The sequence below is a fragment of the Rhizobium sp. 16-488-2b genome (assembly GCF_017741815.1).
Taxonomy (GTDB): domain Bacteria; phylum Pseudomonadota; class Alphaproteobacteria; order Rhizobiales; family Rhizobiaceae; genus Rhizobium.
In genome coordinates, this window is sequence record NZ_JAGHMF010000031.1 from 115,344 (window position 1) to 173,014 (window position 57,671).

General features: G+C 52.8%; 45 protein-coding genes and 4 pseudogenes (2 of these 49 cut by a window edge). 34 read left to right on the plus strand and 15 right to left on the minus strand.

Annotation, left to right across the window (positions count from 1 at the left end):
- The 4 genes from virB9 to virG form a co-directional block, all read left to right on the plus strand.
- Positions 1 to 472, plus strand: the 3' portion of a protein-coding gene (gene virB9 / locus J5286_RS22835) for a P-type conjugative transfer protein VirB9 (protein WP_042474844.1). 410 nt of this gene lie to the left of the window's left edge; 472 of the gene's 882 nt are visible here — the last part of the coding sequence; its start codon lies off the left edge, out of view; it ends in the stop codon at positions 470 to 472.
- A complete protein-coding gene (virB10, locus tag J5286_RS22840) occupies positions 469 to 1,602 on the plus strand; it encodes a type IV secretion system protein VirB10 (RefSeq protein ID WP_209193640.1) in 1,134 nt (377 codons plus the stop codon). The genes virB9 and virB10 overlap by 4 nt, the downstream gene beginning before the upstream one ends.
- Positions 1,603 to 1,642: 40 nt before the next feature.
- On the plus strand, positions 1,643 to 2,674 hold the full coding sequence (virB11, locus tag J5286_RS22845) for a P-type DNA transfer ATPase VirB11 (RefSeq protein ID WP_110924661.1): 1,032 nt from the start codon (positions 1,643 to 1,645) through the stop codon (positions 2,672 to 2,674).
- 220 nt (positions 2,675 to 2,894) lie between these two features.
- Positions 2,895 to 3,656, plus strand: a complete 762-nt coding sequence (gene virG, locus J5286_RS22850; protein WP_161990910.1) for a two-component system response regulator VirG — start codon at positions 2,895 to 2,897, stop codon at positions 3,654 to 3,656.
- A 132-nt stretch (positions 3,657 to 3,788) separates the two neighbouring features.
- Here the strand turns inward: virG and J5286_RS22855 are convergent, their stop codons facing one another.
- Together J5286_RS22855 and J5286_RS22860 are read right to left on the minus strand one after the other, a co-directional pair.
- Complete coding sequence (locus tag J5286_RS22855) at positions 3,789 to 4,397, minus strand: conjugal transfer protein VirC2 (protein ID WP_174080945.1); 609 nt, start codon at positions 4,395 to 4,397, stop codon at positions 3,789 to 3,791.
- Positions 4,398 to 4,399: 2 nt separating this feature from the next.
- Positions 4,400 to 5,095: a conjugal transfer ATPase VirC1 gene (locus J5286_RS22860; RefSeq protein ID WP_042474834.1), complete on the minus strand. Its 696-nt coding sequence runs from the start codon at positions 5,093 to 5,095 to the stop codon at positions 4,400 to 4,402.
- Positions 5,096 to 5,351: 256 nt separating this feature from the next.
- On the opposite strand from J5286_RS22860, the gene virD1 reads away from it, so the two are divergent.
- The 17 genes and pseudogenes from virD1 to J5286_RS22945 all read left to right on the plus strand — a co-directional run bounded on the left by virD1 (position 5,352) and on the right by J5286_RS22945 (position 27,939).
- Positions 5,352 to 5,798 (plus strand): T-DNA border endonuclease subunit VirD1, encoded by a 447-nt coding sequence (gene virD1 / locus J5286_RS22865; protein ID WP_042474831.1) that lies wholly within the window; start codon positions 5,352 to 5,354, stop codon positions 5,796 to 5,798.
- 27 nt (positions 5,799 to 5,825) lie between these two features.
- The gene (locus tag J5286_RS22870; protein ID WP_209193641.1) at positions 5,826 to 7,166 is read left to right on the plus strand and encodes a T-DNA border endonuclease VirD2; all 1,341 of its coding nucleotides are present in this window, start codon (positions 5,826 to 5,828) and stop codon (positions 7,164 to 7,166) included.
- 271 nt (positions 7,167 to 7,437) lie between these two features.
- Positions 7,438 to 9,762: a virA/G regulated protein gene (locus tag J5286_RS22875; protein ID WP_245206674.1), complete on the plus strand. Its 2,325-nt coding sequence runs from the start codon at positions 7,438 to 7,440 to the stop codon at positions 9,760 to 9,762.
- A gap of 59 nt (positions 9,763 to 9,821) precedes the next feature.
- Complete coding sequence (gene virD4, locus J5286_RS22880; RefSeq protein ID WP_174080948.1) at positions 9,822 to 11,816, plus strand: type IV secretion system ATPase VirD4; 1,995 nt, start codon at positions 9,822 to 9,824, stop codon at positions 11,814 to 11,816.
- A gap of 107 nt (positions 11,817 to 11,923) precedes the next feature.
- On the plus strand, positions 11,924 to 14,422 hold the full coding sequence (locus J5286_RS22885; protein WP_174080949.1) for a virA/G regulated protein: 2,499 nt from the start codon (positions 11,924 to 11,926) through the stop codon (positions 14,420 to 14,422).
- 576 nt (positions 14,423 to 14,998) lie between these two features.
- Complete coding sequence (virE1, locus tag J5286_RS22890) at positions 14,999 to 15,190, plus strand: type IV secretion system effector chaperone VirE1 (RefSeq protein ID WP_042474821.1); 192 nt, start codon at positions 14,999 to 15,001, stop codon at positions 15,188 to 15,190.
- Positions 15,191 to 15,203: 13 nt separating this feature from the next.
- Positions 15,204 to 16,874 carry a type IV secretion system single-stranded DNA binding effector VirE2 gene (locus J5286_RS22895; protein WP_174080950.1) on the plus strand — a complete coding sequence of 557 codons (1,671 nt, stop codon included), beginning with the start codon at positions 15,204 to 15,206 and terminating at the stop codon, positions 16,872 to 16,874.
- A gap of 65 nt (positions 16,875 to 16,939) precedes the next feature.
- Positions 16,940 to 18,994 carry a virA/G regulated protein gene (locus J5286_RS22900; RefSeq protein WP_174080951.1) on the plus strand — a complete coding sequence of 685 codons (2,055 nt, stop codon included), beginning with the start codon at positions 16,940 to 16,942 and terminating at the stop codon, positions 18,992 to 18,994.
- A gap of 247 nt (positions 18,995 to 19,241) precedes the next feature.
- Positions 19,242 to 19,617: pseudogene (locus J5286_RS22905) on the plus strand (cupin domain-containing protein).
- A gap of 515 nt (positions 19,618 to 20,132) precedes the next feature.
- Positions 20,133 to 20,906, plus strand: a complete 774-nt coding sequence (locus J5286_RS22910) for a DeoR/GlpR family DNA-binding transcription regulator (RefSeq protein ID WP_174080841.1) — start codon at positions 20,133 to 20,135, stop codon at positions 20,904 to 20,906.
- 49 nt (positions 20,907 to 20,955) lie between these two features.
- Positions 20,956 to 22,521, plus strand: a complete 1,566-nt coding sequence (locus tag J5286_RS22915) for an ABC transporter substrate-binding protein (protein ID WP_209193643.1) — start codon at positions 20,956 to 20,958, stop codon at positions 22,519 to 22,521.
- 57 nt (positions 22,522 to 22,578) lie between these two features.
- Complete coding sequence (locus J5286_RS22920; protein WP_174080843.1) at positions 22,579 to 23,526, plus strand: ABC transporter ATP-binding protein; 948 nt, start codon at positions 22,579 to 22,581, stop codon at positions 23,524 to 23,526.
- Entirely contained in the window at positions 23,523 to 24,530 is a 1,008-nt protein-coding gene (locus tag J5286_RS22925) for an oligopeptide/dipeptide ABC transporter ATP-binding protein (protein ID WP_174158414.1), read from the plus strand. The genes J5286_RS22920 and J5286_RS22925 overlap by 4 nt, the downstream gene beginning before the upstream one ends.
- On the plus strand, positions 24,527 to 25,444 hold the full coding sequence (locus tag J5286_RS22930; RefSeq protein ID WP_174080845.1) for an ABC transporter permease: 918 nt from the start codon (positions 24,527 to 24,529) through the stop codon (positions 25,442 to 25,444). The genes J5286_RS22925 and J5286_RS22930 overlap by 4 nt, the downstream gene beginning before the upstream one ends.
- A gap of 1 nt (position 25,445) precedes the next feature.
- Positions 25,446 to 26,312, plus strand: coding sequence for an ABC transporter permease (locus tag J5286_RS22935; RefSeq protein WP_174158415.1), 867 nt, complete (start codon positions 25,446 to 25,448; stop codon positions 26,310 to 26,312).
- 15 nt (positions 26,313 to 26,327) lie between these two features.
- Positions 26,328 to 27,128, plus strand: a complete 801-nt coding sequence (locus tag J5286_RS22940) for a glycerophosphodiester phosphodiesterase (RefSeq protein WP_174080847.1) — start codon at positions 26,328 to 26,330, stop codon at positions 27,126 to 27,128.
- A gap of 1 nt (position 27,129) precedes the next feature.
- On the plus strand, positions 27,130 to 27,939 hold the full coding sequence (locus tag J5286_RS22945; RefSeq protein ID WP_374190999.1) for an inositol monophosphatase family protein: 810 nt from the start codon (positions 27,130 to 27,132) through the stop codon (positions 27,937 to 27,939).
- Positions 27,940 to 28,164: 225 nt separating this feature from the next.
- Here the strand turns inward: J5286_RS22945 and J5286_RS22950 are convergent.
- Positions 28,165 to 28,623: pseudogene (locus J5286_RS22950) on the minus strand (helix-turn-helix domain-containing protein); the annotation flags it as partial.
- 85 nt (positions 28,624 to 28,708) lie between these two features.
- Between J5286_RS22950 and J5286_RS22955 the strand changes: the two are divergent.
- Positions 28,709 to 28,900 carry a hypothetical protein gene (locus tag J5286_RS22955; protein WP_174080849.1) on the plus strand — a complete coding sequence of 64 codons (192 nt, stop codon included), beginning with the start codon at positions 28,709 to 28,711 and terminating at the stop codon, positions 28,898 to 28,900.
- 389 nt (positions 28,901 to 29,289) lie between these two features.
- Here the strand turns inward: J5286_RS22955 and J5286_RS22960 are convergent, their stop codons facing one another.
- Both J5286_RS22960 and J5286_RS22965 read right to left on the minus strand, forming a co-directional pair.
- A complete protein-coding gene (locus J5286_RS22960) occupies positions 29,290 to 30,618 on the minus strand; it encodes a glycerophosphodiester phosphodiesterase family protein (protein WP_234908531.1) in 1,329 nt (442 codons plus the stop codon).
- Between the two features lie 451 nt (positions 30,619 to 31,069).
- A complete protein-coding gene (locus tag J5286_RS22965) occupies positions 31,070 to 31,960 on the minus strand; it encodes a hypothetical protein (RefSeq protein ID WP_174158416.1) in 891 nt (296 codons plus the stop codon).
- A 215-nt stretch (positions 31,961 to 32,175) separates the two neighbouring features.
- Between J5286_RS22965 and J5286_RS22970 the strand changes: the two genes are divergently transcribed.
- Positions 32,176 to 33,537, plus strand: a complete 1,362-nt coding sequence (locus J5286_RS22970; protein ID WP_209193644.1) for a hypothetical protein — start codon at positions 32,176 to 32,178, stop codon at positions 33,535 to 33,537.
- Between the two features lie 363 nt (positions 33,538 to 33,900).
- Positions 33,901 to 36,189 (plus strand): FAD-dependent oxidoreductase, encoded by a 2,289-nt coding sequence (locus J5286_RS22975; RefSeq protein ID WP_245206685.1) that lies wholly within the window; start codon positions 33,901 to 33,903, stop codon positions 36,187 to 36,189.
- Between the two features lie 1,562 nt (positions 36,190 to 37,751).
- Here J5286_RS22975 and J5286_RS22980 read toward each other — a convergent pair.
- Positions 37,752 to 38,504 carry a RolB family protein gene (locus J5286_RS22980; RefSeq protein ID WP_174080853.1) on the minus strand — a complete coding sequence of 251 codons (753 nt, stop codon included), beginning with the start codon at positions 38,502 to 38,504 and terminating at the stop codon, positions 37,752 to 37,754.
- Positions 38,505 to 39,628: 1,124 nt separating this feature from the next.
- Between J5286_RS22980 and J5286_RS22985 the strand changes: the two genes are divergently transcribed.
- The 3 genes from J5286_RS22985 (at position 39,629) to J5286_RS22995 (ending at position 43,314) form a co-directional block, all read left to right on the plus strand.
- Positions 39,629 to 40,165 carry a RolB family protein gene (locus tag J5286_RS22985; RefSeq protein WP_110924660.1) on the plus strand — a complete coding sequence of 179 codons (537 nt, stop codon included), beginning with the start codon at positions 39,629 to 39,631 and terminating at the stop codon, positions 40,163 to 40,165.
- Between the two features lie 734 nt (positions 40,166 to 40,899).
- Positions 40,900 to 41,421 carry a RolB family protein gene (locus J5286_RS22990; protein WP_245206675.1) on the plus strand — a complete coding sequence of 174 codons (522 nt, stop codon included), beginning with the start codon at positions 40,900 to 40,902 and terminating at the stop codon, positions 41,419 to 41,421.
- Between the two features lie 1,338 nt (positions 41,422 to 42,759).
- A complete protein-coding gene (locus tag J5286_RS22995) occupies positions 42,760 to 43,314 on the plus strand; it encodes a RolB family protein (protein WP_209193647.1) in 555 nt (184 codons plus the stop codon).
- Positions 43,315 to 43,591: 277 nt separating this feature from the next.
- On the opposite strand, the gene J5286_RS23000 is transcribed toward J5286_RS22995, so the two are convergent.
- Positions 43,592 to 44,641, minus strand: a complete 1,050-nt coding sequence (locus J5286_RS23000) for an SIS domain-containing protein (RefSeq protein ID WP_209193648.1) — start codon at positions 44,639 to 44,641, stop codon at positions 43,592 to 43,594.
- A gap of 623 nt (positions 44,642 to 45,264) precedes the next feature.
- On the opposite strand from J5286_RS23000, the gene J5286_RS23005 reads away from it, so the two are divergent.
- Positions 45,265 to 46,557, plus strand: a complete 1,293-nt coding sequence (locus J5286_RS23005; protein WP_209193649.1) for an SDR family NAD(P)-dependent oxidoreductase — start codon at positions 45,265 to 45,267, stop codon at positions 46,555 to 46,557.
- A gap of 777 nt (positions 46,558 to 47,334) precedes the next feature.
- On the opposite strand, the pseudogene J5286_RS23010 reads toward J5286_RS23005, so the two are convergent.
- From J5286_RS23010 to tnpA, 3 genes and pseudogenes are all read right to left on the minus strand, one after another.
- Positions 47,335 to 47,622 (minus strand): annotated as a pseudogene (locus J5286_RS23010) (transposase domain-containing protein); the annotation flags it as partial.
- The gene (tnpB, locus tag J5286_RS31770) at positions 47,615 to 48,001 is read right to left on the minus strand and encodes an IS66 family insertion sequence element accessory protein TnpB (protein ID WP_209193650.1); all 387 of its coding nucleotides are present in this window, start codon (positions 47,999 to 48,001) and stop codon (positions 47,615 to 47,617) included. The gene tnpB and the pseudogene J5286_RS23010, both read right to left, overlap by 8 nt.
- Entirely contained in the window at positions 47,998 to 48,345 is a 348-nt protein-coding gene (gene tnpA, locus J5286_RS31775) for an IS66-like element accessory protein TnpA (RefSeq protein WP_449090064.1), read from the minus strand. Before tnpA ends, tnpB begins: the two co-directional genes overlap by 4 nt.
- 197 nt (positions 48,346 to 48,542) lie before the next feature.
- Here tnpA and J5286_RS23025 point away from each other — a divergent pair.
- Together J5286_RS23025 and J5286_RS23030 are read left to right on the plus strand one after the other, a co-directional pair.
- A pseudogene (locus J5286_RS23025) lies at positions 48,543 to 48,770 on the plus strand (transposase domain-containing protein); the annotation flags it as partial.
- Complete coding sequence (locus J5286_RS23030) at positions 48,770 to 49,069, plus strand: hypothetical protein (protein WP_209193651.1); 300 nt, start codon at positions 48,770 to 48,772, stop codon at positions 49,067 to 49,069. The pseudogene J5286_RS23025 and the gene J5286_RS23030, both read left to right, overlap by 1 nt.
- A gap of 243 nt (positions 49,070 to 49,312) precedes the next feature.
- Here J5286_RS23030 and J5286_RS31350 read toward each other — a convergent pair whose 3' ends face one another.
- The 5 genes from J5286_RS31350 to J5286_RS23045 form a co-directional block, all read right to left on the minus strand.
- The gene (locus J5286_RS31350; protein WP_234711732.1) at positions 49,313 to 49,570 is read right to left on the minus strand and encodes a transposase; all 258 of its coding nucleotides are present in this window, start codon (positions 49,568 to 49,570) and stop codon (positions 49,313 to 49,315) included.
- Between the two features lie 43 nt (positions 49,571 to 49,613).
- Positions 49,614 to 49,955 (minus strand): hypothetical protein, encoded by a 342-nt coding sequence (locus J5286_RS31355; protein ID WP_245206676.1) that lies wholly within the window; start codon positions 49,953 to 49,955, stop codon positions 49,614 to 49,616.
- A 111-nt stretch (positions 49,956 to 50,066) separates the two neighbouring features.
- On the minus strand, positions 50,067 to 50,405 hold the full coding sequence (locus J5286_RS31645) for a transposase DNA-binding-containing protein (RefSeq protein ID WP_348529309.1): 339 nt from the start codon (positions 50,403 to 50,405) through the stop codon (positions 50,067 to 50,069).
- 377 nt (positions 50,406 to 50,782) lie between these two features.
- Complete coding sequence (locus tag J5286_RS23040; protein ID WP_052365238.1) at positions 50,783 to 51,616, minus strand: DeoR/GlpR family DNA-binding transcription regulator; 834 nt, start codon at positions 51,614 to 51,616, stop codon at positions 50,783 to 50,785.
- 112 nt (positions 51,617 to 51,728) lie between these two features.
- Positions 51,729 to 52,151: a RidA family protein gene (locus J5286_RS23045; RefSeq protein ID WP_015084383.1), complete on the minus strand. Its 423-nt coding sequence runs from the start codon at positions 52,149 to 52,151 to the stop codon at positions 51,729 to 51,731.
- A gap of 617 nt (positions 52,152 to 52,768) precedes the next feature.
- On the opposite strand from J5286_RS23045, the gene J5286_RS23050 reads away from it, so the two are divergent.
- The 4 genes from J5286_RS23050 to J5286_RS23065 all read left to right on the plus strand — a co-directional run.
- Positions 52,769 to 53,710 carry an ABC transporter permease gene (locus tag J5286_RS23050; protein WP_015084385.1) on the plus strand — a complete coding sequence of 314 codons (942 nt, stop codon included), beginning with the start codon at positions 52,769 to 52,771 and terminating at the stop codon, positions 53,708 to 53,710.
- The gene (locus tag J5286_RS23055; protein ID WP_080705461.1) at positions 53,707 to 54,582 is read left to right on the plus strand and encodes an ABC transporter permease; all 876 of its coding nucleotides are present in this window, start codon (positions 53,707 to 53,709) and stop codon (positions 54,580 to 54,582) included. Before J5286_RS23050 ends, J5286_RS23055 begins: the two co-directional genes overlap by 4 nt.
- Complete coding sequence (locus J5286_RS23060) at positions 54,579 to 56,363, plus strand: ABC transporter ATP-binding protein (RefSeq protein WP_209193652.1); 1,785 nt, start codon at positions 54,579 to 54,581, stop codon at positions 56,361 to 56,363. Before J5286_RS23055 ends, J5286_RS23060 begins: the two co-directional genes overlap by 4 nt.
- 63 nt (positions 56,364 to 56,426) lie before the next feature.
- Positions 56,427 to 57,671 carry the 5' portion of an ABC transporter substrate-binding protein gene (locus J5286_RS23065; protein ID WP_042474731.1) on the plus strand. 285 nt of this gene lie beyond the right edge of the window, so the window shows 1,245 of its 1,530 coding nt (coding positions 1–1,245); it begins with the start codon at positions 56,427 to 56,429; the stop codon falls past the right edge of the window.

Here is a 57,671-nt window from a genome sequence, read left to right on the forward strand (position 1 = left end):
GTACCCTTCCGATGACACAGCGGCTCGCAGGAAGGAGGCACAAGAAAAGGCTGTTGCAGACCGTCTGCATGCAGAAGCACAATATCAACGCAGAGCGGTGGATTTATTGGATCAGCCTGCCACGACCGTTGTTGCCGGAGACAAGAATTGGCATTACGTCGCTCAGGGCGATCGTTCGCTGTTGCCGCTCGAAGTCTTCGACAATGGATTTACGACGGTATTCCACTTCCCAGGCAATGTGCGCATACCCTCCATCTACACGATGAATGCCGATGGCAAAGAGGCTGTCGCGAACTATTCAGTCAAAGGGAGCTATGTCGAGATTTCTTCGGTTTCCCGTGGCTGGCGTCTGAGGGATGGCCACACCGTACTATGCATCTGGAATACCGCTTACGATCCCGTGGGCCGGAGGCCAGAGACGGGCACTGTGAGGCCTGATGTGAAGCGCGTCCTTAAGGAGGCGAGGGGATGAACGACGATAATCAGCAATCGGCGCATAATGTCGATGCATCTGGATCTCTCGTCTCCGACACACATCGCCGGCGCCTTTCCGGGTCTCAAAAGTTGGTCGTAGGAGGTGTCGTTCTCGCGTTATCACTTAGCCTCGTTTGGCTTGGTGGGCGTCAAAGGAAGGAATATGGAAACGCACCGCCGGCAACCATGATTGCTACGAACACCAAGCCATTTCATCCGGCTCCAATTGAGGTTCCGCCTGATCCTCCGGCTGTCCAGGAAGCCGTCCAGCCGACTGCTGTTCCACCAGGACGAAGTGAGCCGGAGCGGCATGAACCGCGCCCGGAAGAAACACCGATTTTTGCGTATACCAGTGGTGATCAAGGGATCAGCAAGCGCGCCAATCAGGGCGAGATTGACCGAAGACACGAAGACACAGGAGAAGACAGGTCCTTGCCGAACGGCGAAGTAGCTACCGAGAACGATCTGTCGATACGCATGAAGCCCACTGAGCTACAGCCTAGCAGGGCTACGCTCTTGCCCCACCCGGACTTCATGGTGACGCAGGGGACGATTATTCCGTGCATCCTACAAACGGCAATCGACACAAATTTGGCAGGTTACGTAAAATGCGTGTTGCCTCAAGATGTTCGTGGAGCAACGAATAATGTCGTGCTTCTCGATCGTGGCACCACCGTTGTAGGCGAAATCCAACGTGGTCTACAGCAGGGTGATGCGCGCGTTTTTGTGCTTTGGGATCGCGCGGAGACGCCCGACCATGCCATGATTTCGCTTGCATCGCCAAGCGCAGACGAACTCGGTCGCTCGGGATTACCGGGCATGGTCGATAACCACTTCTGGCAGCGCTTTAGTGGGGCCATGCTCTTGAGTGTGGTGCAAGGAGCCTTCCAAGCAGCGAGCACCTACGGTAGTAACTCGGGCGGCGGGATGAGCTTCAACAGCTTCCAGAATAACGGTGAACAAACGGCGGACACAGCCCTCAAGGCCACCATCAACATACCGCCAACTTTGAAGAAAAATCAGGGGGACAAGGTCTCCATTTTCGTGGCACGGGACCTCGATTTCTCGGGCATTTACCAGCTTCGCACCACTGCCGGCACGGTGCGGGGACGGGATCGCCGCCCTTAAAGAATTCAACTTTTCGCTTACAGATGGGGATACAATACAAATGGAGGTGGATCCGCAATTACGCTTCCTGCTCAAGCCGATTTTGGAGTGGCTCGACGACTCGAGGACCGAAGAAGTTGCGATAAACCGACCTGGAGAGGCATTTGTACGCCAAGCTGGCATCTTCACCAAATTGCCTCTGCCTCTGTCCTATGATGATCTTGAAGATATCGCTATTTTAGCTGGCGCGCTGAGAAAGCAGGATGTCGGACCACGCAACCCCCTTTGCGCTACTGAACTTCCAGGTGGTGAGCGGCTGCAAATTTGTTTGCCGCCGACCGTCCCATCGGGTACCGTCAGCTTAACGATTCGACGCCCAAGCTCCCGTGTTTCTGGTCTTAGAGAAGTCTCGTCCCGTTACGCTGCTTCGAGGTGGAATCAGTGGCAGACACGAAAAATGCGGCAAGATCAGCATGATGACGCTATCCTTCAGCATTACGACAACGGGGATCTGGAAGCGTTTCTGCACGCGTGCGTCGTTGGTCGACTGACGATGCTGCTTTGCGGCCCCACTGGTAGCGGCAAGACGACGATGAGCAAAACCTTGATCAGCGCTATCCCGCCGCAGGAAAGGCTGATCACCATTGAAGATACGCTCGAACTGGTCATTCCACACGAGAACCACGTAAGGCTACTCTATTCTAAGAATGGGGTTGGGCTGGGTGCCGTGACCGCCGAGCACCTGCTCCAGGCTAGTCTGCGTATGCGACCGGACCGAATACTGCTCGGCGAGATGCGCGACGACGCTGCATGGGCTTATCTGAGTGAAGTCGTCTCAGGGCATCCGGGATCGATTTCCACAATACACGGCGCCAATCCCATTCAAGGTTTCAAAAAGCTGTTTTCACTCGTAAAAAGTAGTACGCAAGGCGCTAGCTTGGAAGATCGCACACTGATTGACATGCTCGCAACGGCCATCGATGTGATCATACCTTTCCATGCCTACGATGACGTCTATGAGGTGGGCGAAATCTGGCTTGCGGCAGAGGCGCGCCGTCGAGGCGAGACCATAGGCGATCTTCTCAATCAATAGTAGTATTCCTTCCACTCAAAATATAACGGGGTTTGTTACAAAATTACATTTGTAGCAAAGCCCAGCAATCTTTGTCATGAAACTGAAACAATTCGTTAGCATTTTTGTCATGCACGGGCCGGGCCGAAATTCTGCCGGAGTTCCCGTATAGTGAGAAAAAATTGACGAGTGGAGTCTAACACATACATCCTTTGCATGCATAGATTCCGTTGAGCTGCAAATTGCTGGCCAGGATCCTAGATTGAAAGGCGAACCGTTGAAGCACGTTCTTGTCATAGATGACGATGTCGCTATGCGTCATCTTATAGTCGAGTACCTTACGGTACATGCCTTTAAGGTGACCGCTGTAGCCGATAGCAAGCAGTTCAATCGCGTGCTCTCTTCCGAGACCGTCGATGTTGCGGTTGTCGATCTTAATTTGGGTCGTGAAGATGGGCTTGAGATCGTTCGCACCCTGGCGACCAAATCAGACGTCCCAATCATAATTATTAGCGGTGATCGCCTTGAGGAGGCGGACAAAGTTGTCGCGCTCGAACTGGGAGCAACCGATTTTATCGCCAAGCCTTTTGGGACCCGCGAATTTCTAGCGCGCATCCGTGTTGCATTGCGCGTGCGGCCCAGCGTCGCGCGAACGAAAGATCGACGCTCATTTTATTTCGCTGACTGGACCCTTAACCTCAGGCAACGCCGTTTGATTTCGGAAGAGGGCGCTGAGGTGAAACTCACGGCAGGTGAGTTTAATCTTTTGGTTGCTTTCCTGGAGAAACCGCGAGACGTCCTATCACGCGAGCAGCTTCTGATCGCCAGTCGAGTGCGCGAGGAGGAGGTATATGACAGAAGTATAGACGTCCTCATATTGAGGCTCCGCCGAAAACTCGAAGAGAACGCAACAAACCCTCAGTTAATCAAGACTGCAAGAGGCGCCGGCTATTTCTTTGACGCTGACGTGAATGTTTCCTATGGAGGCATGATGGCGGCCTGATGCAGGGGTGCCTACCGACTTGGCACCCTGTTCCCAAAGTTAACTGATTGTTCTGGCCGAGTGGCATGGGCCGCTTATACTCCGTACTCCGAGCACATCAGCACTGCGAAGTGGTCGGATAGGTCCTAAAGGTTAGCCTCTAGTCTTCTTCTCTCCAGCGAAGAAAGATGCAAGCGCGGCTGTAGCCAGTTTGTGGCCAAAAGCCCGGGCAGTCTCCAATCCCAACGGATCAAAATGATTGCGAGCGATTTTTAGCAGCGATACCGGGAACATGCGGGAGGTCTGAACGATGATAGATTTTTCGGAAATTGCCTGGGGAACCGCGTAGCTATTCGGGGCCGTGCTAAATGATCCGTCCGCCAACATGTTCTCAAAATCGGCGAGTGCACGGCGCAAGATCATCTGCAGCGCCTTGGAAGCGCTGTACTGCAGAATCAAGTTATCATATATCTTTGATACCTCAGGAGCGGGTGGTCGCGCCGAAAGAAAGACCTGGATCTTTTCCGGCGGCGCAGTCGAACTCAAGGCGTCCGCCGTTAGCATTGATTGCCGATCGGAGTTGTCACGACGCTTGGCGGCGATAGGAGGAGGTGGTCGATCTTCCTGTCCGCCTCTTTCAGGTAACTGCGGTTGCGCCGAGTTTTGCGAGGAACGAGCTGGGATTGGGTGAACGATCTCCGGTCGCGCGGCAGCAAGCCGTCTTGCTTCACCGACAGACAAAGCGGGTTTGCGGATCCCCATCTTCAGTTCCCCAAGGTTTCGCCGATCAATTCTGAAATTGTCACGAGTTCCTCCATCGCAATTCTGAGGTTCCGCTCGAGGAGGCGCATCGTCGGATCATTTGCCGTGTTCAGCAATGTGAGATGCAACATGCCACGCTCCTTCATTGCAGCGAATGCGTCTCTTTCGTGCATTGGAGATTGCACGACAGGCAGGTTCGCCAGCATGTCTGACATCGCGCGTTGCGACGTGGTCAATCGGCCAACCGGGACCCGCTGGCGCAACACGGCGGTCGGGATCACCAAGTTCTCGCTCAGCAGCAGCTCGACGACATAACGGTATGTTGAAAGAGCCTCATCGACATCGAGCGGAGTTAACATTGTGGGGATCAGAAGCAGGTTTGAGCTAGCGATGATTGTGTTGTTGAGCTCGCTCGAACCACCATGCGTATCGGCCAACGCATAGTCAAAATCTTGAAGCTCGGCGTCCTCATAAGCCGCTTCAAGAAGTGACATTTCTTCTGCGGCGTACACCTCGCAGGATGTATCCCAGGTGTTGCTACGCATGGCGTTTTCTTTCCATCGCGTTAAGGGGCGGTTCTCATCGGCATCGAAGAGAGCCACTCTTTTGCCGTCTCTTGCAAAAGCGGCGCAAAGGCCCATGAGCGCCGTGGTCTTGCCGGCGCCTCCTTTAAATGAGCAAAATGTCAGAAGTTTCATGGGTTTATCCTGCCGACGTTGTGAACGAAAGTGCGTTCGTATTTTTGTCTGTATGTGTGGCTGTGTGTATAAAAGAAAACTACCAAGCATATATTTCAATTGCATTGAAAGATAATTGCAAATGTAACTATACAAATCGAACTATGCGCAGGATATTCTTGAATTTATTCCGTTCGAGGCTAGGCTCTGCTGGTCTCGACTGGAGAATTCCACTTCGGAACAAATCCAGATCATTCCGCTTTCTATGGAGCAAGCCATGTCGCAAAGCGAAAAACCGACTTCAAGTGACATTGTCGACCGGCGTGAAGGCCCGAAGATTGAAGGTTTCAAGGTCGTTAGCACTCGTTTGCGATCGGCCGAATATGAGAGCTTCTCCAGCCAAGCCCGTCTGCTAGGGCTCTCCGACAGCATGGCCATAAGAGTTGCGGTCCGCCGCATTGCCGGCTTTCTCGAAATCGATGCAGAGTCTCGTCAGACGATGGAAGCCATACTTCAGTCCATAGGAGCACTCTCAAACAACATTGCCGCGCTACTGTGCGCCTATGCTGAAAATCCGACAACGGATTTAGGGGCTCTGCAAGCTGAACGAAACGCTTTTGGTAAATCGTTCGCTGACCTCGACGGCTTGCTCCGTACCATTTTGTCCGTATCACGGCGAAGGATCGACGGTTGCTCCATGCTGGCGGACGCCTTGCAGAACTGACGTAGCACCTGGCGGGGAATTTGTTGGATGCCCGATCGGTCTCAAGTCATCATCCGCATCGTGCCAGGAGGTGGGACGAAGACCCTCCAACAGATTATCAATCAGTTGGAGTATCTATCCCGGAAGGGCAAGTTGGAGCTGCAGCGCTCGGCCCGGCATCTCGATACTTTCGTACCACCGGATGAAATCCGCGAGCTCGCCCGAAGCTGGGTTCAAGAAACCGGAACTTATCACGAAAGTCAGCCAGACGAGGAAAGGCAACAGGAGTTGACCACCCACATCATTGTAAGCTTCCCTGCCGGTACAAGTCAGGTAGCAGCCTATGCAGCGAGCCGGGAGTGGGCAGACGAGATGTTTGGGTCAGGCTCAGGGGGAGGCCGATACAACTATCTTACAGCCTTTCACATCGATCGCGATCACCCACATCTGCATGTGGTCGTTAATCGTCGCGAACTTTTGGGGCACGGCTGGCTGAAAATATCCCGACGCCACCCCCAACTCAATTACGACGCCTTGCGCATTAAAATGGCCGAGATTTCACTTCGCCATGGCGTCGTCCTCGAGGCGACCAGGCGAGCTGAGCGCGGCATCAGCGATCGGCCGATGACTTTTGCCCAGTATCGACGCCTTGAGCGACAGCAGGCCAATCAAATTCGTTTCGAGGATCCTCATTTCGAACAATTCTCGCCTGGGGGAAACGACCGAGAACCGGATCAATCTTTCAATTCTTCGTACGGTGAGCTACCTCAAAACGTGTCAGAAGGTTCGGAACGAAACGAGTGTCTACAACCGGTGTCTGAAGTGCGTTCCCGCGCACCAGTCGGGTCGAACGGCGACGGCGTGACGCCGAATCGTGTACCGTCTGGAAACGATTCCCGTTCTCAATCCCGCGGCGATGAAGCCTTTGTGGACGATGACAATTTGAGGAACGGCCCTCTCACCATAGCCGGAGACGGCCAGGATCTTGAAGGCCGTTCTGGCACTCATCGTTTGGCAACCGTCACGCACACAACACGCGAAGATGACGTTCGGCAACGACCTCTTCGAAAACGGCCTCGCGGTGATGAGGAAGAGCAGAGCGGCGCAAAACTGACCAGGGTAAACGAAATTCGGACGGGAGTGACAATCACCGACGTACCGGTTGCCCCGGACGATCCGATAAGATCGCCGATACAGCCCCCTGAACCAAATCCGTTGCATGACCCGGGACAGACCAACATCGCTACGGACGGATTGCCTCCGAGAGCCGATCGCCCGCAGCAGCGACAGCCAAATTCTAAGCGTCCTCGTGATGATGACGCCGAGCCGAGCATTCGCAAGCGGTCAAGGGACGGGCGCAGCCAAGGGGATGAGGGAAATAGAAGGTAGAAAAGGATCGATCATGGCAGATGAAGAATTCCGTCGAGACTTGAGCCGCTCCACTACGGTGAACTCGAATTCCTCACGACCATTAATTCCTGGTGGGGCTCGCGACCTTCCAGGTACTTCCACCGGAAATCAACGGCCTGCAACCCATCCCCAGAATACCGCAGAGATACCCCCGGCGAGATCAGCCGAAGCTCCGGCAGGCCAATCAGCGGTCTTTCCGAGGAATAAAGGGTATTTTCGTACGGCCATGCAATACCTGCGGGAGATTGAAATGCAGTCCACTGCCGCAGCGTACCACGAAACGTCGTCGTCACGTTTTGGCAAGGGGCAAACAAAGCGGTTGCGCGAACACGAGCAAACCGGTGACGAAAGTGAATCAGTGGCGAAACGGAATACCAGCTCGGAAAAGCAGGTGGGTACTATTGCCGCGTCTTTGGCTATGAACCATAGCTCGACCGCGACGCCTGCGTCGCAAGGGGCGCACCGGTCTGTAATGGAGCTGGATAATATCGAAGAGGCTGGAGAGAGCGGTACGCAATCTCAGCACGAAATTGCGACGCAACCTGTTGACACACGCGCTTTTGGTTCAAGTCATGAAGTCATCATTCCTGGAGAGGGCCAGCCTGAAGAAACATTCGACAGCGCACCGGATTGGATGGTAGACAGCGGGGATAGCCTTCCTTCGACGGAACAAGGCTTCTCTGGGCCAGGGTTAGATGACCTTGATTTGCTCGCCGACAGCAGTTCGCCGCTCAGTACTCAGGTTGTTCCTGCTGATATAGCCGCTACGAATTTAAGCATTGACGCAGGGTCCACCAGCACCGAAAGCACCCAAATCCTCGCCGACAGTGACTATTTCGACGACGCGACCGAAATCGGTAGCGAAACAGCTTCAGGATTGATCCAAGAAGGTTCCGTTCGATCGCTTGGCTCACCGGAGGAACGCTTCGATGCATTTCCCGAGTTGACCGACGAGGACTTGGCGCAGATTGACGCACTCTTCAGAGCCCCCTCGCCTTCGAGGCGGGATGTTGCGCACACTATTCATGCGGTCAGCTTGGACGATGCCTTCTCACGCGAGGATCTTGCCGCAGGCCACGACGGCTGGCTTACGAATCCTGCGGTCCATCAGGAAACTTCTCGGCAGGAATCGAGCCCACTAGAAACGAAGTCCGACGACTTCCCCGAACTGACCGAGGAGGACCTGGCGCGGATCGACGCACTCTTCGAAGCCCGCTCGACTTCGGCGCGGGATGTTGCACCCGCTGTTCCTGCGGCCCCGTTGGGCGATGTTTTCTCAGGCAAGGATTTTGCTGCGGGCCTCGACGGACTACCTAGAGACCCCGCGGCCCATCAGAGGACTTCGCGGCTGGTGACAAGCCCATCAGAATCGAATTCCAACGACTCCGAATGGACGGACGAAGAGTTAGCGCGGATCGACGCACTCGTCGAGCTGCATTCCAAGAGGCGTCGTTTCGAGCAGGATGTTGCTGGAAAATCTCATAGGCTCAGTCTGAACGAGGCTATCGAGGAGGTTCGTTCGCCCACTACGGTTTCGGGAACGAGCGTCGCCCGGGCGGCACCTATCACGCTCGAAAGCGGAGTATCTGGACTACCGCAGGCTACCCAAGCGGAGCCTTCAGGCTCGGACGTCGCGGGGCCACTGAAGATCGGCAAGGCACCGCGTGTCGATATCCGACGAGATGCTTCGGATAAAGAGAAACAAAAAATCTCGTTAGATTATCAGGTTCAGTCAGAATCTGGCGCATCCTATGTTTACCAGCCGCGACACCCGTCCATTCAAACGATTTTCGATGCTGAACATCTTGGTGACCACCTACTAATTGGGAACGAGCCAATTCCTCCTTGGCCCCACCCGTTGAACCACGTTATGCGCTTTGAAACATGCAAGCAACTATTTGAAAGATTGCGGAAGTGGCCGACTGCGGAGGAGTTGGAAAACAGTGTGATCCTCGTCAAAGCGGATGGCGCGCAAAGATCCTACATGCCGCGAAACCAGCTCCTTTTGCATCTCGGGCCGGAAAAGTATCTGGAACGAATGAACGCGCTCGGTCTCTCCGGAAATGCTTTCAGCGGATTGAAGTCCGGTAGCAAATATTTCTATGATACACCTGCTGGACCACGGATCAGCGAACATGATTATGAGTTCCCGCGACAGGCGGGCGTGCACAATCCGGAGGTGATGGTACAGCATCCTAGCGGAACCTTCTTTTCGTTTTGGCCAAAACTTCTCAGGTTGGAAAGGCTTGCGACAGTAACGGATACGTATGGCGCGGAAAATGTTTGGCTCAAATCGCCAGGCAACGCTTACATGACGCCGGAAACCTATAATTCCAAAGTTGCGAACGGCGCCGAAAACCTTTTTATCGAGTTCATACATCCCACTCGTGTCCACGACCACGTTGGCGAACCTGGAACGTCAAATGCAAAAACTGTCGGTGACCTAACCGAAGATCGCGCGCAACATGCAGACCGGTTAGCAGATCAGTCCATGGGCCGGAGCGGGCATGGCCGTGACGCGCAGCGTGGTACGAGGGCGTTTGAACCGCGGGTGCGGGAAAGCTATGGGCTGTAGATCCAGCTGCCGGTAAACAAATTGGCGTTTCCAATAGGTGAACAAAGCGTGGTTACGTGATGAATTCAGGCAAGTACACGCCATTACGCCTAGCTGTGAGCATAGCATGTTCATTGGCAGCTGGGTTTTGTGCAGCCAGTCTCTATGCAACATTTCGCCATGGCTTTACTGGCGAAACGATGATGACTTTCAGCGTTTTTGCGTTCCTGTATGAGACACCACCTTATTTGGGATACCAAAGCCCTACGTTCTATCGCGGACTTGCCATTATCGTTGCCACGTCGACGCTTGTGTTGCTATGCCAACTATTGTTCTCGATGCGCGATCGCGAACATCACGGCACTGCTCGCTGGGCAGGCTCCGGTGAGATGAAGCACGCCGGCTACCTTCGGCGCTACAGTCACGTCACGGGTCCCATCTTCGGCAAGACCTGTGGACCACGTTGGTTTGGCAGCTACCTGAGCAATGGAGAACAACCTCACAGCCTTGTTGTCGCTCCGACTCGTGCTGGTAAGGGCGTTGGCGTCGTTATCCCGACGTTGCTAACCTTCAAGGGCTCGGTGATTGCTCTGGACGTGAAAGGCGAACTATTTGAACTCACATCGAGGGCGCGTAAATCTAGCGGTGATGCGGTTTTCAAGTTCTCGCCCTTAGATCCAGAGCGGCGAACGCACTGTTACAATCCCGTGCTGGATATTGCCGCGTTGCCGCCCGAACGGCGCTTTACAGAAACGCGCCGCCTCGCTGCGAATCTCATCACAGCCAAAGGCAAGGGAGCCGAAGGTTTCATCGACGGGGCACGGGATCTTTTCGTAGCAGGCATATTGAGTTGCATTGAGCGCGGCACACCAACGATCGGTGCCGTTTACGATCTGTTTGCTCAGCCGGGCGAAAAATACAAACTATTTGCGCAACTCGCGGAGGAAACACAAAACAAAGAGGCTCAGCGCATCTTCGACAATATGGCGGGAAATGACACCAAAATATTGACGTCCTACACATCGGTGCTCGGCGACGGCGGACTCAATCTTTGGGCCGATCCACTCGTTAAAGCGGCTACAAGCCGCTCGGATTTTTCCGTCTACGATCTGCGGCGGAAGAGGACTTGTATTTATCTTTGTGTCAGCCCGAACGATCTCGAAGTCATAGCGCCCTTGATGCGTCTGCTCTTCCAGCAGGTTGTATCAATCCTGCAGCGATCGCTGCCACTTTGGGATGAACGGCACGAAGTTCTGTTTCTCCTCGATGAGTTCAAGCACTTGGGCAAGCTGGAAGCCGTGGAGACGGCAATTACGACGATCGCCGGCTACAAGGGCCGCTTCATGTTTATTATTCAGAGTCTGTCGGCTTTGACAGGAACTTATGATGAGGCTGGTAAGCAAAATTTTCTCAGCAATACGGGTGTCCAGGTATTCATGGCGACTGCTGATGACGAGACGCCGACCTACATTTCTAAGGCTATCGGCGACTACACGTTCCAGGCTCGCTCAACGTCGTACAGCCAAGCGCGCATGTTTGATCATAACATCCAAATCTCCGACCAAGGAGCACCGCTTCTGCGCGCCGAACAGGTCCGCCTACTCGACGACAATTATGAAATAGTCCTTATCAAGGGCCAACCTCCCCTCAAACTGAGAAAAGTGCGATATTATTCGGATCTCATATTGAAGCGGATTTTCGAAAGCCAACAGGGTTCCCTTCCCGAGCCCGCATCTTTGATGCTGCCGGGAGACACAAACCTCTTTGACGGCAAGCTCGGCCAGGGAGCAGCCGATACAACTTTGCAAAAACCGGTGCAGATTGAAGAGAGTGACTATGGAGAGGTCGGTACCCCCCAAAGCAGTACCGTGGCTGATGGAGAGCACAGCGTGTCAATACCAATAGAAGTTCGCCCGGGTTCAAACGGAGTTGGTGACAAGCGGGAGTACAAAGGTGCGGACACCGCAACCTCCGAGACGCTTGCGGAAATTGCTCCAGCTTTTTTGGCGCAGCGCGAACTCCTGGACCAGATCATTTCGCTCCAGCAACGAGGTAGAACGGCTTCCAGCACTTGAAGATCGTTGTGACACCGCATCGGATCGAGTCTTGCTAGCGCCGTCAGATGTTATGTTTCGTGAATGCATTACTACCGCTGAAGGTTGCTGTTTAATGAGATATCGCCATGAAACCGTCGGGAAGCTCGAAAATTGGATTCGCCGAGTGGGCTGAATACTCGCTCGAGGTTAACGCCGGGGTTACGCCTGTCCTTCATCCCAAAGAGCCTTTGAACCGTTTTGCTAGCTCCCCATCTGACGGCCAAACGGATCACCGGGAAAATTCATCTGCGCCATTCTTTTATGAGGGAATGAGACTGGGTGCTGCCGAGCAGTCCGCTTATGAGACATGGGATAGAGCGGACAGGCCCAGTTGGAAAGACCTGATACTGAGCGCTCGCGTGAATGCGATTGACAGTTCCGCTTGGAAATCCGATGTCGGAGAAAGCACCTCTTCGGTTTTTGTCTATGAGGGGGTTCCTCTGGGGGGAGGGGAACGGCGTGCCTACGAGGAATGGGTGGAGCCGGGGCAGCCCAGTTGGCAAGAACTCGTTGTCAACGCGCGTATTGAAGAGCTAGACACCTCTACTTCAATTCCGAATGAGTATAGTCGCCTTCAAGAGGAATTCAGATCCGATGCACCTAAGCGTAAGCGGACAAGCTCGATTGACAAAAAAGACGGTTTCCCTGAACCATTTGAATTTGATGGGATGAGACTCGGCTCACCTGAGCGCGAAGCATATGAGAATTGGAGCAAACCGCAACCACCATCCTGGAAAGACCTGATAGTTGACGCCCGTCTTCAGGCAATCGGCAGTTCTACCTGGCTCAACGAATCAAATGACAGCTCGGTCTTCGAATACGAGGGCGTCCCGCTTGGGGAGGGGGAACGGCTAGCGTATGAAAAATGGCTCGAGCCCGCGCAGCCAGGATGGGAAGACCTCGTTGTGGACGCACGCGTCGCGGAATTGCACTCTGCTTCGATGTCGTGCGAACACGAACGGGGCAAGGACGTTGCTTCCAACGAGTCAGGGCGCATGTCCGGCGCCCCAATTAACGGCAAGCAGGTGTTGCGTGCCTTTGTGTACGATGGAGTTGCGCTCGGAGCAGCCGAGCGCGCTGCGCATGATCGCTGGAGCAAGCCGGACCGACCCACCTGGGAAGATCTTATCATAGACGCACGCCAAGCTGCTATTGAAGGCGATGCCGTTTCGAACCCGGCGATCGGGAAGATACCTTCTTCAGTCTTCGTATATGAGGGAATGTCGCTTGGGGATGCGGAACGTCAGGCGTATGGAAGGTGGAGGCAACTAGCCCAGCCGCGGTGGCAAAATCTGGTGGTGAACGCGCGTCTGGCAGAGCTCGACCCGTCGGCCTGGATTCTCGATGAACATGATCCGTTTGAGGATGGCGAGGCGGTTGCTCCCCCATCGGAAGCAAGCACAGCCAGGAACATCCTTCCCATTTTGGATAATCAACCGGCATCGCGCCGGCCCGGTCTTGCACGTGACGCAGCACAAGAGACGGCTCACGTGCAAAACCCGGCATGTGCACAATTGGAAACAAGGCGCACACTAAATTTCGGGTCCTCTGGACCGGATTCAGACCAAACCGCGATCATCGCCGGCAGTAATCGCCTCGAGGGTGCGAGCAAAGTAAAGCGGCTCGGCACCAAGAGCCACCGAGCCGCCACAGCAACGGCCTATGACGCGATTTCCAGCGCGAATGGATTGTCGTCCGATGAAGGTTGTTTGACGATACAATCCCCTCAGCCAGAAAAAGCCGTGCGCTCGAGAAATGACAATATTGGTACTTATGGAAGTCGGAAAAATGAACGAGCGCGGCTCGCGACCGAGACCGGGAAGTACGAGTCGGAGCATATTTTCGGATTCAAGGTTGTCCACAATACCCTGCGGGCGACAAAAGAGGGCCGGCGGCTGGAAAGGCCGATGCCTGCCTACCTCGAATGCAAGGAGCTTCATCGCCAACATGTTGGCACTGGCAGGAGACGGACCGGACTGATTGGGCGCGGATGGCCAGATGATGCAAGCTATCGCTCAGACCAAAGGGCAACTCTGTCGGACCCTGTTGCGTCTGCGGAGGGTGCGACCGCTTCAAATGGGTATCAGTTGAACCAGCTAGGCTACGCGCATCAACTCGCTAACGATGGTTTGCAAAGTGAATCGCCCAATGGAGTCACCATGCCAATTCAGGTCGCGACAACTAGCTATAACTATACGGTGAGCCGTGATCCTGTCCTTTCACCCCCCAGCAAAGAGCAAGCCCCTCAATTGCTGCACCTTGGACCCCGTGGGCAAACAGAAGCTGTGCTTGCCCGAGAGACCGCATTGACCGGAAGATGGCCAACTCTCGAGCGTGAGCAGCAAGTATACCGGGAGTTTTTGGCTCTATATGACGTCAAGAAGAATCTGGACGCCAAACCACTTGGTATGCGGAAGAAAAAAACCGCCCTTGTTTCTGCGTTGGACCGGACCGCCGGTTTGATAGGCGCGTCACCTTCGAAAGCTCAATCGTCGAGCGCGAAGGACGACAATACCATCCCGCACGACGAGCGAAGAGTCTATGATCCGCGGGATCGAGGCCGTGCGGAGCACCGTGAACGCTGACGGTAGGATCCAGAATGACAATTCATTGTGGCATTCCGACAGACTATCATTCACAGGGGCACCGTTTACTCGGCCACTTTCTCCTGCGGCCTTCTTTGAAAAAGTCGCGCTAACTCCGTGATTTAGCGAGAGTTACATATGAAACGCGATATTCGTTTAATGACTGAGGCTCGGATGGTAGGTTCAACACAAACTCATTTCTATTCGGAGTCTAGATTGTGCCCGAAGAGAGACTGCCGTTGCAAGAGTCTGGAAATACTGTGCACGGTTGATGTTGATTGGACCGCTTGCGTCCCAAGCTGGCTTTCGTCTGAACCGCTTGCCGCCGATAGTCAAGTTCACTTGGCAGGCAATCCGACAATCTCAGGGTGTGACTTACTTTAAGGGACACTTGGTTGAAGAAGCGAGATGGAAACTGCGTACCGGAACAGCCTCGCACCAGGCCATTTGGGACCGTGAAGATGGAGAAAGCTCTAATTTGCGCTCATGAATTTCCGTCCGATGTTTTTAGGTTGGGCTTAGGCCCGGAGCGGCAGGCGCTAGGAACGTCGTAATTTCTGTAGGAGAAACAACGATATGGCAATCATCAAACTAAATGCGAATAAAAACAGGCCTGTCTTGGCGGTTGAGGAGCCGCAAGAAATTCACACAGAGGAGTTGAGCAACAATCACCAGCCGAATGGTTTTACGAGTTTGGATCTCGAAATGATCGAACTGGAGAATTTTGTCCTTCACTGCCCGCTCCCGGAAGAGAACCTAGCTGGCTAAAAGGAGTTAGACGATGAATCCGAAGGCCGACGGCAACGATGAATATATCAATGTGACTGGCGAGCACGACGTCAAAAATGCTGGTGTCGCCGATCTAAAGCGCCAGAGGACAGCGGGCGTGAATTCAAACACGACTTCCGATATTGAGATGACGGGCAGCTACGAAATTCTCACACACGACATCCACGGGAGCCCCACCCACACGGAAGATATCAACTCTCACCTGGATGCGCAGTTGCTCGGCTCTCAGTCAAGCCATGTTTTTAGCAGCGCCCATGACAATCGGTCTGGGGTTGAAAATGAGTTATCCAGCTTGTTCGCGAATATGGCTTTACCAGGCCATGATCGGCGCCCAGACGAGTATATTCTTGTGCGGCAAACCGGACAAGACAGCTTCGCAGGTACTGTTAAAGGTAACCTCGATCATCTGCCCACCAAGGCGGAATTCAATGCGAGCTGCCGGCTCTATAGGGACGGGGTCGGCAACTACTATCCCCCACCCCTCGCATTCGACAAGATTGATGTTCCCGAACAATTGGCTGCAAGCTTGCATAAGCTGGAGCCAAAAGAACGGAGCAAACCGCGTTTTCAATACAAGTTGGAAGTCTGGAACCGAGCTCACGCGGAGATGGGTATCACCGGCACAGAAATTTTTTATCAAACAGACAAGAATATCAAGCTCGATCGAAATTATAAGTTGAGGCCCGAGGATAGATACATACAAACAGAGAAATATGGGCGCAGAGAAATTCAAAAGCGCTACGAGCACGAGTTTCAAGCTGGTTCTCTGTTGCCCGATATTTTAATCAAGACCCCGCAGAATGATATACATTTCTCGTATAGGTTTGCCGGCGACGCTTACGCTAACAAGCGATTTGAGGAATTCGAACGCGCCATCAAAAATAAGTACGGCAGTGATACCGAGATCAAGCTGAAATCCAAGTCTGGCATTATGCATGACTCCAAATATTTGGAATCATGGGAGCGAGGCAGTGCGGATATCCGTTTCGCAGAGTTCGCCGGCGAGAACAGAGCTCACAACAGGCAATTTCCGGCTGCGACTGTGAATATGGGAAGGCAGCCAGATGGGCAGGGAGGGATGACTCGCGATCGTCATGTAAGCGCTGACTACCTATTGCAAAACATGCCCAGTTCCCCTTGGGCGCAAGCCTTGAAAGAGGGAAAGTTGTGGGATCGCGTTCAGGTCCTTGCTCGCGACGGAAACCGTTATATGTCACCTCCCAGACTGGAGTATTCCGACCCGGAACACTTTACCCAGCTGATGGATCGAGTTGGTCTGCCCGTGTCGATGGGTCGGCAAAGTCATGCGAATAGTATCAAGTTTGAGCAGTTTGACGCACAGGCAGCGGTTATTGTTGCAGAGGGCCCGAACTTACGTGACGTTCGAGATTTGTCTTCGGAAAAATTGCAACAACTGTCTCAAAAAGATGTCCTGATAGCGGATCGCAATGAAAAGGGTCAGAGAACTGGCACTTACACTAGTGTTGCGGAATATGAGCGCCTGATGATGAAATTGCCGAACGACGCAGCGCAGCTTCTCGCTGAACCGTCCGATAGATATTCACGTGCTTTTGTCCGGCCAGAGCCAGCATTGCCACCCATCAGTGACAGCCGGCGGAGTTACGAAAGCCGGCCGCGTGGTCCAACCGTAAACAGTCTGTAGGTTTCCTGCTAGCACGTCAGTGACGAAGCCCACTAGTTCAAACATGCCAATGAAAGGGTTCAACAATGGTCGACACGACGAAAAAAAGTGTCGCGAAGTCGCTTACGGCTGACATGCGCCGTTCTGCTAAGCGGCTTTCTGAGCAAACGCGTAAGGCGTTACTTACTGAAGAGGAGGCAACAAGGACGCTAGCCCGGTTCGAAACCCCGGACCAGAAGCGAAAATATGCCGCCGACATGCAGATAATCGACAAGCTGGACGCCGGCTTTCGAGGCGAAATAAGTTATAAAATGCTTGGAAATAAACGGCTTCGGGTCGACAGCCCAGACGAATTAACGCGCGAGCATGGTATACTAAGAAAAACGAAGAAAGTTCTGAAGCGTAACGCAGAAACCGGCGATATTTACTTGGGTCTTCACGAAAAGAAGACCTGGAGAAGCGTTAGCAGCCATCTCTATGCCGAGGACGGTACACTTCGCGCGAAGCTTGTGAAATACAAACACGGACGCTTTGAGGAAAAATGGGAACGAGACGAAAATGGCCTGCTGATCCGTACGCGGCATGTCAACCGAAATAGGCTTTTTCAACCGATTTCCGAGAAGGTGAGCGCACCCTATCGGAGCGGACCGGAAAACCGGGTCTTTCGTGAACTAACCCGTCAAAAAGGTTCCAAGCAGGAAATTTTTGAGCGGGACGACAAAGGCAACCTCGAGCTCGTCGGCAGCAAACGTCTCGGATTTTCGAAGAATTTAACGAAAGCCGCGGACCGTCAAACTTCTCGGACGACGATTCGAAAACTTGGTGGCGCATTCAGCAAATCTTATAGCTCCCTCCTAGACAAGGAGGGCAACGAACTTGGCCGGGATATATCAAGTCACCGCCGGCTCTTCAATAAGCGATCGGCCGTCTACGATGATGCCAGCGGGCAATTGAAGAGCACCAAGCATACCTTCGGTAAGATCTACAAGAGTGAAACAGCGTATTTGAACGCTGATGTCAAAAAAGTCTCAAAAAAGATACTTGGCGTGACGGTTCGTCGCAAACTGACGGCGCTAAGTGAACAAGAACATGACGCTCAGAAGCTGCGCAATTTGGAATCCATTGAGCATAGGAAGGCTTGGCAGAAGCGCGCAGTTATCCCCATATCGCCTCTACGGGAGGCGGCAAATGTGCATTTAGCGCCGCAGTCGTATCCGGTCAGTTTTGTTGGAGGCGGCCGTCGTGACGAGGCCGAAACTAAGGTTGTGCCTGCACAAGGCCAACCAATTGATGCCGTTGTACAAACGTCACCCTTGTTTCGCCAACCGAACTCAGAGCGACAGGTCAATTCTCAAACACCACCTCCGTTGTCAAATGTGCGTCTCTCAGACCCAGCTTTTCGAGCGGAAGGGGCTAAGTCGTACAAAGAGCCACTGGCGATCAATCTCCAGCGTGATAATGAAAGGGAAATGCAAGAAGAAAAAAACCTCAGTGAGAGGCCGGGACATCTCTTCCTGTCAAACCGGCCAATAACAGAGATGTCGTTTCCGGGATCCCCGGAAAGAACAAGGGTGTTAGGCTCGCGGAGGGCCTCGCTAAACCCATCCGCCGATCAGAAATTCTCGGTCGATAGAGCGAATTCCCAACCACAGCCGGTGTCTTCATCCCCGATCAATAATCATCAGTCGGATCCAAACGACCAAGAGCTCCTGAGTTTCCTGCATAGTGTACCAGTCCCACCGCCGTTGGAAGTACATGCCGCACCAGGCGGGCGCATTCAGGACAGCTTCCGTGAAGCTTCCAGAGACAGTCTGGTGGGAACGAGTTCAGCGCCGGGGAGTGTAGTCGATGAACATTTTCAAGGGCCTTTGGAACGCGATCATTCGACCATTACAACAAGCGAGCGCTTTGATCCGCAGTCATTGTTTGGCGAACCGGGCTTGTCGCACGTCTCAGAAGGCCGGCCAGAACTTTCGACGGAACGCGACCATTTGACAGATTCGGAACAGCAAGCCTTACTGAATGAATTGCTTGGTGTTCCATTACCGGGTCCTTTGCCGAAGGCGGATAACGAGCGATCGAGGGTTTTGGAAAGATCACGGAACCGAGAGCGCTCCATGTCAGGAGGGCTTTCACTTTAGAATAGATATACCGTTCACATACATCTGGCATCCACCCATTGTCTTGATTGAAACAGACAAAGCCATGCGGAACACGCCACTTTGAAGCGATGCTCGAGAAATTGTTGAGAGCGTAGGACATCGTGATGAAACGCAATCGTGACATCCCGCTGCAGGACTTCGACGCATCGCAGGCGACTCGGCGAGAAATTTTTGCGCCGCCCGCGATGCACTTGTATTGGGCCACGAGCTCCAAGGGAGCAATGCCATGAGTGTTTCATCGAAGCCCACCTGCCGTATTGTGCGGCCCGGCAGCACCTATGCCGGAAAACAGGGCCTCAGCTATTTCAAGGGGATTGCCGCCGAGACAGTGGGCTCGACGGAGATCTGCATGCATCTTCTGACGATTCAGCCGGGCGCCCGCGCCAAGGCGCTTCTTCATGCCTCGCATGAGACTCCATCAACGCGGCTGGAAGAGCACCTCATCGTGCATGAGGGTGAGATGTTCTATATTTCCGGCCAGCATCGCGGGCATCTTCCCGCAAACCTCAGCGATGGGCTGGCGACACCGGCCCGCACCGACCCGAACAAGGTGGAAAAGCCTGGTCCCGCTGCCGGATTTGGAGCGGCATGTAGCGCGCTGAGCAGCCGATATGCCGATTGAACTAAACCTCTAGCCGCGGAGTTGGCGCGTGGTTTACCTGATGCTCTGCCTGAGGGAATTTGGTTTTTCGCAACCCAGCCTCAAGATAGGTAATCGAGGTGGCTGAGATGACCTCTCTCCGTCGCCGGATGACCGAGGACATGACGGTCCACAATCATTACCGGCCATACATCAATGATGTCTTTATGAAGTCGTAGCCGCCATTTCGGCTGATCACTGGCTCGGCTCGGCCTGAACGTATCCCTTACCTTCCAGGTCCATCTTTCTTCTAGTCGCCACGTGTCTGGCTTTCCGGTTGTGCGTGTGTGAGCGATATCGCTCATAACAGCTATTGGTTCTTGGCGTTCGCTGTGTTCCCTCGCTAATCGCCGTGCCGGGAACGCGTCCAAAGCCCTTACTCCACTGGAAAAACGTGTCATAAATCCTTCATTTGACGAAGATCTATTTCGCTCATACGTTGATTGATGTCGATCATTTCGAAGAAAGGAAGCGTCGGTGCTCAATGCGGCTCAGGATCGCCAAGCCAAAATCATAGAGCTGCTGCGTGAGGAGTCGTTCCTGCCGATCGGCAGGCTCACTGAACACTTCCAGATCTCGGTAGCGACGGCTCGGCGTGACTTGGGCGAACTCGAAGAAGTCGGACTCCTGCGGAGGACACACGGCGGCGCTGTTGGCATCAACCAAGTAGCCCAAGACAAGACGAATGCGGCTCGTGCCGTTTGGAACCAACCGCAGAAAGTAGCTATCGCTTCTGTGGTCTCCGGAATGATTGTCGATGGCGACACGGTGCTCTTGGATGCCGGCACGACCGCGCTGGAAGTTGCAAAGAAGTTAGTCGGCCGTAAAAGCCTCACGCTGATATCGAATGGGCTCGACATTGTTGCGGAACTCGCCCGTGTCGAGGGCCAGAGCATCTATTCCGTAGGCGGCGAGTACTCCGAGACGAACCGCTCCTTCCGTGGTCCGCTGGCTGAACATTTCATTCGCCAATTCAACGTCGACAAACTCATCCTCAATGCAGCGTCCATCGATGTCGACCGCGGAGTGATCTGCACCTCCACTCCGGTCAACGCGAGCATCGCCCGCGTCATGATGGAAGTGTCCCGGCGCACCATCGTCGTCGCGGACCATTCGAAGTTCACGAAGTCCAGTCTTTCGGTCATTGGAAAGATCGAGGATGTCGGCGTCGTCGTGACCGACGCCGGCATAAAATCGATTATCGACGCAGCCCCCGAAAAGCTGCGGAAAAAGTTCGTCATCGCGAACTAGGCACACCCCCATACCCGTCAACAGCATCTTGCCAAGCAGGAGACAACAGATGCTTTCGCCCAGCCGTAGGAACTTCATCATCGGAGCAAGCGTCGCAGCGCTTGCATCCACCACCAGCCTCAAATTTGCATTTGCACAGGAACGCCGTGCGCTGCGCATTGGCGTAAATGGCCTTCCCGCGACGCTGGAGCCGGTCAACGCAATCAGCAACGTCGGCCCCAGGATCGTCAATCAGATCTTCGACACACTGATCGTGCGTGATTTCTTCGGTGACAGTGCGCCGGGCAACGGCATTAACCTGATCCCCGCGCTCGCCGAGAGCTGGGAACGCATCGATGATAACGCCGTCCGCTTCAAGCTTCGGCAGAAGGTCATGTTCCACAATGGCGCGGAAATGACGGCCGACGACGTCGCATACACGTTCTCTTCGGAGCGTCTGTGGGGTCCGGAAGCGATCAAGACGATACCACTCGGCAATGCCTATTCGCTCGAGTTCGACGAGCCCGTTGTCGAAGACAAATACACGGTCGTTCTTCGCACGAAGACGCCAAGTCATTTGACGGAAAGCTACGTGGCGTCCTGGATGGGCCGCATTGTTCCCAAGGACTACTACAAGAGCCTGGGACCAGTCGGTTTCGGTAGCAAGCCGATCGGAACCGGTCCTTACAAGTTCGTCGAACTCGTCGCCGGCGATCGTGTTGTCCTCGAAGCGAATGACGTCTACTGGGGTGCGAAGCCGATGGCTTCGAAGATCACCTACCAGCTCGTGGCAGAGCCCGCCACCCGCGTCGCCGGCCTGATCAGCGGCGAGTACGACATCGTGACGACGCTGACACCTGACGACATGGACCTGATCAACGGTTATTCCGACCTGGAAACGCGTGGAAACGTTGTCGAGAACTTCCACATGTTCACCTTCAACATGAACCAGCCCGTCTTCAAGTCGAAGGAGCTGCGTCGGGCGCTCGCGCTGGCTGTCAACCGCCCGATCATGGTCGAGTCCCTCTGGAAGAACAAAGCCACGATCCCGCGCGGTTTCAACTTCCCGAACTACGGCAAGACCTTCGATCCGGATCGCCGGCCACTGGACTACAACATCGAGGAAGCTAAGCGGCTGGTGAAGGAAAGCGGCTACGACGGCACGCCGATCACCTACCACACGATGGGCAACTATTACGCTAACGCAGTTCCGGCGTTGATGATGATGATCGAAATGTGGAAGCAGATCGGTGTCAACGTGGTGCCCAAGATCTATGCCCCGGGCGCGGCTCCCAAGGATCCGGACAGCTACATCCGCAACTGGTCGAATGGCCAGTGGATGACCGATGCGTGGGCCACCATGGTCTGCGAGTTCGGACCTAAGGGCCAGGTTCAGAAGCGTTGGGGATGGCAGGCTCCGGCGGAGTTCAACGAGCTCTGTGTGAAGGTGTCACAGTTGCCGGATGGCAAGGAGCGCTTCGAAGCCTACAACCGGATGCGCGATATCTTCGAAGAGGAAGCGCCCGCTGTCATTCTCTACCAGCCCTTCGACGTTTATGCCGCTCGCAAGGACGTCAACTGGAAGCCCATCAGCTTCGAAATGATGGAGTTCCGAAACAACCTCAGCTTCTCGTAGCGGCACCCAATGTGATGGCGGTGCGCATTCGTGTGCACCGCTTCAGGGAGACAGTCCATGGCCAAGCTTCTGACCGTTCAAGATCTCGTCGTCGAGGTCCCGGCTCGCAAAATAAAGATCATCGACGGCATCAGCTTCTCCCTGGATGCCGGGCAGACGCTGGGACTTGTGGGCGAGTCCGGCTGCGGAAAGAGCATGACCTGCTATGCCATCGCGAACATGCTTCCACGCGGCATTGCCCGCACCGGGGGGACCGTGAGGTTCGAACGTGATCAAAACACTTCCTCCCATTCGAAGGATCCGACGATCGCGATGATCTTCCAAGATCCGACGAGCAGCCTCAATCCGGTTCACACAATTGGCTATTATCTGGAAACTGCCCTATCGCGCCATCAGGGCCTAAAGGGAAGTGACGCCCGGCTCGAGGCAATGCGCTTGCTGGAACGGGTGGGAATTGATCGTGCCAAAAGCCGACTGCGCGCCTATCCGCATCAGTTCTCGGGCGGCATGAACCAGCGAGTGATGATTGCACATGCTCTCGCGGCAAAGCCCCAGCTACTGATCGCCGACGAACCGACAACGGCGCTGGACGTGACGATGCAGGCACAGATCCTGCATCTGCTCGAAGAGCTCAGGGCCGAGACAGGGATGGCTTTGATGATCGTGTCCCACGACCTCGGTGTCATTGCGCGCCTCGCGGACCGGGCGGCAGTGATGTATTGCGGCAAGATCGTCGAGACCGCTCCTGTGACGGAACTCCTCCAGCGACCGGCGCATCCCTACGCCCGTGCGCTTATCGACTGCATGCCGAGTATCGATCCCGATGATCTCGATCCTCCCATCCCGATACCGGGATCGGTGCCTCTCCTTGATAGCCTTCCGGAGGGATGTCATTTCCATCCGCGCTGTTCGCGCGCGAGCGGAGAATGTTCCGTTCGTTTCCCAGCGCCTGCCGACATCGGTCTCGTCCACGAGGCTTCCTGCTATCATCCGGTGGTCGCATGAACACGCCTCTGCTCCAAACCCGTGATCTCACCAAGGCCTTCCGTCACAAGACCGGGTTCTTCGCCAAATCTGAGAGCCCGCTTGCTGCAAACTCCATCACATTCGAGCTCTCGCAACGGGAGCGTATCGGCGTCGTCGGTGAGTCGGGCAGCGGCAAGTCCACGCTCGGTCGCCTCCTCCTCGGGCTGACGCCCCCAACAAGCGGCGACGTATGGTTCGAGGGTGTCAATCACAGGGATCGCAGCGGACAGGAGTGGACGAAGTTTCGTATCCGCACATCGCTGGTTCAGCAGAACCCGTTGTCCGCCCTGAACCCGCAGATGACAATTGGCCAACAAATCACCGAAGGCCTTCTGGTCCACCGCATCGCAGATCGCGCCGGTGCGTATGAACGTGCGGCCGTGATGCTCGAAAGGGTCGGTCTCTCCAGCGCGATGATGGACCGCTATCCCCATCAGATGTCGGGTGGCCAGAGGCAGCGCGTTGTTATCGCTCGCGCCCTGATCCTGGATCCGAAGTTGGTCATTTTCGACGAGGCGGTGTCGGCACTGGACGTATCGGTACAGGCACAGGTCGTGGCACTTCTACGCTCGCTTTGGCAGGAACTCGATCTGGCCTACGTCTTCATCACGCACGACCTGCGTATTGTGCGCCACCTCGTGGACCGCATCGCTGTCATGTATCTCGGGCGGGTGGTTGAGATTGGGGACATCAAGTCCGTCTACGAATGGCCACGGCATCCCTATACCAGGGCTTTGCTCGCCTCAGTCCCGACTATGGATCCGAGCGTGCGCAACGTCGAGCCGCCGATCAAGGGAGAGCTCGATGCTACGAAAATAGCCCAAGGCTGCGGCTTCCGGTCACGCTGTCCGTTCGCAATCGACAGATGTTCGACGGATACACCTGAACTGAGAACGGTTGGCCGGCAGCAGGCCGCGTGCCACCTCGCTGAAGAGTTTCCACGATCGATCGCCGCCCCGCAGCGAAAGGAACTGGCGCTATGACATCGTTCATCCTCGCCCGGATCCTGAGAGCGTTGGTGGTCCTCGTCTTCACTGTCACGCTCGTTTTCGTCGTCCTGAGACTGAGTGGCGATCCCGCTCAGCAAATGCTGTCGGACAACGCCGGCCCGGATGCTCTTGCCGCTTTCAATGCCAAGTGGGGCCTCGATCGGTCGATACCGGAGCAATACCTGATCTACGTCGCCAATGCATCGCGGGGCGATTTCGGGATTTCGTTCGCCGACGGGCGCGAAGTCTTCACCGTCGTCAGCGAGAGGCTACCGAAGACGCTTCTCGTCACCGTGTCGGCATTCCTTCTGAGCATCCTGATCGGTGTTCCCGCCGGCATCCTTGCGGCGGTCCGACGGGAATCGGCGGTCGACAAGGGTGTGATGGCGGGCGCGGTGCTTGGCTACAGCATTCCCAATTTCCTGCTGGGTCTTGTGTTCATCTTCGTATTCGCTGTGTGGTTACGCATACTTCCGAGCTCAGGCAGCACCACGTGGAGACATGCGATCCTACCGATCGCGACGTTTGCTCTATTCAACGCTGCTGCTATCGCGCGGTTTATGCGCTCGACGTTGATCGATGTTCTCGGCCAGCCCTATATCGCTGCCGCGCGCGCTGACGGTATTCCCAGTTGGGAGATCATTCTGCGTCACGCATTGCCGAATGCAGCTATCCCCATGGTCACGACACTGGGCTTTACCGCCAGCGGCCTGCTTGGCGGTTCTGCGCTGATCGAGCCCGTTTTTGCATGGCCGGGGCTCGGCAGCGGCTTCGTCAGTGCCACGAGCACGGGAGACCTCCCGGTGGTTCAGGCGATGATCGTCCTGTTCACCGCGTTCATGGTCACAATCAACCTGACCGTCGATGTCCTATACGCGGTCCTCAATCCGAAAATCAGGAAGCACTGACATGGCGATTGCGACAACCTCCCGTATCTTCCGTGGCTCGATATCGGCACCCTTCCGCCGAATGCCTGCGAGCATCGCGCTGTGTTGCCTATGGATCGGGATAGTCGCGTTCATCGGCGTGACCGCGCGATGGTTGGCGCCCTTCGACTATCTCAGCCAGGATCCACTCGCCCGGTTTGCCCGACCCTTCGTATCGGCCAGCCATTTGCTGGGGACCGATTACCTGGGTCGTGATGTGATCAGCAATCTCCTGATCGCCACTCAGACGACCTTGATGATCGCCATCATCGGTTCGGTGATATGCGCTCTGATCGGAACGAGCGTCGGTCTGGTCGCAGCCCATTTCGGCGGCTGGGTCGACAATGTGGTCATGGGCTTTTCCGACGCGATGGCATCGGTACCCTTCATCATCATCGCGCTTGGCGTGCTGGCCTTGCTTGGTTCCAGCCCGCTGTTGTTCGTCTTCCTCGTTGGCTTCGCCAACTGGGAACGATATGCGCGGCTCACCCGCGGCCTTGTCATCAGTGCGAAGGAAGAGGGCTATGCGGAAGCAGCCCGGATTGTCGGGGTTCCAGCTCGCCGCATCTACCTTCGCCACATGCTGCCAAACATAGCTGGTCCGCTGATCGTTCAGTTCACCGTGAACTTCCCGGAAATCATCCTTCTCGAAAGCGGGTTGAGCTTTCTCGGACTGGGCATTCAACCGCCGGCCACCAGCCTTGGTCTCATGGTCGCCGATGGCCGCAATTACTTGGCGATCGCCTGGTGGCTCTCCGCCTTCCCGGGCGCGGTCATTGTGCTGACGACCCTCTCCATCAGCCTCCTGGGCGACTATCTACGCGATCGGCTCGATGCGCGGCTCCGTTAAACGAAAGGAAACAGAATGAATCCGTTGAGAATGACCATAGAGAACATGCGGCTTGGAGGGCATCGAGGCCATAGCGCGGGAGCGCCGGAGAACACTCTTGCTGCATTCAGAAAGGCATTTGAATACGCCGGGCCTCTCGCGACCTGCGAGACGGATCTCAGCATAACGAGCGACGGCGAGCTTATCCTGATGCACGACAAAACTGTCGACCGGACCACTGATGGACACGGTGTCGTACAGAAGATGACCTATTCGGAACTGTCGAAGCTGGATGCGGGTAGCTGGTTCAGCGACGAGTTCGCAGGAGAGCGTGTCCCAAGGCTCAGGGAGGCGCTGCAACTCGCTCGTGAGCTTGGCATCATCTACCAGGTCGAGCTCAAGATCTACGATCAGAACGAAGTGTTTTTCCCAAAACTGCGTGCACTCATCGATGAACTGGGTTGCGCCGATCTCATGCAGTTCTCCTCGTTCGATTACGTCCAACTGAAGGCCGTAAAAGAAGCCATTCCCGAGGTGCCGACCGTCGGTCTGATGCACTCTCGTCTGATCGATCCCGCGGCCGTTGCGCGGCAGGCCAATCTCGATGCCATGAACATCGAAGTCTATCACTTCGCCAGTGGCGAGGCGCGTCAGCTCCATGAAGAAGGCCTCGCCGCGTTTACCTACCTGCCGGCCGGATACCACGAAAAGCTCATGCAGTATGGCGTCGACATCGAATCCCAGGTCATTCAATGGGTTCGTGAGGGCCAGTTGGACCAGCTCCTTGGCGACGACGTTGCACAGGTGACCAGACTAAGGGACAGAGCCCGTGGCTGATATTCGATCGTCATCTAGACCAACACGGCCTCTCGAGGCAGTGGTGGAAGAAATCGCCAGGGAGGCCGGCAAACTGGCCCTCAGCCACTTCCATTCGTTGGCAAGCCTCCCGGTTGAGAGCAAGGGTCACCTCGACCTCGTTACCGAAGCAGACAAGAAGGTCGAGGAGTTCTTGATAGCCCGCCTGCGGGAAGTCTTCCCGGACGACGGTGTGTTCGGCGAAGAAGGCGGAGAAATTTCCGGCAGCTCCGGCAGGATCTGGGTCATCGATCCCATCGACGGAACATTCAATTTCGTACGCGGTAGCCAGAATTGGGCGGTCTCGATCGGTCTCTACGAAAACCGCCGACCATCGTTTGGCGTCATCCATGCTCCGGCGAGGGATCTGACCATCGTCGGGGGAAAGACCATCCCGACCCAGCTCAACGGTAAGCCTCTCAAGGCACTTCCCGCTTTGGACATGTCGCGCGCCTCCACGGGCTTCAGCTTTCATCCATCCGTATCAACGGCTGACCGCTTGGAGGTGATACGATTCATCTCGGATGATCTGGGAATTAGTTTCCGCTTCTGCGGAGCGGCCACGATTTCCTTGATCGAAGTGGCGATGGGCGAGACAGATGGCTACGTCTCGGTCGGAGATTCAACTTGGGACGTCATGGCGGCGCTTCCCATTCTTGCCAATCTCGGTGTCTCCCATACGATTGATTGGGACAGGATCAATTTGCAGGCCAAGCTTCGGTTCGCTTGCGGAAGCAACGCCTTTCTGGAGAAGGTCAGACCTTTGCTGGAGAAAATGGCGATGGCTGCTTAATACGACGCTGCGCTATCAGAAGAGCTCGAACGCTGGCAGATCCAGAGGCGAACCAATGCACGGCGATGTGTCTGCGATCAATCGATATTGTTGGACGGCGATCTTGAGGCTCTCCTCTCACGGCCGCGAGGACTGGGCGTTGGGCAATCCACAAGGGAGGGCTAATCCATAAGAAGAAGCCGCATCCGGTTGTTGTACGGCAGGAGGCAGGCAGGGGAAGAAGCAGAAGCGGCGACCGTGGCGCCGACGGGCAAGCGGCGGCCTGCATCGCGCTCGACGTTTCGCCAGGCGCGGCCACAGCTTGATGGCCTGGCCGTCTGCGGAACAGGCGAATTTGTAGGTCGTCTGATAATTGACGCAGATCGGGTGGCGCTCCAGCCGCATGCGGTCGGCAATCTGCTGTGGCGACCAGTCATGCATGATCCGCTCGATCACCGTTTGACGCACATCGGAGAATCAGTCGAGCTTGTGCAGCTTGGCTCTGCGCTCACGTGCCATCTCGCTGGCAGTCACGCATAGCCGCTCAGATCCGGCATCTGCGGATCCTCAAAAACATTCCGCTTGAGCTCGCGGAAAATCGTCGAACGATGCCGGCCGAGCTTCTCGGCCATGACTGTGGCGCTCATGGCCAGCCGCTCGCCAGCGGCGTCCATCCATGCCGATCTGGGAGTAGGCACATCTCACGAGCATTCCTTGCGCGTGGTAACCCATTGGTTTCTATCGAAAGTCGCACTCCGTCCTTGAATCACCCACTAATGCGGACTCTGGGATGATGGAATCGGCCGGCTTTGTCGTCGACGAGCAATGCGATCTTGAAATGATCGAGCGCACCATGGCGGACGAGCTAACACGCGCCCGCTGCGCCTCGACCTACAGAAGAATGCATTTGCGGAACGCCACGATGACGTCACCCAGCGCAATGACAACTCCATTCCTATGCGAGCTCAAGATGCTGGCTTGATGGCGGCGGTGGCAGGATATATGCTTTTGTAATCGCCAGAGAATGCGACATCATTTGAGACCTTCCACACTCTACTCTTTACCAAGGTTGCCCGACATTTCTGGCTAACTTTTTCTGTAGTGTGTATTTCATTCAGTGGTGTTGTACCAAGAAACGTAGAATTCAACATGATTGGATGTAGTATAAGATAGTGTATTTACAAAACCATTAGGCTTTTGGAGAAACATTATTCTCGTGCAATTGATTATATGCCAATATTTATAGGAGAAATAGCATATTACTATTTCAGAAATCGATAATAGAGTGTTAAGACAATTACAACAATCATCACACTGTAACTGAAATTACAAACGCCAAATAGCGCCGTGGGGCACTATTAGTGGAAACAATTATTCGAATTTTTTAAAACCTATGACATCGAGATGTGGGCAGCGATGATCAACATTCCGGTGGATATCTCGTTTACGCCACTCCCAGACTGCCATGTCATCCTCAGGGCGGTCTGAGATAACCCAATCGGCCATCGCCGCTGCATTGCCCGGCGTTCCATAACCACGACGAATGTGTTTTCGTTCATCTGTCTCGCGCTTCACTGCCCTCCCTGTCATGAAGTCGATGCCATACTCTGCTCTACCGCCATGTTCCAGTTGGTCAGAGAAATCGTAAGACCTCGTTACGGCCATCAGCTTAAGGCAAGGATGCATCTTTCGCACATCAGGGTCCTCCTTCACGTAATAGGCAAGGCGAACCGCGGCGTGATCTTCGTTGAACGCTCTGATCACTTCCGGATTCGTGCACTGACCCAATTGGTCACTTTTTACCCCAGCGAACACAATATGAACCGCAACGATCCTCATCGTCTGCTTGAGAATTGAATCGATCCAGGCCCGTCCAGCTGCATAAAGGTCCTCAACCGCGAGGTCGTCGAGATGGAGTAACTTCGCTAACCTAGGAAGCTCGTGGGGAAAAATCGCCGGCATCAGTGCAATGGTTTGCCGCCAGTCAGGTGCTGGGTCGGCACCTTTAACGGCATCGACGAACGAGTCGCCGTCGGAGTACTTAAATGTATAGAAGAGTAGCACCACTCGTTGATGATATCTCGGACGATGGCTGAGCCAAGCAGTAATAATGTGGGCTTCAAATTGGCGACCATCCAAAAAGACGGTCGCAACCGGATTAACCTTGAAAACGTTGTCGAGGAGAGGCTCAAGAAATGGAACGAAGTCGTTCGTGACGACGTATGAATCGCTAATTCTGCCCTCTGAAATCTCGCGAATGATTACCGGCACGTTCTCGATCTCACGATAGGGCATCTCCCGGATCGGTTTGTCTGGCAAAGTGGTGACACGCCACAAGTTGAATTCATGCGATACAATGGGCATATTGTCCCGAGTAAGCGCAACATCCAATTCGCAGAGATTCCGGTTACCTTCTCCCAGCGCAGTCAGGATCGAAGTTTCGGTACATTCCTGCACACCTTTCCCTAGGTTGTACATTCCGCGGTGTTCTATCACTTGAAGAGGCAATGGTTCGTGGAGCCGTTGAAGAAGATTCGCCACCGAATGTCGTTCAAGAACGTCCTCGGAGGTGACGCCCGGTGGGAGATCCCACTGGAGTTTCCACTCAGGCCACCCCTTCTCTTTCAGGGAAGACGGTTTGCGCTGACAAAGGTGTGGCATAGCAACATCAGCAGTTATCGATGAAGAACTTCCATCCATGTGAGCCCTTCGAAGGAATGGAGATTGAATTGAAATTTCGAAGAATTCGATGAGCTTGAAAGTGATGTTAATTCGGAAGCTGGCGGTGAAAATTATATCTCTGCGTTTGTTTAGAAATAAGGCAAATATATAGTATATTAAGAAATAGCTGTTGCATCTAAGATCAATACCAATATTATATATTGGTGATAGGTGTCATGCGAACTAAAAAATTTAATATCAATTAATTGAAGTCGCTGGTGGCGCGCATATCGAGCATATGGATAGAATATTTCCTGCATTTTAGGAAATAAGACGTGCCAGAATCGACTGGCAATTTTAAAATACGTGACAACTATACAAATTTATTTTATTTCATAAAGGCAATTATTTAAATACATCAAGTTGCAAGATGACGACAACAGCTTCTCTCAATGGCGAATGAAACCACTACAGACTGTTCAGATGTGATTTACAGAGCAGGGCCAGTGGATCGAGAAACGTCATCAGTCTCTGAGATCGGAAGAAGCTCTCCAAGTTCGCCAATAGTAGCAGCAAGCGCATCCTCACTAGGAATAACGAAGACGTTTGGTCCACCGGGCTTGGTGTCTGCAGTGCCTACCCAGAACGCGATGCCGTTTTCCTTGTTGCCAACGGCGGTCAGCAAATCTCTATCGTTTTCACCGTTGCCGCACGCGATATGAAATCCGATCTTATGAGGGAGTAGATTGACATAAGCGAAATAGCCGTCGCGTTTGCCGGGCGTTTCCTTGGGCATGAGACAATGACCCTCCGACACTGCGACTGCCCGGAAAGCACGTCTTGAAGGATCATCAATGCGCGAAAGAAGCGATGAAAGCAGATCTCCGGCTGATTGGTAACTTAGATGGGAGTCCCACATCTGACAGCCGTAGAAATGCTCCATTGGAATGTTGCGGATTCCGGGAGTGTTGCCGAGGTTGCTCTCCATAACCATGTGGACAGGCTCCCAATTGGGTGGGGGAACTGATTCAAGACGTTTACCTTCGAAGATTGTGACCGTCCCGTCGTTTCCTTGAAAGCCAATACCCGGAATTGCTTTAAAGGGCGAGCTAGCGATCTCGCCGCCGTGACGAGCGGAAGTGAGCAATAGGTAGTGCCCCTTACCGGCAATCTTGGACAAATTGTCGATGATATTGATGGCAGGATTAATTTCCCAGCAGTGACGGCTCCGATCTTGTTTGAATGTGGTGCCATCGCCATCAAATGCGAGTAGGGCTCTGAGAGCCGGATCCGCAAGATGGCGTTGGAGACGTTCGGCGATATCGGGAATGAGATAGCCAAGTAACATATCGGGAGCGATGTGGGTAAATAGGCCACGCAAAGAAGCCTTTAAATGCATGCAGCAGGAAGGAGTTGACTTTATTGGATAGAGAAACCTCTTACTTAATGATGCGTTGTCCTGTCATTATTATTGTGGCCCACAACTATGACATATAGTTGCGTACAGAGGAGAGCTGTATTATCTGTTGACTTAATACGGAACAACAAATCCTCTCCCTTTTTTCCCAAGATCTTGCCCTTTTCTTCCCCGTTATCATGCCTGCCAGTGATGCAGCTTGCGCCGCCGCCGTCGCGTTCCCTGAAGGAGACTGGAAGGGAGAACTCGCTGCGCTGCAGGTTTTGCATGACCCTGTTGAGGTGCTTAAAACCGCTGTCGGCAGAGGTCTTGGCGGCATATGTAACGTCGTTGCTGCAATGAATCCCGAAAAGGTGAGAGGCCTCGGCGAAATCATCCGGCGGATGCCTGCTCTAAATCACCGCATTGCCGTCGCCGCCGGTGAAACTCCTGTACGAGATCTTGGAATAGGGTACCAGTGCGCAATCTGCCACCCCGACATAGCAAGTGCGATCCTAGCCACTTCTGACGGGATCAGCCAGGCTGTCCGTGAAAAGATCGAGAAAGAAGTTGCTGAAGATATTGGAGAAGGCGCCGCCGTCTACATCTTCGTTCAGCCGAGGATGAGTTCCAGAAATTCTCCCGTTTCCGTCCATTTCACCCTCCAGTTTGCGAGATCCGGAACTCTCGCTGATGCCAGAATGCTTGAGAGTTACAATTCTATGAAAGGCAATGGCACAGTCACTGCAGAACTCTTGAAAAATCATTGGAAACAGCACGGGATCCTCAGACCAACTCCTCGTCCGCCGGCGTCAAAATTTGAAGCCCTTTTCGCTCCTGTCCCCGACAACAGCAAGCTGGCCGCCGCCGATTTCACCCATCTTGGCTTGGTTGACCGGGATCGAGAACTGCTTGGCAGTACCGTCTTCGCGATCGCCGCCAACAAGCCTCGTGGAACGGTAGTTTATCAGTGCGACAAGGTCTTGTATTTGGAAGTTGACGTTGAGTCGCACCGTACCTTAGAGGTGCTCCACCGCCTTGGCGAGCACGTATATGGTAGGGGTGGTTCCACCAGTTTCGGTCTTCACACTGGCCCTTCCTCCTGCCTCAATCTTTCTGCTGCTGCGCTTACTTCATTTTTCAAACGAGATGATCTTTGTTCTGTTCCGTTAAGTGGTGTTTTTGGTCTCTTCTGTGATCAAGCCAGCCGTGCTTATGCCGCCAAGGAAAACGGACTTCCGCTCACCGCCTTCGCTCTCGAGAATGAAAATCAGTTTGAACTCGTCGATCCTCAGGTTGTCAAAAAATATGTTCTCGGTCTTTTCGACGCCCCGACAATGGTTGTGCCCCGCGATCCAAGCAGAGCGAGCTTCTGCAGCCAATATATAACTTTCCGGGAACCACATCCCTGTAAAGAGTTTAATGAAATTGGTGTTCTAATCCTCGATGCTGCTGCTAGAATGCTCGAACGTTATGCCAAATTCCTAGAAGACGGTGGGAGCGACGATAATGAAATTGCGAGCATCAAAGATGTATTTGGTTTAACTGATAGTAAATTATGAATACGATACAAAACAGAAGAAGTAACTGCAGTTTCAAATGTGTTTAATATGTGTGTTGTTTTTGTATGTTGAATTCCTTTTTGTCAATATTATTGGCGTGGTCGAAATTGCATAAATTCAGGCCGTAATTTTCCGGCCTTTTTGACTTTTCGTTCATCTTTTTAATTTTTGACTTTTTCTAGGGGACAGCTTTATTTATTTTCAATAACATGTCGCCATTTAAGTATACATCAGCATAAAAAGAAATAACAGTAGAAAGTTTTCGAATTATATATGTTCTATCCAGATTTACATTGCTAAAGTATGCCACTGATAACCAAAAGAGCTCTCTAATTATCTCTAGCAATACTCCATACCTACGTGATGTATCTTCCGTATAACCGCCCCCGCTTCCCCCTGTTTGCCATTAACAGTCTACCTAGTGCGGCCAAATTGAAACGAGCAATTTCTCAGGCCTTTGTCTGCTATGATCAGTTCTGCGATGAACTTTTACAATATCAGCAAAGGTGGACAGATTGGGTGTTCGACCAAGGATTTGCAGAAACCATAGAAGACGTGGCGCTGGTGTTCCAGATTGAACCTTGCCTTCATGGTCCCCGAACAGGCACACTAGAAGTGCTGAGACCTCGTCGCACCCAGGTCTTCATTTATACGTCGTACCGCCGGTTGTGCCACTTTGTTAAGAACCGGTGCATTGCTCAGCCTGGAGATGCCGTACTGGCTTGCATGATCCCGCCTTACGTGAGTGACCTCTCACTGCAGGAAATGTCTCGAGCCCACAATAGCTTTTGCCCAGGCAGTTGCACGACCATTGCAGACGTACAGTGCTTTATTGCCATCCAACTCAGCAGCCTATTTGTTGATGAGGGCACATGTGATCTGCATGGGCGAAATGGCTTAAAAACAACCGGCCGCTTTTTTCGTCGTCCCGCTGAGTGCTTCAGCCGTTACGACATAGTAGCTGTAGGGCCAGTGCTCTTCCATAACGCATTGGATAAGCCAGCGAACTACAATGAGAATCTTTCCTGCTTCGATCTGCGGTACGACTATCAGGTTTTCCTCCATGAGCGCGATGCCCATGATTGCGTGGGGCATTATCCGGAAGGCACACCACTACCTAGTGTTGCTATCGTAGGCGGTGGGCTGTCTGGCCTTGTTGCTGCCACAGAACTACTTAACGCTGGCGTCAGGGAAATCGCCCTTTTTGACCCAATTGATGAGGTTGGGAGTTTGGGCGTATCGCCGATGCCAAACGGCGACGCTCACCAAGTCTTGACGTCATTCGGTGTCATGCCCATCTCCGGCAACCAAATTTGCCTGTCATACTATCTGGATAAGTTTAGAATTCCCTCCAGCCTTCGTTTTCCTTGTGCTGGCAGCGATCACACAGCACTCTACTTCCGGAATAAACGCTACGAATGGCCGGCTGGACAAGCTCCACCGGGTGTACTTCAGCGGGTATGTGCAGGGTGGGAGAAGCTACTATACCACGGGTGTGAACGGAACGGCAGGAGGCTGATCGCTCCGATGGATATCTTTTCCATGTTGAAAGGTCGGCGTTATAATGAAGCCTCGGAAGCACGGTGGGCTTGGCTCAGGGAGTTTTCCAATTTCACTTTCCATGCCGCTCTGGTCGAGATCTTCAGCTGTGGTGTTGAGAGTCCTGGTGGCGCGGCGTGGCAAATTACCCAGGATTTCGAGGTTTTCGGGATAATGAGATTGGGCGGCCGTCGAATTTCTTCCTGTTACACCCTGCTGTTTTCGACAATCCTGGACTGGATAATCAATGGGTACGAGGAGGACCAGCATATTTCTGTTGGAGGGGTTCATCTTTTGCAGGCTCTGATGCGCATTGAAATATTTAAGAGAAAAGCAGGACTCTGTTTTGACCCCCTGCGTGAAGTAGCCAAGGAGGGGGGGAAAGTGAAGGTATGCATGAGAGATGGCCGTTCGCGCGTTTTTGACCAGGTCATCATTGGCGGGCGTGCTGGGTCCGTTTCAACCAATATCACTCCGGTTAGCCATGCAACCTGTGTCGGCTATGATATCGGACCGCCCGCTGGGAATTCGTCCGCTACTGTTAACGCAGCACTGTTCATGATCACGAAGCAAAAATTCTGGCTTGACGCCGATATCCCAGCCTTGATTTGGACGGATGGGCTTGTCCGTGAGCTGTGTTGTATTGACATCGAATCGCCATCGGGAGAGGGACTTGTTATTTTTCATTATGAAATGAGCGACTACTTATCCCGCCCAATCCGGTCCGATGAGAAGAAGAGAAGGTGCTTGGAGTTAGTCAGGGAACTTGCGGCTGCCTTTCCTGAACTGGCTTGTCACTTGGTTCCCGTCAACGAAGACTACGAAGGATATGTCTTCGACGGCCACCTGACGGATGGTTTCAAGGCATCTTTGTGGAGGGAAAATTCTCTTAAAAAATGTCAGTACATCCAAGATCTGCCTGTGGATAAATCTCCTTTAATGGAGGATGGGGGAATTTGCCTGATTGGCAGTAACGACTGCGTAAACGGAGCTTCGTTAGAAGAGCAGGTTAAGACGGGCATCATAACAGCCTGCGCCGTCATTCACAGCACCGGCGGGACACTCTCTTCACTCCATCCTCTGGATTGGAATAAAATATATTTTCCTGCTTGAGTATATTAATGTACTATTGCGTATTAATCCCGTAGGCTTGTAAGCTGCTCAGCGGCATCGTATTTTGGTTTTCTATGAATAATCAAGTTTGTCCTTATTTTTGGTATTACACCCTGCTTAAAAATATTTTCTGGGTACATTTAAGACTGACACTAATTAGATTCCAAAAAATTCCATCTTTGACTATTAGCGCTGTGATTGATGACATTAAAGTCTTCCAGAAAAATGCCTTCGTGATTTGCTTGTCCCCCACGTGCTTTCGCATCTTGACAGCTAAAAGCGGGCCCCTTGACAAGAGCACTAGCCGGCCACGCAATTCGAGATATTCCCACTAACCCCAATGAGGTCATTGCACTCGTCAATGGCAGCCGCCCCACTTGCATTCCCCACTATACCTTTTGGGGTCCACTAGCCGCTAATTAGGACTGCATATATTTGTGGACGAGCTAAAATGTCACTATCGCCTTCTGTTCAAATTTCATTTTCACAAGACTTTAATGTTGCCAATTGAGCAGGCTGAAAGAAAATCCGCAATCAACGGAGAAACGTTAGCAGCTAAACAAAAGAAGAATGCTTCATCATTGCATAGGGCCTACAACGACCATGCCTTTCGGCGGTGGGCCTGCTTTTACTTTCCATTAGTCTTCCGCAATCTACCAAATAAAGTCCTATATAGATCCATTTACCAGAACAAAGGATTATTTAGATCATGCTGTAACGCTTCAATACTGTGAGTGTTCTTCATCTTTGTTTAATTTTACAAGCAACGTATTTTCTGATATCTACCCTTTCTTATTTTTCAGGATGGAACTAGCCGGAATAAACGTTGCCGGTATGGCTCAGACGTTTGGAGAGGTATCACTAGTCCTTTCCGACCTAGTTCGGCGGGCAAAGGTCAAGAAGAGGAAGGCCAAACGCGTGTCGCCGGGCGATGTTCCCCCTGACCAAGTTGCAGAGCTTGATGATCTGAGCGTCACTCCCCTGGCTGTGACTTCCCCGGGGCCTTCCGTGATGGTCAACGATCATCGAATTGCTACGAGGGGACGCTTTGTTGGTGCACCGGAAAATTCAAACCTACGGGATTAATACGCATTTCTAAACAAACCTACGGGATTAATACGCACGTGGCTCACCATGTCCGATATTATCTCCCCCCAGCGGAGATGATTTCGATTATATTATAATAAGCTGTTGGGGCCGCAGTGCGATTATTTAATTTTCTATATAGTACTTTAACGTCTCTCCAAAATGTATTGGAACGTAGAATAATATCATACAATAGTATGTATGTTTTCAGTTATATTAAATGTAATCGTGTTAAGCATTTGCAGTTGTATCGATATGTAATAATGTTCTTCAAAATATTGATGTTATGTGTAATAATTAAGAGAAAAAGCAGAGGTAAACCTATTATTATTGCGAAAACATTTATTAGAATAAACAGGTCAAACACATTGGGGCGTATGCTACAGTTCCCGAAGGAATCGTAAGGCTACGCCAGAGAACATGGAAACCACGACAAACTCATAGATAAAGGTGGCCTGCAAGGAGCTCAAGCCGCCTTAGGCTTCATTCTTCGGGTATACTATCTCAGGCTTCATCACGTCTTCTTCGCTTTGCACTGAGAGCCGCAGGTTTAAGTCTGGCTGCGCTGCCGCCGGAGGTGGTACCACACGGTCGCTTTCATCGAACTTCGTAAGGCCGCAGGCTATAACGTCATAGCGGCGGTTCTCAGTGCCTAGCCGCACAAAGAACGCGCAAGGTGCCTCTCTCCCATAAAGGTTGGTCAATTTTGCCTCAAGCAAGTGGACGAATAAGGTACTTGCAAAAATAGCAATGAAGCATTCCAGATCAGATTTTACCATGCGCCGGAGCGGCCAAGCAAGGTTGTGAGCATGGAGCAGTGCCTTGACCGAAAGGTCGCAACGATAGGGTTGAATCGTCGTTGCTACGACGGCCTCCATTCCAAACGTAATCGATTGTTCCCTCAGCACTTTCTGCATTTTTTCGCGAGAAAGATAAACAAATACATGTTGCTCCCTCTCTCGGGCTAAATCCGGTTGGCTGACAAACATGGGACGGTGATAGCATAGTTGGTTCTTTAAAATCTGAGCTAACTGTTTGAGGATATTCACCGGTGGCGAGTTTTCCTCCAATTCAAGAACGTCTCGAGCCCACCCCTGCTGGTACTCCATGAGGGTTTTGCCGTAGACTTGGCTATAGGTGATAAAGGCGAAGCGGATCTCCTCGCATAAGTTGATCTGGTTCCAGGCCTGCGTCAGATTTCTTGGGTAAAAGCGTGGAAGGAAGTGCATGTGGGTAGGCATTGCGATGATGAGTATGAACCAACTGCAAGTTCCAGTACCATTTAAAGGACGGTGCCGGACCAATCAGCCACAGTCTCTGGTCGGGAAAGCAAGAGTCAGTTTGGCAATAATTTCCATCCCACCAAAATCGATGCTCAAAACATGGCGGCCATGAAACATGGATCAAGCAAAAATGCTGCATGCTTGGTGGTTCACGTTGATAGTAGTGCGCTTGCTTTTTCGTATTTTTTTGGCGTTATTAAAAGTTGTTTCTAAAAGATTCCCATAATGGGGAGGGGTGGGGGCAGAGCTTAAAATTGCTGGTTATTGGGTTTGTAAAAAGTTGAATTGGCAGCTGTATTGATGGTTGTAATCACGAGGCATTATTATTTTATGATTAAGATATGAAGTGCTTAATACTAATTAAAAATCTTTACACGTGCGGCACAGGACATAAATTATGCAAAATGTTAGTAACTATCAAACACATGGCTAGGCCAAACTGAATGTAAATTATTGAAATCAACGTGACCTTATACGATTTGATATTGTAATGATGAGACAAGTACTCCATCAGAAATTTGATTGCCCATTCTGACACGGGCTTTAGATGTGAAGCCATGATCCGTTTTAGAGCCCAAAATCAACATAAGGCCCAAACTGCACTTAGCCAGAATAAATGAATGCTGTCTTTGTCATGTTTTAAATGAGAGTCCAATGAAAAAGCGACACCTGTTTGGCTTGGTGCCGACAGGCCTAACGTGGGGCTCAGGTTGAAAAAAGTGGCCTCTTTTCGCAGCATAAATAAAGGTAGGCGGGTGTACTATAATTAATGGAAAAAGAGAGATTCTGTTGATGATATGCCACCATTATTGGACATCAGAACCTATTCCCATCCGTGCTTTTGCTAATGTGCAAAACTCTGATTCATTTAAAAGAAGACACGTGCTAATATATAATTGTTTATAGAATGTGCGACGTGGTACGTCGGTAGCCGTTTTATTTATTATTAGTTTTTGGTGCATCTATACCCATCTCTATGTTCAACTTTATCTATAGTACATAACATCTATAAATAGTAATGGTGCTTTGAGTTATGGGTACAAGCCACTTCTGTTTCCCACTTTTGTAACATGGCTGAAGTTGACCTGTGTGCTCTCTTTTCCAATCTTAGGGTTAAGGATGTGGCGTCAAGCGATGAGCTGATGAAGCACATCCAAAGCGTCTCAGACGAGCGGGTTTCCCTGATCGAACTCGGTGAGAACCCGTCGATGGATATCGACGAAGAGCATCCTCCCCAAACGCCTGAGACACTGTTCCTCTACGTTGACTGCCCAACGATGATGCAATGCTTCTATGGAGGGTGGTTGCCCTACAATTCGACGCATGGAGCGCTCCTCACCAATCTGCCGCCGTACCAGAAGAATGTAAGTTTCAATGAAGTGAATAGGGGGCTTAGGGAGGCATCAGGTTTCGTCGGGTACGAGGATCCTATCCGGAGCGCCTACTTCGCGGCACTTAGTTTCCCTGGCCACGTCGCCAAGCTGGATGAGCAGTTGAGGCTCACTTCGACAGACGGAGAGACTCTGATCTTTGACCTCTATGCAACCCGGCGGCATGAGCTCGACCGTGATAAGGTGGTAAGCCATGGTGAATGCATGTTTGGATAAACTGGTTGCAGTCGCTGATCTGAGGGTGCTGATGTCGACGATGGCCCAATGTGTCTACTTGTTTTACTTATTAGTAAAATACTGTAATAAGTATCATGGATATGGTCAGATGCGACCTATGCTATTGATTGAGTTGTCTTTTGTTTCTAGTTGAACGGTCATTTGTTTGAAATTAAGCCTTTTCTGTTTGACATTTGTTATGACTTTCTTAGGCTAGTTTTAATCGTTCTCACACAGCCGCAATATATGACCACACTGGCCCACTCGCCGTAAAAGATGACTTATTTACCGAAATTAGCTACCGAACTCTCAAAAGAAGTGCCGACATGTTTTCCTTACCATGTAAAGTCATACTCCTTGAAAATCGATAAATAACGACAAAAAAGTAGCCTAATGTTTTCAAGACTAGCGTGAATTCAACATAAGGAAACCAAAAAGTCGGGAAGGATGACTTTTGTTCCTGAATTATTTGAACACAATGGGGGCTACTGATATTCTGTAGCAAATAGAAAACGTTTTAAAGCAATATGTCCTTGGAGTAATAACCGGAAGAAAATGTCATGCCCAAATAATTTGCGTTGCTGACACTATTGACCAGCCACCTTTAAATAACGTCTGCTTCCCATGCATTTTTGCCAAGTTGAACAAACCTAAATATTTGAATGGCTCGTTCTTACGGTCGCTCTCGACGGTTTCATATCGATGAGTTTCGTTGGATCAAGGAGCCCACTCGATTGAAGGCTCAGCTTCTAAATGTGGTGGAGGCCCACAAGTCTGCACAAAGAGAGACGTTAAAGTACTATATACCATCTGCAGCTGAGCATTGGGCTCATGCAGAGGCTGCCTATGTCAACGATGCGGAAATGGAGCTGCATCAGGCTGGGTGGAAGTATCCTTTGTCCTTCGTCTTTACCTCCCTGGACGTGGCTAGAGCCTGCAAGGAGAACAAGCACCTCTTGTGCAAGGAAGATTCGGATGGGCAGCTGTTCGCCTGCGCCGTTCCTCCTTATCAGACAAACGTATCACTGGCGGCTTTAAGGGAAATTCACAATTCCGTTTCGGGAGGAGAGTACCAGGAACAAGAAGACATGGATTATTTTGTGGCGATTTTCCCAAATGAAAATTTTCACTATGAGAGTTGTGAAATCGTGACACGAAGTGGCGGCAAAGGAATTTGCAAGATTTATAGCAGGGAACTGGGGGAGCCTTTAGCTTATGATGCCATACTGGCAATCGGCAAGGTGCTGCTGGAATAGACAGTGCATCGCATTATCTTACTTGGCTTATATCCTGCATCTTTCGTTTTACGTTCCCGTGTGTCGGCCACGTTATTGTGGTAAAATAAAAGGCTGATATAAAGCCTATGTAAAATTCGTTATAGTTTTGGTATTCGTACTATAAGTGTTGTATGCAGTCGATGACAGGTTATATTACGTAATATATTGTATTGTAATCAATAATAGTACAGTGGAGTGTGCTTAATGAAAGATCATGTTACGCAGCTATTTATTATTCAATATGCGATGACAATAAACAAAAGGTGACAACGTGATAATAATAACGGCGGTTTCAGCGATTATTGGGATATGCGCTGGCCCGATACACTTAAATAACACAGACAGAATTTGAGAGAGCACGCAGGTTGTAGCCAAGTTGAGTGACTTGCCGGTAGCACCAAAGCCAAGCTCAGGTGTTCCAAATAGACTGGCGTCGAGGCGACGAGCACGACGACCTTGCCGGAGATTGCGGTCGCAGGGGGCTCAAAGCGGGTGGCTTGTAACGGACCCTGTGCTTCTTGCCATAGCTTTCATTGGGCATAGCCATTGGGACGGTTGCTGAGCAACGGGCAAATCTGTTCTTCCATCTCGCTCGCTTGAAAAAAATGCTCCGTCGGCAAACGGCGGAGAGGATGCCAATTCTTAAGGGAGTCAATGGACTCGTGCGAATGGTGAGCATGCCGTCCTGACTATCGGCGTTCCACAAACAGTCGATCAGCAGGCCATTCTCTATAGCCATTCTCAATATGTTTTCCAAGTTCTTAAAACCTGCCTTTATAGCATTGATCTCCCAGCACTCTTGATAGAGTCAATTTAATATTCAAAAGAAGATTTTAGTGGACATGGAATATAATCGCGTGGCCGAAGACGAGCCTTCAAAATCAGAATCCACTAGGATAAATAATAATATCTAAAAAGCATCGAATTTTGGTTAGGCACGAGAGGCTGACGCGGATACAACTCAATTGCTAGTGGAAGGGTTCCTGTTATCTAGCGCATCGAATTCACCGTTTCACTATATGCGTTCCTGATTGGCTGATCTGCGGGACCACCATTGACTGACACTAATATCAAAAGTGGGGCTGCTCCAATTATGATGCTTTGTGAGAGGTTCCCTTCCCAATACATGCACGCTGGCAGATTCGGATAAACAATTGAGATATGATTCCATTATTTATTTATTTCGCATCTCGAAAAGTTCACAGAAACCAACAAAGAGGAGGCCGGGTGTTAAATACTCTGCAGCTGTGCTCTAAAATGATCAGAAGAGAATTTACAGCTGGAGGCACAAAACACTAATCCTGCAAAAGTATAAGCATGGCGGATGAGTTGGAGCGTCAATTGCAAACTATTTCTCTCATTACAGTCCTGGGCCCGGATGTAAAGGCGGGGCTTGAGGCGGCGCTACTAGACTACCGCGAGGATCTCGACAGCTGGAAAAGCGAGGGTTACCCGGTTGCAGATCTCGATCAGACTGTGACGGTCGACAAGCTTCTTTACATGTATATGGATGCAGGAACAGCAGACTGGTGTGTAAAGAATCGATTCCTTGTTTGCAACAATGGCAATTCAACCGCAAAAGTAACCTCGCTTCCACCATACCTTTCAGGCGTTACAAGCGCCGAGGCGTATGAGAAACTCAACTCCATTGTTGATGGGAGTGTCGCCCCCCAATCCCGTGGGCCTCCATGCTATTTTGTGGCGTTCCCGCCCAGCAGTTGTTTCGAGAAAAACGGTGAGATATCGGTGCGCACAGTGGACGGCGAGCGCGGCCCCTTCGATGTCTTTACCCGGCAGCGTCAGCCACAGGATCAGAGTGATATGTTTTTTAAATATGAAGAGATTGTATGTGCTGGAAAGAGTGTATTTTAATGATATTAGAATTTAATAGTGGAAATGTCATGTAATTCTGCGTTTATGATGTAATTTCTTTGTGGCATCAATAAATGTACCGTCGTTATGTTGATATGGCAAACAAGTAAGTTATAACAATATTTCTTATATAACGATTAAAATAAAATACAAACGTTTATTTGATTACACAAATGTATGAAAATACAGACATAGTGCACACGTCGCAGGAGAAAAGATGACACCACTGGCCGGATATTTTTGAGCCAAGGATAGGTCTGCCCGGGGGCGAGGGCGTTCATATAGCCCCCATGGAGCGGTGACAATTGTAGTAGTCGTACTTTCCCATGTGCCGCAGCGGATCCTTCATTGTTTTCCCTGAAGCTTCCGCTAGGATCGGTGCCCATGGCTTCAAAAACGCCTCGCAGATCAACGGACCGATAACTGTTCCAATCTGTGAATCAATGCCCGACATATCAAAGCCCGCTGTCTCTATTACCTCGTAGCTTATCTCGCCCTCTTTGAATCGGGTGTTGAAGAAGGTCTCAACATCCAACATTTGAGGCCTGCTGGCGTCAGTGGGGATAATTAAAACATAGTGACTACCCTTCTCCGGGCGGACAGTTTCAACAAAACTGTGGAAGAAGTCGGCACCATCCACTGTATGAATTTCGAACCCAAACCTCTCCTGTAGGACGCACAGCCCAAACGCATGAGGAACGATCCCGGCGCATCCCGAGGCGATGAAATAGATTGGTTGAGCCTCTGCAAATCTTGCAGCAAACGCTGTTCCAGGCTCGACGCCTTTTTCTGCGGCCTTAAACAAGGCAACTGGAAGTGCCTGCAGAGATGAAATAAGAACCGGAAGTAGTGCCCAGTTCTCTCTTTCCTTCAGAATGCCACCAATAAAAGACAGTATGAGCATATGGATAGCTTGGAAAGTTTGAGTTGTTTTCCCCGTGAAGAATGCCTGATGACCGAAGGAGGCGAGTTTTGAGCTTGCAGATGTCGTGAAGACAACTGACTTGCAAGCCTTGTTCTTCAAGAACCCCGCTGCGTCGACAGTTTCCGGTGTCATCCCTGACTTCGAAGACAACACGACAAGCGTCGCCGGATCATCCACCGCGTGCGCGTTGACCTGCAGAAGATTCACAAAGGTTGCAGACGCGTACACCTCATATCTGAGGTTCCGGCTGACCTCTTCAATATAATGTTTCAGACTCTTCGCGATTGCTAGACCGGCCCCGGCAGAGACGAATAGCACGCGCTCGATTCCCGCTGACGTGGCGCGTCCAGATTCAGCGACCGCTTCGAGCTGTCGGATCGTCGTGCTCAGCTGTCCAGTCATTGCAGACGCGCTTGTGGACGACGGCTCATACAGCAAATCCATTGTCTGAGATCAAGTCGCTGTTCTAGTCTAAGGTGAGTGGAACTGGTGTTTCTCTGATTTTTGAAGCGGGATGTGTCCAAGCGGAGTGCAATTTATACCAATCAACGAGGTGGCTCACGCGTCATTTGTTGCGGTAGGTGTACCCACCTTGCTGAGCTGTCGTTTCCGTGTTGGGCCGGCCTCGAATATATAAACCGTAATTGAACGTCAGCGCTTACGCATTCCAACGTGGCAGGGAATAAGAACAGGATAGAGTTGGTGCAGGTTTGCTGGACGAATCACAAATCCCTGAACGCGGTTGGTGGACCATCTCTTTTGGGGTGCTGACGGCATAGGGGCCCAGTTTAGGTGTAAATGGCTTTTGAAGGTGGCCAGATATTACGAGTTCCCTATTCCAGCGATTAAAAGATAACGTAGGGACCATGCCAGTTGGCCAACTGACTATAAGGCTTGCATAGAAGGCTTGCATAGATCCACGCGCTTGAGGAGGTTCGTATCTCTCACGCGCTGACCGATATTAAAAGCACCCTAGTCAGGCCATCTCTATATCGAAATAAGACTTTCAGATATCGCATCCTAGAATGCCGATCTCTCTCGAGTACCTCGGCCCTGCCCAAGCACCAGCCAGTGTCGGCGACTTTTATTTCCTTCGCCACGGCAAAACCGATTTGAATGAGAAAGAAGTATTCGTGCAAGGCGAGAAACATTGGGGTGTACAGGGCGCCGGCACGAACATCGGTCTAAATGAAACCGGCAAACGGCAGGCGGTCCTCGCCGGCAACGTTCTGCGCAAACTGCCCATTGGCAGTGTCGTCTGTTCGCCGCTTCTACGCGCAATCCAGACCGCTGTAATCGCTAACATCGGATGCCTCTGCTTTGAAATTGATGATGACCTCAAAGAGCGTGACTTTGGCAAGCATGAGGGCGGCTATGGGCCACTGAAGATGTTTGAGGAAAATTATCCAGATACTGAGAACACGGAGTTGTTCTCTATGCGTGTGGCAAAGGCCCTTGCCCATGCCGATACTGAAAACACACTCTTTGTTTCCCATGGAGGCGTGCTCAGGGTTGTCGCTGCACTTCTTGGCGTAGAACTTACCAAGGAACATACGGACAACGGACGTGTTCTTCATTTCAGACGCGGGTGTCCACAGTGGACTGTAGAAATTCACCAAAGCCCGGTGATCTTGATTAGCGGTCCAAGCCGCGGCATCGGCAAAGCGATCGCGGAAAACCTGATTGTGCACGGGTACCGCATGAGCCTCGGCGCCCGGAGAGTGAAAGACCTCGAATCCGCTTTCGGACCACAGAGCGAATGGCTGCACTATGCCCGTTTCGATGCTGAGGATAACGATACAATGGCGGCATGGGTGACCGCGGCCGTCGAGAAATTCGGAAGGATCGACGGTCTCATTAACAATGCTGGTTGTGGAGAACCCGTAAATCTTGAGAAAGATATTGATTATAAGCAGTTCCATCGGCAGTGGCACATCAACTGCGTGGCTCCGCTGCGAATGACAGAGCTCTGCCTACCATATCTCTGTGAAACCGGATCTGGCCGCGTAGTTAACATCAACTCCATGTCAGGGCAGCGGGTACTGAATCCTTTTGTCGGTTACAACATGACGAAGCATGCATTGGGAGGCCTCACCAAGACCACTCAGCACGTTGGTTGGGACCGCGGAGTGCGAGCGATAGACATCTGCCCGGGCTTTGTTGCCACCGAAATGAGTGCCTGGACTGACCTTATTTCGAGTAATGACATGATCCAGCCCAATGATATAGCCAACCTAGTTCGTGAAGCAATTGAGCGCCCAAATCGTGCGTACGTGCCGAGAAGTGAGGTCATGTGCATGAAGGAATCGATCCACTAGTATGGCATGAAGATAATGTTTGCGTGTATTTTACTTATGTATTGTGCCGTGGCAGATGCTTTGTAATAAAAGTTTGTTAAATATCATTTCTTTTTGAGTAAATATTTCTCATTCGCCGATTATGCGTAGTGTTAAATTGAGGGGTCTTTTTAATTAGATGATTTAGCTTAGAGATAGGACACTCTGATGAATTCAGATTCATCGATCCGTCTCTTCGATGGAGCGCTGGTCCTCTAATCTTTCAGACAAAAAAATTCGGCAGTGATATCGCCGCGTATCATTAGGAATCGCTCACGCACAGCTGTCCTGTTGCGGCCTCTGCATACTTCCGGGACGGCACTTTGGATTGTCCCCGCACGTCGCTGTCATCTGACCTGCCTGAAGTGCTCAGCGAAGTGGGCAGGATCTTCAGCTGTCGGATATCGGGGGGCTCGTTTGATGAGTCGGAAATAGCCCTCGGTATCCAACAACTCCTTACGCCGAATTTACGGGCGTCTCTTACTTTATATGTCAGAGGCGCCACTTGCGCTCAAAGCAGGACATTTCTTATATTAGTGCTGACAGGATATATTCCGTTGTCGGCTAAATAAATTCGTTTGTACGTGCCTGCCTTTGGATGTGCAATGTCTATTTTCGCCCTGAACACAAAGCGAGAAAATTAGTTCATTAGTTCACACGTTCGTTCGTAAGCCCACGGTGAAGGCCGTCTTGCGATGATGAGCTGCTGACTGCCAATCCTAATGGTAACACTAGGAGTAGTCATATGACGATGCATCCAATTCTCGTCGCCACGCGTTCCGCAGCGATCTCGTCTTCGGTGGCGTCGGCTTCAAGCTCTTCGAGCTGCAATTCCATTTGCTCGATCAGCCGGGCGCGGCGCTCCGCGCTCAGGCCGTACTGCTCGCGAAGCATCTTGGCGATCTCGAGCTTGAGATGCCGGATCATCGCTAAGACGTCGTCAGGACCGCGCGCACCTGTGCGAGGTCGGCCTCGGCAGAGGCGGCACGCGCTTCCGATGTCGCAAGAGCGGCGCGGTCTGGCTATCTCCGAAGCAGCATCATCCATGGCCTAAAGCTACCATGGCGCATGCCGAAAGCCCAACAAAAACAGAGGAATGCAGGCGATCAGTCTGCCTTCGAAGGTCGTTGCGTCCAGCGCGGGTTGCGCTAGTCGATTCAGCCGAGCTGCGCCGCCGACACCGGCAAGGCGGAGCCATTCTGGTGACTGGCCAGACGAACTTCCCAGCTTCCAGCCGCTTCAGGTAAAGCGCCATGCCGACGCCGTCATGCCAGAGGACTTTGATCAGGTCACCCTTGCGCCCCCGGAAGCAGAAGACCTCACCGCCATGAGGATCGCGGCCAGACCTTGCTGAACCTTCAGCGCCAGGCTGTTCATGCCGCAACGCATGTCCGTCACCCCGCCCGCGATCCACAAACGCGATCATGACCCATTCACAACGGGCAACAGGCGGGCAAGAATGGTCGGATCAAGCGAGGCTGGGATCGTCAACCGTCGGCCATTCGGCAGGCCGATCTCGATCGTCTTGTCGTTTTCAAATCGCGGCGATGAGGCTACCTCGCAAGATGCCGCCGCCGGTGGCGAAACCGCAAGCGGCACGAAGCCCGTTATAGCGGAACTGCCCAGAAGACCACTACGGTATTCCCGACGCCAACGGGTCAACAATGACCGTGACAATCCATATCGCCGCGCCGCCACCGAACCCTGCCGAAAGCCTTGTAGACTTTCCCCGACGATCCGAACCTTCTCTTCGTCCGACCAATCGACCAATCCCGTCGGCGACCAGGATCGTCGACGGGCAAAACCTCAATGGGGGAAATGATTGTAGCACATGACATAAGGCATGGATTTAAAGCCAATCAGCAAGTCAGGACAGACGGCCTTCGCCGGACGGATACGACCATAAAACGCATGCCAGCGGTGATGGAACTCGACTTCTTCCCCGAGGTGGGCAGAATGTCCGGTAGATGGCTCTCGGAATAAAGGCATGGCCATTCGCCGGTTCCTAGCGCGGAGATGAGTGCGCCGCCTTCATGTATTCCCTGACCGTCACCATCAAGATGAACGATATCGATCCGCAGGCCTGGCTGGCCAGCGCGCTCGCTCGCATGCCCGGCATTCCCGTCTCACCGCTGCCGGAACTCCTGCCCTGGAACTGGTCCGCCACAGGCTACGCTCGGCAGGTTGCAGCCTGATGGCGCGCCCGACGCATGTCTACACGATCGACTACGTCGCCAGGCTGATCGGCGAGAACCTCGAACTTCTCCAGGAAATCGCCAGCAACTCGGACAACATCGACTACGGCGAGATGATCCATGCCTACGATGGAACCGAAGAGGGCATCACCACCTTCACCGAACGAGGCGTCGAGAGCCTGAAGGAGTTTCTCGCCGATATCCGCGCCTTGGATGGCGGTGTCCGGCAATTCCTCGTCGACGAGCAATGCGATCCAGAAAAGATCGAACGCATCATGGCGGACGAAGCGAAATCATAAGCCCCGCGGCTTTCCCCTGCTTCCGATTACCCACATTGTCGGCGAGTTGCGATGGAGATGCCGAAGGCGATGTCATTGAGGCGTGCCAGGCCTCGCCATACGACCATGTTTCCGGGAGGAGGATCGTGCTTACGAGCGAGATAGCCACCGAGCATGGCGATCTGGAGCAAATAGGAGGCAAGGGTCCTGCGCAGGATGCGCGGCGTGGGGCGCGCTGCATCGATGCTGTCGAGTGTCACGATTTCAGCCGGGGTAAAGAATTGTCTCCGGTTCCGCCTCGGGCTTTTCCCGTGCAGACATGGTGAGGAAAAATATCCGCCAGCTGACCACCGCAATGAGGGCAAGGAACTTCGCCAATCGATCTGCGGTCTCGAGCCTTGCCTTTTCGGCGCCGCAGCCGGATTTCATCACCTTGTGAAAGACCTCGACTTTCCAGCGCAAGGCGTACCATTCAAGTTTCTCGATGGCGGCGGTGATATCGCCGACCGGCAGATTGGTCACCAGCTTCCAGTCGATCGGCGCACGGTCCTCCGGCGGGTTGATCTCAAGAGCATGGATGTAGGTGAGAAGCTGGGGCGTAGCGCTTCCGCTTACCTTTGGGTGGCAGGGTTTCGATAGTGGCAAATTTCACATGTAGGTTCGCGATTTCGTTCTGGCCGATCTTGACACAATGGCATCCGACCCAAGGTGCAGCCGAGAGCTGGGCGAAGACCCGATGCGCTCCCTGTTTCGGCTCAGGGCCCGTCGGCTCGGTCGCCAACCGGTTGGTCTGCACCCGCACCAGAAAGCGTGTGCTGAGATCCTGCGCGAGGCAGAACAGTTCGTAGATATCGCTCTCGCGGTCGGCCACATGCACACAGCGTTCCGGTGCGTCGATGAGCGCCATGGACTGGCGCAGATTCTCAAGCCAACGATAGCTTTCCTTCGTCTCGATCGGAACGCGCGTGAGATTGACATGGCGCTTGAGCGTCCAGGTTCCCTTGTACTTCGTACGTGTTCAGAATTTCGCTGCCGTCAACCCAAGTGGCGTGCCTTCCAGTGTCAACGCCAGGCTCGAATGCATCAACATGCCACATAACGTTACCGGGTAGGACCGCCCCGCTTTATAAGCTCCGGCGTTAATGGTCTTGGTGAAGCCGATCTTGCCCAGCCTCGTACGGCTGTAAGTGAACTCAGTGGTGTCCTGCACGACAACGATCGGACCTTCACTGTCTGCGCAGCGCCTAGCGGTCGTAGCGAAATGGCCAGCCAGCACGCCGTGCTTTGTGACGCGAGGATTGTCAAAGAACCGGTAGGCCGCTTTCGTCGCGGCCCAGTCACCACATGCCGCCGGGATGGGGTGTGACCAGTCGCTGACATTATCTGGTCAAGCAGCCGGTGCATCCGGCGCGCCAGGCGTTTGTCTGGCAGACCCGATGATATGATCTCATCGCCAAGCCAGCCCACTCCACCAGCTTCCGTATCCTCGCTCATCTACGACGCCTCCGTGATTCGGCGTCACAGACAGAATCACAGACGATTCATCGGAGGCAACCTCGTCTGCAGCAGATGTGGGTAATCGGAAGCTTCCCCGGATGGATACAGACAACAGGTCTCTTAGCGGACAGGGTGTGGTTGGAATGAGCTCTATCGTCTCAGGCGTCGCCGGAATTTAAAAATAGATTTCATGTTCACGGTAGTGCTTTCTCGGCAAAGCAGACAAGTGTTTTGCTGTTAATCCTCCGATTGAGAAAGGAAATCCTCCAGGAACGGCGCGATCACCAAATCATCAACGAGAGCGGAATATTTTTCTCGATCTTCCTCCGCTAGTCCCTCATCAGTTATGATGCGCTTGATCTGCTCGATTGGGACGACGCTGTAGATCTTGCGGCTGCCAAACTTGCTACTATCGATGATCAAGGTCGTTTCCATGGCAGCATTGACCATCGCTCGCTGAAGCTGCACTAAGTCCAATGAGGTATCGGTCGGTCCTGTCGTATCCACGGCATGAGTGCAGAGGAAGAAATGGTCGCAATTCAGTTCGCGAACGAATTTGGTGCTTGTTTCTCCAAGGAGCACATAGGCACCGTGCCGGCAACTCCCGCCGGGCACCACGACTGAAATTGGATCCTTGTTAGCGAGAATTGCGGCGACTTGAACATCGTTGGTGATGACAGTCAGCGGGATGCCAAGCTCAGCTATCGCATGCGCCAGATGGTGTGAGGTCGACTTTGAATCGATCAGGACACTCTGCCCCGGCTGCAAGATGCTTGCCGCCGCTTTCGCAATCGCTCTTTTTTCCTCTACCGACGTGTTCTTCGCTTCTTCAGTCCGCTGTTCATAAGTAGTGTTTTGCCGAGTTCGGACAGCTCCACCGTGCGTCCTCTTGAGCAAGCCCTCCGAAGCGAGCAGATCAAGATCCCGTCTGATGGTCGAAATTGACGCATTCAGGCGCCGAGCAAGATCCTGCGTCGAGGCGACGGAATTGGCAGAAAACCAATCCATGATCTTCGCTCGCCGTTCTGCAGGAAGAAAATCCTCGTCCTGGGCTATATCCTTGTCGTTCAAGCGCGCTCTCGCTTTTCTCAATGCCATGGTCGTTTACTACGCGAGAAATCGGATCGATAAAAGGTTTCTTTAAAGTGGGGAAGGCCGGACTAGCCGGCCTTCAGACTTAAAATCAAAGGGTGATGGTGAGGTATTTCGCCTCGACAGCGCCCGCGCCTTTATAGGCGGTGACTTCAATTTCCACCTTGAAATCAGTATTCCCCAATGGGGAGCAGAGGACAGTGCGGGCTGGGTCGATTCCCCTAAAGCGCTCGCCGACATAGGCCATGACGGTCGGAGCGTCTTCGGGATTTGGAATGTAGACCGTGGACATAACGACGTCCGCGAGGCTGGCGCCAACTGATTTCAGCGCGCCCTCGATGTTGCTGAAGCACTGTTTAGCCTGCTCAACCGGATCTGTGGACATTTCGCGTGTCTTGTAGTTCCGGCCAGCGGTGTTGGACACGTAGATCCAATTGTCCACCGCGACGATGCGCGAGTAGCTTTCCTTTTCCTCGTAGAGGCTTCCTGATTTGACTTTGATGACCTCGACCATTTTCTTCCTCACTTGAATTGATGTGAAAAGGACCAACCCGCCAAAAGACGGTTAAAAGCCGATCGCTTCAGGGCTGCTCCAGCACCCGTTCGTGGCGTCGGTCCAGTGACCGCTAATGACCTACCGGCAATAGCTATCTTTCGCAAGCCAATATCATCAAAAAACGTCATATAAGAGCAAATATGATTAAAAACGCTCGTTTATGGCTTAGTCTACTTGACGTTTTATGAACTTATGACATTATGGCGCATTAATTTCGTGGGAGAAGTGGCAAAATACTCCACATTTTCTCACGCTTATCGGTCTGCCGCATTTGGCGCGGTTTGGCCGACGGCAAAATGAACAATGTGGGAGCGGCACGGATCAACGTTCGCCCCGGGGATCGAATGCATGTTGCGTGTCTGGTGAAGCGTGTGGGCTTTATCAAACGCCGTAAAGGAGGGCGCGTTGGGCGATAGAGCGAAAACGAGTTGTTGCATTGACATCGGGGCCAACTTGTTTTGGTCGCAGAATGCCGACGTGGTAGAGGCGATCCGGGACCGGAGCTGTCGCCCTGTAAAAAAGCGGCAGAAAACGTCCCTCAATCATCGCAGTCGTCCAGCCAGGGAAGTCCTGCAATGATCGCTTACAGTTTGAAGCGCGTCGGCTTTGCGCTCGTGACCCTGTTCCTCGTCCTGACTTGCGTGTTCGTTCTTGTCCGCATTATTCCGGGCGATCCCGCACAGGTGATCGTTGGCGAACAGGCAAGTGAAGCGGCTGCAGCCGCGATACGGATCCGGCTTGGTCTCGATCAGCCGATGTACATCCAGTATGTCACGTTCATGGCCCAGATCTTGGGTGGCGACTTTGGGCGCTCAATGATCACCAATCGCCCCGTCCTCCAGGAGATCGTAGCGGTGCTTCCGTGGACACTGGAGTTGACAGTCGCCGCCCTAGTACTTGGTTTGATTTTCGGGATCCCGGCAGGCGTCGTGGCTGCAGTAAGGCGCAACAAGATGCCGGACTACGCTATGCGCCTCATCTCGCTGATTGGACTTTCTGCTCCGGCCTTTGTAGGCGCGATTGTCTTGATGATGGTGTTCGCAATCAAGCTGAGATGGTTTCCGGTGATCTCCGGGGCCGGGGGGAACACCATCGGCGAGCACATCCGGAATATGGTCTTGCCAACCGTTTCTTTGGCGATGTTCATGCTCGCGTACATCACCCGCGTCACCCGATCGGCGATGCTTGAGGTTCTCAATCAGGATTTCGTTCGGACCGCCCGCGCGAAGGGAGCGCCGGGAAGCGTCGTCGTCTGGCGGCATGCACTCGGAAACTGCCTGATCCCAATTACGACCGTTGTTGGTCTCTATCTCGGTATTCTGATTGGCAATTCCGTCCTGACAGAAATCGTCTTCAACCGTCCTGGGCTTGGCAAACTGATCCTCACGGCCCTCTCCCAGCGGGATTACACCCTGCTGCAGGGTCTGATCGTCATCTACACGCTGATTGTGGTGCTGGTCAATTTGATCACCGACCTGACCTACGGCCTCCTCGACCCACGGGTACAATACAAATGACCGTAGCCGACTCCAAAATGAATGCGCGCCGCCGACTGCCCAACTGGATGAACATGCCGGTCATCGTCGGAAGCACCATCTTGCTTCTCATGGTGCTTGCCGCGATATGTGCGCCCCTCATCGCGCCAATGGATCCCATTAAACAGAATATTCTGGCGCAACTGGCGCCGCCGGATGCGAAGTATCTCTTGGGCGCGGATAATTTCGGGCGCGATACGCTCTCGAGATTGCTCTTCGGCGCTCGGTATTCGTTGACAATTGGCATCCTTTCGACCGCGCTTGCAGTGTTTGTCGGTTCTTTGATCGGCATGGTCGCTGGTAACTTCGGCGGCAGGATCGACATTGTATTGATGCAGGTGATGGATGTTGTGCTTGCGTTTCCGTCACTGATACTGGGTATCGCTCTAGTCGCAATGCTCGGCGCGACGATGACCAACATCATCATTGCCATTGCGTTTACGGCCGTCCCGGCGTTCGCACGTATCGCAAGATCCGCAGTGATTTCGGTTCGTGATCGCGAGTTCATCCAAGCCGCGCGTGCTTTGGGCCTGTCAGAAACCTGGGTTCTCTTTCGTCATATCCTACCGAATATTGTCCCCGAGATTCTCGTAATGGCGTCAATCTGGATGGCGACGGCGGTGCGAACAGAAGCTTCACTTGCGTTTATTGGGCTCGGAATCGCGCCGCCAGCGCCAACGTGGGGGGGCATGGTCCGTCAAGGGTTTGAGAACATTCTCAATTCATTTTACCTCGCCCTCTGGCCTTCCGTCGCAATACTGATCCTCGTTCTTGCCTTCAATATGATCGGCGATGGATTGCGCGATGCGATCGACCCGCGGCTACGCGTAGTTCGCGACGGAGAATCACGATGACAATTCTAGAACCCACCGTCGGCGAGCCCTTACTGTCGATAGAAAACCTGAGCGTGAAGTTCGGTCGCTTCACTGCGCTAAAGCCGATGTCCTACACTATCCGCCGAGGCCAAACGCTTGCGGTCGTAGGCGAGTCAGGATCCGGGAAGTCGGTCTCCGCCCTCGCGATGATGAGGCTACTTCCAAACACTGCCGACGTCGGCGGACGGATTATGTTTGAGGGCACAGACCTGCTCGGTTTGTCTGAACGCGAGATGCGCAACATCCGCGGCGGGCGAATCTCGATGATTTTCCAAGAGCCTATGACGTCGCTCAATCCGGTTCAGCGGGTCGGCGATCAAATCGCGGAGGCAGTGAGATATCATCGTGGTATGACCGGCAACGCCGCAATGGAGGAGGTGGGCCGTCTTATGGAACGCGTCGGCATCCGCGACGTCGAGAGCAGAATCGGTGCCTACCCCCACACCTTTTCGGGTGGGATGCGCCAGCGGGTCATGATTGCCATGGCGCTCGCGTCAAACCCCGCACTACTCATAGCCGACGAACCGACGACGGCGCTCGACGTGACGATCCAGGCGCAGATCATCGAATTAATGCAGGAAATCCAACGCGACACCGGCGTATCGATCCTGTTTATCACTCATGATATGGGTGTCGTCGCAGAGATCGCCGATGATGTGCTCGTGATGAAGTCCGGCGACTTGATCGAACACGGGGCGGTAAAGCCGATCTTTGACGGAGCAGAGGCAGAGTATACGCGATCCCTTATCGCCGCCGTACCCCAACTCGCTTCAGGTCTGTCTGATACGGTGAAGCAATTGCCTTCCCCACGCGAAGGGGAATTGCTTTCAGTCGATGATCTGACAGTTCGCTTCGCTGTGCGCGCAGGACTATTGGCACGCCACAAAGGGAATATTCACGCTGTGGAAGGTGTGTCGCTGTCGATCCGCGCTGGTGAAACGCTGGGTTTGGTGGGTGAGTCCGGTTCGGGGAAGTCGACGATCGGTCGAGCGGTCATGAACCTCGAAAAGATTTACTCCGGAACTGTTAAACTTGCGGGGAGGCCTATTGAATACTCCTCCAGCGCCGCTCGAGCCGCGTTTCGCCGTGATGTGCAGATGATCTTTCAGGACCCGTATGGTTCGCTCGACGGTCGGCAGACGGTTGGCAACGCGATCATGGAGCCGATCATATTTCATCGTATTGCCAACAAAGCCGAGGCGCGCGATCGCATGAAAGCGCTGCTTGCCCGGGTCGGCCTGCCGACATCGGTGGCAAACCGCTATCCGCATGAGTTTTCCGGAGGACAACGGCAGCGCATTTGTATTGCTCGGGCCTTGGCGATGGAGCCTAAACTAATCATCGCGGACGAGGCGGTCTCGGCACTGGATGTCACCGTCAAAGCGCAGATCATTGAGCTGATGATAGGTCTGCAGGAAGAGTTTGGACTCTCCTATCTCTTCATTAGCCACGATATCGCGGCCGTTGAACGCATTTGTCATCGCGTGGCTGTGATGCATTTCGGCGAAATCGTCGAAGTCGGACCGCGCGAAGCAGTAATAGGCAGCCCATCGCATGGCTATACGCAGCGCCTGCTATCGGCTGTGCCCATAGCGCACCCGGACTTGCGAGGGACGCGTAAACAGATTCCTGACGACGGCAAGCGGCCTTCACCAATGAGGCCAATCGGTTATTCGCCACCTGTCGTGCGCTGGCGCGAAGCCGGGCCGGGTCATCTTGTGCGGACGGAGACAGAAGTCGCATCGCCTGTATCGAAGTGACTGTCCCGGTGGTGACACAAGCACCGCTGGGTGGGGAGCCCAAATTGAAAGAGGGAGAATGAAATGACTATCAAAAGCATATTGGCGGGCGGGCTGCTCGCTCTGGCCATTACAACGCTGCCGGCGTCAGTCTCGGCGGCGCCAAAAACCGACCTGGTGGTTGGCGTTGAAGCTGCCGACATTTCGCAATCTGATCCACATTTTGCGGCGAACACTACCGACCGCACCATTGCGTCGTGGATCTACAGCGGTTTGGTCCGTTTCCAGCCTGGTAGTACCGATCCTGCTTTGATCGAGCCTGATCTGGCCGAAAGCTGGGAGACGTCGGCGGACGGACTGGTGTGGACATTCCATCTGCGTCCGGGCGTAAAATGGCATGACGGCTCAGAAGTGACCGCGGAAGACGTGGTCTTCTCGATCCACAAGGCGATGAAGAAAGACACTTCTGCATTCGCCGGCGACTATGCGGCCTTCAAGTCAGTCGACAAGATCGACAATCTGACTGTCAAGATCACGCTCGATCATACCATTCCCTCTGTTCTCGGCGTATTGGCAAATTATGGGGGTGGCTTCATTGTGAAATCATCCGCGGGGAAGTTGCTCGGAACGGGACCATTCAAGGTTGAGACTGTGACCCCGGGGCAGAGCATCAAACTTGTCGCAAATGACGATTATTTCCGTGGCAAGCCGCAACTGACTTCCGTCACAGCGCGCTTCCTGCCGGAAGCTTCTGCTCGCGACCTCGCTTTCACGGCTGGTGAGGTAGACACTTCAATTGTGGTCCAGGATAAGAATAGCGTTGCTCGATTGAAGGCGGTGCCAGGCGTCACGGTGGATGTATTTGCTCCCGCCGAAGAGGCGCAACTGCATCTCAACACGAAGATTGCGCCGCTGGACAACCTTAAAGTCCGACAGGCAATCAGCTATGCAATCGATCAGGCGCAGATCGCGAAGTTCCAGGGTGAAGACTTCACCCAGCCGGCAACATCGGCAGTGCCCTCGAACAACCTGGGTTTCAACCCCGATAGCGGTATTCTTGGCTATGATCCGACGAAGGCTAAGGAATTACTCTCCGAGGCAGGGTTCCCCGACGGCTTGACGATCCCATTGATCAGCAGCCAAAATCCGGGCCTGCTAAACTTCGCGCAAATCGTTCAGGCTCAACTTGCTGAAGTTGGCATCAAGGTTGAAATAAAGCCTGTGGAACACGCAACCTATCACCAGATGATCCGTCAGGACCTGAGCCCGATGGTGATCTATACCGCAGCACGCTTCCCGATTGCTGACGTCTATTTGACTCAATTCTTC

Bases quoted from the DNA above. Each gene is read 5' to 3' on its own strand.
- J5286_RS23030 (WP_209193651.1), top strand. From the start codon at position 48,770: ATGGCGCGCCCGACGCATGTCTACACGATCGACTACGTCGCCAGGCTG.
- virD4 (WP_174080948.1), top strand. From the start codon at position 9,822: ATGAATTCAGGCAAGTACACGCCATTACGCCTAGCTGTGAGCATAGCA.
- J5286_RS23055 (WP_080705461.1), top strand. From the start codon at position 53,707: ATGACCGTAGCCGACTCCAAAATGAATGCGCGCCGCCGACTGCCCAAC.
- J5286_RS23045 (WP_015084383.1), bottom strand. From the start codon at position 52,151: ATGGTCGAGGTCATCAAAGTCAAATCAGGAAGCCTCTACGAGGAAAAG.
- J5286_RS22980 (WP_174080853.1), bottom strand. From the start codon at position 38,504: ATGCACTTCCTTCCACGCTTTTACCCAAGAAATCTGACGCAGGCCTGG.
- virB11 (WP_110924661.1), top strand. From the start codon at position 1,643: ATGGAGGTGGATCCGCAATTACGCTTCCTGCTCAAGCCGATTTTGGAG.
- J5286_RS22970 (WP_209193644.1), top strand. From the start codon at position 32,176: ATGCCTGCCAGTGATGCAGCTTGCGCCGCCGCCGTCGCGTTCCCTGAA.
- J5286_RS22870 (WP_209193641.1), top strand. From the start codon at position 5,826: ATGCCCGATCGGTCTCAAGTCATCATCCGCATCGTGCCAGGAGGTGGG.
- J5286_RS22975 (WP_245206685.1), top strand. From the start codon at position 33,901: ATGTATCTTCCGTATAACCGCCCCCGCTTCCCCCTGTTTGCCATTAAC.
- J5286_RS22895 (WP_174080950.1), top strand. From the start codon at position 15,204: ATGAATCCGAAGGCCGACGGCAACGATGAATATATCAATGTGACTGGC.
- J5286_RS22955 (WP_174080849.1), top strand. From the start codon at position 28,709: ATGATGGAATCGGCCGGCTTTGTCGTCGACGAGCAATGCGATCTTGAA.
- virD1 (WP_042474831.1), top strand. From the start codon at position 5,352: ATGTCGCAAAGCGAAAAACCGACTTCAAGTGACATTGTCGACCGGCGT.
- tnpB (WP_209193650.1), bottom strand. From the start codon at position 48,001: ATGATCGCGTTTGTGGATCGCGGGCGGGGTGACGGACATGCGTTGCGG.
- J5286_RS22925 (WP_174158414.1), top strand. From the start codon at position 23,523: ATGAACACGCCTCTGCTCCAAACCCGTGATCTCACCAAGGCCTTCCGT.
- J5286_RS22885 (WP_174080949.1), top strand. From the start codon at position 11,924: ATGAAACCGTCGGGAAGCTCGAAAATTGGATTCGCCGAGTGGGCTGAA.
- J5286_RS22875 (WP_245206674.1), top strand. From the start codon at position 7,438: ATGCAGTCCACTGCCGCAGCGTACCACGAAACGTCGTCGTCACGTTTT.
- J5286_RS22995 (WP_209193647.1), top strand. From the start codon at position 42,760: ATGGCGGATGAGTTGGAGCGTCAATTGCAAACTATTTCTCTCATTACA.
- virE1 (WP_042474821.1), top strand. From the start codon at position 14,999: ATGGCAATCATCAAACTAAATGCGAATAAAAACAGGCCTGTCTTGGCG.
- J5286_RS22930 (WP_174080845.1), top strand. From the start codon at position 24,527: ATGACATCGTTCATCCTCGCCCGGATCCTGAGAGCGTTGGTGGTCCTC.
- J5286_RS22855 (WP_174080945.1), bottom strand. From the start codon at position 4,397: ATGGGGATCCGCAAACCCGCTTTGTCTGTCGGTGAAGCAAGACGGCTT.
- J5286_RS22960 (WP_234908531.1), bottom strand. From the start codon at position 30,618: ATGGATGGAAGTTCTTCATCGATAACTGCTGATGTTGCTATGCCACAC.
- J5286_RS22985 (WP_110924660.1), top strand. From the start codon at position 39,629: ATGGCTGAAGTTGACCTGTGTGCTCTCTTTTCCAATCTTAGGGTTAAG.
- J5286_RS22900 (WP_174080951.1), top strand. From the start codon at position 16,940: ATGGTCGACACGACGAAAAAAAGTGTCGCGAAGTCGCTTACGGCTGAC.
- J5286_RS22860 (WP_042474834.1), bottom strand. From the start codon at position 5,095: ATGAAACTTCTGACATTTTGCTCATTTAAAGGAGGCGCCGGCAAGACC.
- J5286_RS23005 (WP_209193649.1), top strand. From the start codon at position 45,265: ATGCCGATCTCTCTCGAGTACCTCGGCCCTGCCCAAGCACCAGCCAGT.
- J5286_RS22935 (WP_174158415.1), top strand. From the start codon at position 25,446: ATGGCGATTGCGACAACCTCCCGTATCTTCCGTGGCTCGATATCGGCA.
- J5286_RS23050 (WP_015084385.1), top strand. From the start codon at position 52,769: ATGATCGCTTACAGTTTGAAGCGCGTCGGCTTTGCGCTCGTGACCCTG.
- J5286_RS22915 (WP_209193643.1), top strand. From the start codon at position 20,956: ATGCTTTCGCCCAGCCGTAGGAACTTCATCATCGGAGCAAGCGTCGCA.
- J5286_RS23000 (WP_209193648.1), bottom strand. From the start codon at position 44,641: ATGACTGGACAGCTGAGCACGACGATCCGACAGCTCGAAGCGGTCGCT.
- J5286_RS23060 (WP_209193652.1), top strand. From the start codon at position 54,579: ATGACAATTCTAGAACCCACCGTCGGCGAGCCCTTACTGTCGATAGAA.
- virB10 (WP_209193640.1), top strand. From the start codon at position 469: ATGAACGACGATAATCAGCAATCGGCGCATAATGTCGATGCATCTGGA.
- J5286_RS22920 (WP_174080843.1), top strand. From the start codon at position 22,579: ATGGCCAAGCTTCTGACCGTTCAAGATCTCGTCGTCGAGGTCCCGGCT.
- J5286_RS31355 (WP_245206676.1), bottom strand. From the start codon at position 49,955: ATGGCGCTCATCGACGCACCGGAACGCTGTGTGCATGTGGCCGACCGC.
- J5286_RS22940 (WP_174080847.1), top strand. From the start codon at position 26,328: ATGAATCCGTTGAGAATGACCATAGAGAACATGCGGCTTGGAGGGCAT.